Below are 57168 nucleotides of genomic sequence, written 5' to 3'. Positions count from 1 at the left end.
GATCACGCGGCCGATCATCGAGTACGTCAAGAGCCTGCGCAAGGAGTCGCCGCGCGACGCGGTCTCCGTGATCATCCCCGAGTACGTCGTCGGTCACTGGTACGAGCACCTGCTGCACAACCAGAGCGCCCTGCGGCTGAAGGGCCGGCTCCTGTTCACACCGGGGATCATGGTGACCTCGGTGCCGTACCAGCTCCAGTCCTCCGAGGCGGCCAAGCGGCGGGCCCGCAGGCAGCAGGACTGGAACGCGCCCGGCTCGGTGCGGCGAGGGCCGGCGCAGGTCCGGCCGAAGGAGTCCTCCGAGCACAAGTCGTGAGGCGACGGCTCATGTGAACTCGTGTGAAACGGCCGGACGGCAGCCACGTAGACTGGTGGGCTGTTGTCCGGCCGTACTCCGTACGGCCCTTGCCCCTCACGCGTTTTGGAGTCACCCCGCCATGCAGGCAGAACCGAGGAAGTCGCTGGTGGGGGAGGAGTACGAGGTCGAGGTCGGCCCCGTCGCCCACGGCGGTCACTGCATCGCCCGCACGTCCGAGGGCCAGGTGCTGTTCGTACGGCACGCCCTGCCCGGTGAGCGGGTCGTGGCGCGGGTGACCGAGGGCGAGCAGGGCGCGCGGTTCCTGCGCGCGGACGCGGTGGAGGTGCTCGACGCCTCCAAGGACCGCATCGACGCCCCGTGCCCCTTCGCCGGGCCCGGCCGCTGCGGCGGCTGCGACTGGCAGCACGCCAAGCCCGGCGCGCAGCGCCGCCTGAAGGCCGACGTCATCGCCGAGCAGCTCCAGCACCTCGCCGGGCTCACGCCGGAGGAAGCCGGCTGGGACGGCACGGTGGTGCCCGCCGAGGGCGACAAGGTGCCCGCGGGGCAGGTGCCGGCCTGGCGTACCCGCGTCCAGTACGCCGTCACCGCCGACGGCCGCGCCGGTCTGCGCCGGCACCGCTCGCACGAGGTCGAGCCGATCGACCACTGCATGATCGCCGCGGAGGGCGTCAGCGAGCTCGGTATCGAGAAGCGCGACTGGACCGGCATGGACTCCGTCGAGGCGATCGCGGCGACGGGCTCGCAGGACCGCCAGGTGGTGCTCACACCGAAGCCGGGCGCCCGCCTCCCGCTGGTCGAACTGGACCGCCCGGTGTCCGTCCTGCGCGTCGACGAGCGCTCCGGCGGCGTCCACCGCGTCCACGGCCGCCCCTTCGTCCGCGAGCGCGCGGACGGCCGGACCCACCGGGTCGGCAACGGCGGCTTCTGGCAGGTCCACCCGAAGGCCGCGGACACCCTGGTGACCGCCGTCATGCAGGGCCTGCTCCCGCGCAAGGGCGACATGGCCCTCGACCTCTACTGCGGCGTCGGCCTGTTCGCCGGCGCCCTCGCCGACCGGGTCGGCGAGCAGGGCGCGGTCCTCGGCATCGAGTCCGGCAAGCGGGCGGTGGAGGACGCGCGGCACAACCTCGCCGACTTCGACCGTGTGCGCATCGAACAGGGCAAGGTCGAGAGCGTGCTGCCGCGGACGGGCATCACGGAGGTCGACCTGATCGTGCTCGACCCGCCGCGGGCGGGGGCCGGGCGGAAGACGGTGGAGCATCTGGCTTCGCTGGGGGCGCGTCGGATCGCGTATGTGGCGTGTGATCCGGCGGCGTTGGCTCGGGACTTGGGGTACTTCCGGGACGGGGGGTACCGGGTGCGGACGCTTCGGGCGTTCGATCTGTTTCCGATGACGCATCATGTGGAGTGTGTCGCGATTTTGGAGCCGGTGAAGTAACAGGCGTTGACCTGGGGATCTGCAGTCCGGGCATGTCGCTCGACCTGTTTCCCGCTGGCCAACAGGTCGAGCGGGCCGTGTGCTTGCCAGAGGCGGCGTGACCTGCACGGTTATGGTGATGTGGCGCTCCAGCTAGTGGCAGTGTCACCGTGGCCTTGGGTGAGCCGACGCTCAGATGACGCCCTTCCTGACTGAATGTCAGGTAGCTGGGATCCCCGTTGTGGGACGACGATCCTTCGCTCGAAGACGGTCGTCGTGATGGGCAATGCTGCTTCAGTGAGTCGAGAGCGGGTGCCTGAGGTTCGTCGAGATGCCTCGCGATCATCGACGTCCGATCCGGGGTATTCCTCAAGTAGTCGAGCCTCAGGGCCGTCGACCGCTGGGCACTTGCATGCCAGCCGACAGGTTTTCCCATTCACGGCGGTGCCGGAGTTTCGGGTTGCAGATCCTGCCGGGGCCGGTGCTGCGGCGGAGAGAGCGGGCGCGGCCTCGCACCGGGCCCAGCAGAGAAAGTGGTCGTTCGCCTGGAGGACTGAAACGACGCGTTTCTCGCCCGAGTGGGTCGGCGCATAGTTACAGTGCCTGCTGTGCGTGGTGAATCGGCGGAGTCATCCGTGAACATGCCGGATGACGGGCTCGTCCGCAGGGTAAAAGCACTGGCCTGCACAGCGCCACTCCAGGCTCTGGAGGACAACAAGGGCAGCCTGGGGCGCGTCGATGCCCGTCCGTACCACATGGTGGAGCTCGCCCTGCACACCATCGACCAGGTCGCGATGGCCATGGACTTCGACAGAGGGGCGGAGCACGCCAAGGTCATCGAACAGGTCAGTCACTTTGCTGCTGTCCAGGTACCGGAGCAGCGGGGGCACGAGCATCGCGCCGTAGCCGAGTGGGTGCTCCATAAACTCATCAACATCGGTACCCTCGACCGAGGGTTCACCTGGACGTACGGACGGGTGGATGGGGAAGGCGCCTACAGCCGCTACGACTTCGACTTCAAACTGCTCGTGGAGCACTCCACCTCCGACGGGCAGGTGTACTTACGGGTTACAGACGAAGCCATCAACGTTCTGGTGGGTGCGCTTGACACGGATGTGGAGTCAGCGCAGGTAGCCGCCGAGCACAAGCTCGAATACCTCATCACCCGCGGTCGGTTGGAAGATGCGAAACTCGCCGCAGAGCAGGCCAGATACCGGACCGTTCAATACGGGGAGTACCTGCGGCAGTATCTGGATGCCACCCGGCGGGACGTGCGAACAGTCGACTGGGAGCAGCAGGTCCCCACCCTGCTGGAGGAGGCGCTGGAGCACATCGAGGCACGGTACCGGCACGAGAGTGCCATCCTGACCAACATCACCGAACACCGTGATGGGGCGCGTGACGCGCGGAAGAAGCAGCAAGCAGCTGGGCTTGTTGACATTGTTCGGGACTGCATTCATCGGCACATGCAGCTGCAGACCAGATTGCAGGGCGCAGGAGCGCTGTTCCGGGAGGAGCAGGACCGCCAGCAATTCTCCGGGCCTCCCCAACGCGCGGCGGTCGATGTCTTCAACCAACTGCTGGTGCCGCTTCTCGGCATGTCTGTCGGCCTCGCCGTGGCGCCGGTGACCGACTTCTTTCGGTTCGGGGTGGCGCCCGCACCGCCAGCGGTGACCTCCTTGAACACACTCGTGGGTCGACTGTTGACGGTGCGTTCGGATGACAGCGTGTACGCCGGAGCCGTGCCCGTACCCGATGTGAGACGAGACGGGGATGTCCCGCGATTCAGCGAAGCGGACCAGCGCATCGCGGGAAAGCTCATCGACCTGGCTGTGGACGAGAGTCGGCCCTTGAGCGCCCTGCTGAGCGAGGCGCGTAGCTACGGACCGATGGTCGAGCGGCTTGTGTCGCACGATGCCGTACACGCGTTCAGTCCGGCTCTCAGTGAAGCCATACTCCGCGGCGACAGCAGCGTGCTGATCGCGGTCCCGGCGGTCGGTGAACTCGACGGTCCTTCGGTGGGTGGCGATGAACTTCTCATCTCCCGGGTGAGCTTGAAGGCGCCGGAGGGCGAGTGGGACGACGACGGTTCGCGAGACGAGGAGTTTGACGAGTGACGTCGGTCATCACGATGGACGACGCCGAGGACGCCGCGACGCTCATCGCCTTCGGCATGCGTCCGCGGCAGCGGCCCGCCAAAGATCGGGCCTACCGGGACCTGGTGGTCAGGTACCGAACCGAGAGCGACTTCCAGGGGCTGGTGGAACGTACGGCTCGGGGCCTCGGGCTCAAGGTCCTCGGTGCCACCGAGGACATCGGTGTGGCCTTGGCGGCGCTGCCGAACTCGGTCTTTGAGACGAAGATCGAGGACTACGTGAGGGTCGCCAGACAGCGTGGCGAGGGCGAGAGACTGCTGCACGGCATCATTCATCTCGCGGTTGCTGCCCTGGCTTTTCCGCGCCCCGACGATTTGGCCAACGACGGTTACACGGGGCGTGTCAGCGCCGAAGCCGTGGACACGGCCGTACGCGACACGTGTGACCGGCTGCGTGAGAAGGCGGCTGCCGCGGACGCCGGGGGGGACACCCCCACCGACTCACCTGAGCTGGAGAAGGTGTGGACTGCGTACGCCCGTCGGCCGGAAGCGGCACTGACCAAGGACGGCAGGCTGGCGATGAACTCGACGAAGGGCATGATCACCAGGGCCCTCAACTTCCTCACCGAGCAGGGATTCCTGGCGGTCGCGGGTGCAGGACAGGACGGCTGGTACCGGACGTCCCCGCGGTACCAACTCCAGGTCCGTGAACTGGCGGCGACCAGCGCGTTCGAGGAACTGCTTGCCCTCGGAGTCGTACCGATCTCCTCACATGGCACCTTGCGGACAGCCCCGCAGGACTCCGCGGATCGGACCACTGACCCAACGACACCAGGCGCGGCGGACGAGGGACTGTTCCATGTATGAGCTGTCCCGCGTCCTGCTGCGAGGGGTGGGACCGCAGGCCGCTCGATACGAGAAAGTCCTGCTCGACTTCAGCGGGGTCGGCGCCCCAGTGGCCAATAGTCGGCAGGGCGACATCTTCGACGTCGAAGAGCCACCGCGCCGTCCCTCACCGGCGAGTGTGCTGTTCCTGGAGAACGGCGGAGGCAAGTCGGTACTGATCAAGCTCATATTCTCCGTTGTGCTCCCTGGGCGCCGAAACGCCGTAGGCACCCGCAACCCCCAGACATTGGAAGGCTTCGTACGACGCGGAGACGTGGCGCACGTCGTCTTGGAATGGACCCACGCAGCCAGCGGCAAGCGGCTGGTAACCGGAAAGGTGAGCCAGTGGAAGGACCGTCGGACATCCGACGAGTCCGATCTGGTCGAGCGCTGGTACCACTTCCGCCCGGGACACACGCTCGACCTGGAGACTCTCCCGGTCGAGGAGAATGACAACTACCTCGGCCTTGCCGAGTACTGCGAGCGGCTCAGGCTCGCCGACATCGAAGAACCCGCCCTGGGCTACCGCAACTTCCAGCTCCACGGAGAGTGGACGGATCGGCTCATGGCCTTGGGCCTCGACCCTGAGCTTTTCCGTTACCAGCGGGCGATGAACAACGACGAGGGTGAGGCGGCCGACGCCTTCTCACTCGGCAGCGACCAGGCGTTCGTCAATTTCCTCCTCAGTGCCGTCTTGCCGCTCCAGCCGGCCCGGGACCTCGCCGAGGTGCTGGGCACATACGCCGACAAACTGGCGGACCGCGGTGTCATGGAGCTGGAGAAGACGTTCGTCGAGGAAGCCCTGGCGGTATTGGCGCCCCTGAGCGAGGCACGCGAGAAGCGAACCGCTGCCGACGCGAAACAGAGGGGTACTCGGCTCGCCTTGGACCGCTTCATCCAACAGATCAGGGCGCGTGCCACGCAGGAGAAGCAGGCGCTCGCGGACCGGGACCAAGGGGTCGTACAGCTGAAGGATGAGGTCCGCAGGGCGCAGGACAGATACCAGCACGCCGTCGCTGTCGCCGCCGAACTATCCAGGCTGTTGGCCCAGTTGCAGCTGGAGGAGGCAGAGCGGAACCATAGCGCGGCCGAGCAGGAGTGGGAGAAGGCCGTAGCGATCGAGAAGGGTTGGCAGGCCCTCCCCGCTGTGCTCCGGGACCTGGAAGCCGTCGCCGTCGCCCAGCGGCTACGGACGCGTATCACCGAGACGGAGGCAGCGGCCCGCCCCGCGCTCGACACTCGCAACGAGGCCGCGCGTGTCATGTCGCAAGCGCTGCGCAGCATGGTGAGCAACCTGACTGATGAGGCGGACGAACTAGGTGAGCGCGCCACCGTGTGTGACGGGGAAGCTCAAAGCGCGCAGACGGAGCACGACTCGGCTATTGCGGCGGCGGCGGAGAGGGAGGCGAAGGCCGGGTTCCTGCATGGCCGTGTCACCGAGGTGCGGGAGGAGATCGCGGCCGCGGTGCGGGAGGGGCTTGTACCCGACGGACTGGAGGTAACGGATGCCGCTGCCGAGGCCCAGTCCGAAGCCACCGCTCACCGTGAGCGAGTAGTCGAAGGCGAGCGAGCGGTGGAGCGCTTGGAGCGCGAGTACGAGCGGGCAGAAGAGGAGTACGAGACAACTCGCAGTGAGCTGGCCGGAGCCGACCACGCCCACGACATCGCGCGCCGCGAGCACAAGGCCGCCGACGACACCATGCGACGGCTCGCCGAAGATCTACAGCACGCGGGCCTCTACAGCGGCGAGGCGGGCGAACTCGACATCGAGGCCGCAGGGCTCGCGGACCGGTTGTCCCGGACGCAGCGGGATGCCGAGACCGCTCGGATCGACGTCCGCATTGCCATGGCGGCCGACGAGCGCGCACTCACCTCATTGGAGACGAACGACCTGCTGCCTTCGTCGCTGGAGGCGGTGCGGATCTGTGATCTGTTGCACGAGCGGCAGGTCCCCGCCTGCACGGGGTGGGAGTACCTCGCCTCCATCCCTGATGTGGAGCGCCGCGCTGAACTCGTCGAGCGTCATCCCCAGTTGGCAACGGGTGTGCTCTGCAACGATGCCGACCAGCTTGAGCTCGCCGCTGAGATCCTCGGATCCGAGGGCGTCACGGTGACCGGCTTCCTCGCCCTGGGAACGACGACCGCACTCCATGGGCAGGGCGGTCCGGCCGCGGAATCCTCCTTTGTCGTACCGTCCCATCCTGCGCTGTACGACGAGCGCGCCGGTGAATCGGAACGTCTCGAGCTGACAGTCCGGCGGGACGAGCACCACCGGCAACTGATGGAGCTGGACGAGACGCTACGCACCCATGGGCTCTTTGCGGCCCGACTCGCGCAGTGGCGGGAGACATACCCACCGGGGCGCCTCGCCGCGCTGCACGACGCGATGATGACGGCAGAGGAGAAGGTCCTTGCAGCCCGCGGTATGGCAGCGGCCGCGAAGGACTTCAGGGAGGGAACGGCCGAGCGGTTGCGGGCGGCACGCGAAGAGCTTTCCGACCTGGGGGAAACCCAGTTGCGTCTGGACCGCCGTGTCGATGCGCTGCGGGCGCTCGTCCGTTCGACGGCACGCATCGCGGACTGGCAAGGTGAAGCGCTGCACATGCGTAGTGCGGCCCGCGAGCAACGGCAAATCGCAGCCGATGCCCGCGTCAGGGCCGAGACTGCCCGACAGGCCGCGGCCGACGCCCGGCGCACCGTCGACGTGCTGCGGGGCACGGTAGCCCGTACCGAGGAGGAACTGGCTGCTCTGCCCATCCGGGAATCCGAATGCGATGCGACCGAGCAGCACACTATGCCGGAACAGCCGCTGGAAGTGCTGCGCCGCCTTTACCGCGCGGCCGCCGATGAGTACGACCGAGTGGCAGTGGGCGCGAGTCTCAAGGCTGACCTGGACCAAGCCGAACGGGAGGAGAAGGCCGCCGGGAAAGCGCTGGCCTCCTTCGACGAGCGCGAGCGCGTCATGGCGCGGGAGCTGCTCAAGGGCTCCGACGGGGTGGACACCGCCGCCTTGAACGCCGGCCGGTCACGCGCTCAGCGACAGGTGGCTTCGGCGCGCGCCCAACTGGACGCGCTGTACGAGGTCGTGGTGCGATGCCGGACCGCGCTGGATGCAATCGGCGAAACCTCCTCCGACGCGGGTCCCGTCGATCTGGCACCGTTCGGGCCACCGCATGATGCCGCACACGGCGAACGGCTTGTTGGGGCGGCGGAGCAGGCACGGGATGAGGCCGCGGCGCTCGCCGTCGAGCTGCGGCATCTCCTGGAGAAGCTGGTTCAGGAGCAGTCTGATGCCCGTCAGACGGCGCGCGCCTTCAAGATCCTGGTCGATCTCTTCGGGGAGCCGTCCGAGGAACAGGCCCAACTGCTCGGCACGGTCCCGGCGTATGAAGGTGATGCGGCCGCTGCTCGTGAGCGTCACGACCTGTTGGTCGCTGAACACAACAAGGCCCAGCGAGCCGCAGCAGAGGCAGAGACGGCCGAGCGGACACTGGCCGACCGTCTCGCTGCACATGCGGCGGACTCCCGGTTCGAGGAACTGCAGTCTCCAAGCCGCCGCGTCATGCTCAGCACCGCGCGGGATGAACTGCCCGTCCGTGCCGGGACATGGTCGGTGGACCTGCGTCCCCGATTGCGGACGCTGGAAATCGACCTGGATTCAATCGGCCGGCACCATAAGCAGATCGTGCTTCAGTTCGTTCAGCAGGTCCGGGACGCGCTCCGTACCCTGAAGCGCGCCCAGAGACTGTCCCAACTGCCGGAAGGACTCGGCAGTTGGTCCGGTCAGCAGTTCTTGCAAATCGGATTCCCTGAGGTCACCGACGAGGTGCTCGCGGCAATGTTGGGCCGGGTCGTCGACGACGCCGCGGTGGAAGGGCAAGCCCGCCGGGGGAACAGGGATGCCCGTCAACTCGTTTTGAAGGGTGTCGAGGCTGCGGTCGCGCCCAAAGGCTTCCGCGTGACCGTGCTCAAGCCGGACATCGGGCTCGCAGTGGAGCGGGTCCGGGTGGCGCAGACCAAGGACATCTTCTCCGGGGGGCAGATCCTCACTGCCGCCATCGTCCTGTACTGCACGATGGCCGCGCTCCGAGCCAACGATCGGGGACAGGTACGCCACCAGTACTCCGGGGTGCTCTTTCTTGACAACCCGATCGGCCGGGCCTCGGCCCTCTACCTGCTCCGCCTCCAGCAAGCCGTGGCCAAGGCGCTCGGCGTCCAGTTGATCTACACCACTGGCCTGTACGACAAGGCCGCCTTGGATGTCTTCCCGCTCGTCATCAGGATGCGCAACGACGCCGACCTCAGGGCACGGCGGCGGTACCTCTCGGTGGCGGACCGGTCCGTGGGGCGGCACATCGCCTCCCTACGGGACGGAGCCGGGGGCGACATCACAGCCGTCCGCTATTTCCAGCGCCCGTCCAGCGAAGCGACGGTCGGGTGATGTCGGGATTAGAGCGCTTGTCCGAAGACCTGCTGGAGAGCCTTCACCGGTGGGCCGAGTCGAGAAGGTGGAACGGCTATCAAGCGAAGCAGGTCCGAGTGCCGGAACTGCTCGAAGCACTTCGAGCCGTCTATCGGGCAGGGCCTGACAGCGACCCGGAGGAGGAGACACTGCGCCGGTGTCTGGCTGTCCTTGCCTCCTCCGGACGTGTCCAGCTCATGCGCGAGAAGGCGGGAGAACCGCCGGGGATCCACCTGCTTCCCGTACGCGAGGCGCCGGAACCCAGAAGGAGTCGACGGCCCCTTCATCACCCCTCGCTCCATGAGCTGATCAAGGAACAGCGAAAGGTCACTCCGAGACAGGAGGTGGCCTACAGGGCCATCAGCAACTGGTTGCACGCGTTGCGTGGCCCGGTGCTGAAGGTGCCGCTGAGGGAACGTGCGCTGGAGATCTTCGGGAAGCGTGAGTACACCGCGGAGTTCCCGGAGCCCGAGAAATGTCTGGATCACAAGGGGTTTGGTGGTCCGTTGTTCGAGAAGCGTGCTGACTTCTATGCGTTGATCTGGGCTTTCCCTACCGACCCGCCTCTTCTCAACGCCCGTTTCTCCAGGTTCAGTCCGGGCGATCAGAGCACGTCGCTGAGCAGCGGTGACATTCTGCTCGTCGTCGAGAACTCGGCCACGTACACGTCGCTCGTACGTCGGCTGCGCGAGCTTGAGCACCAGCACCGCATTGGCTGTGTGGCCTGGGGAGTCGGCCGCTCCTTCACGGCCTCGGTACGCAGCATCGCGACCCACCATGGCGCCGATGGTCACGCCAGAACGCGGTTCAGTGAGATCCGCTACTTCGGTGACCTCGACGTCAGCGGTCTGGAGATCCCACTCAAGGCGATGGACGCAGCCGTCGGACTGGGCCTGAAGCTGGTTCCCACGCGTGTGCTCTACCGGGACCTGATCACCGTGGGCACTCCTCTCCCAGGCAAGGAGTGCAGCCGTACTCGGGAGGAGGCGGAGACCTTGGTGAATTGGCTAGGCGAAAGCCATCACTTCGAACCAGTTGTAGACGTTCTTGTGAAGGGGGAGCGATGGGCGCAGGAAGGCGTGGGGCTGCGTCATCTGAGTTCCACCAACGACTGGTTGGCGGACATGCGATGACTGCGGGGAGCCCGAGTGAGCAATGAGACGGCCGCTCCACGGGCACGTATTTCTGAGCCGGGGCCGGGGCCTGGGCGCGGACCGGGCGTTGTACCGCCGCGTAATCCGCGTTTTTGGGGACGACGGCACCACTTGGCCGTGCTGGACCGGCGTGTGTCCCAGGCTCCTTGGGGGACGACCGTCCTCGTCGGCCCATTCGGAGTCGGCAAGCGCCACATCGCCGCTGAGTGGGCGCACCTCAACGCCTCACGATTCGGATCCGTGCACTGGATCAGGGCCAGGGAGGGCAAGCTGGCCCATGAGAACCCGACGGCGGAGGCAGAGCGCGCCCCGGATGTCGGCGAGAAGCCCGCACTGGTGGTGATCGACGGCCTGCGCAGCTGGACCGACTATGACCGATTTCAGGGGGGTGACACAGCCGGACATGTATTGATTACATCCTCCGGACCGGCGGCCGAGTGGGGTGGGTGGGCGGAGGTCGTGCCCGTCGGACCCTGGGACAGGCAGGAGGCGATCGACTATCTCCGTACAAACGTCGGCTCGCTCGGTACTGAGGATGCCGGGCGGATCGCGGCCGCCCTCGGTAACCTCCCACTGGCACTCGCCTACGCGGAAGCCTGGCTCAAGCGCGGCTGCACAGTCGACGGTTTCCTGAATGCGCTGCGTGACCGTCCCCGGGCCGTCCTCGGCGCAGCCGGCCCTGACCGCTACCCCGGATCGCTCATCGCCAGAATCGAAGAAGCACGCAACTCCCTTGCATCTACGGACCGATGGATGGTCCACCTGCTGGACGCGGCAGCCTTGCTCGGCCCCACCCCCCTGCCCGCCCGCTCCCTCGGGCCGCGCCCGCTGTACCGCCCCGACGATGACACGCTCAGTACGGAGATCGCTCTCCATCCAGCCGAGCTGAGCAAGGCGTTTCCCGTCCTGGGCAAGTGCGGCCTGAGCACGTTTGATGACGCCCGTCTGCACGTCAGCCCGGTGTACTGCACGACCGTGCGCGGGCTCCTTGCAGAGGAAGAGAAGCGCCAAGCCGCCCGCTGGGCCGATGTCCTGCTGGTGGCGCTGGACCCCCGTGACTCTGTGGCGGACCGGCGCCGCGCGAGGGAACGATGGCAGCCCGTGCTGCCGTCCTTCCTCGTCTGCCATCCCCATGAGGTCGTCACTCGTGAGGCCCTGACTGTGATGGCCGCGGCGTACGACCACATGTCCGACCTGGGGCGCTGGCAGACGGTCCTGGCGCGGGTTGAGGTGCTGTACCGACGCGGGATGGAGCTGTTTACGCAGGATGATGCGGCTGTGCTGGGCGTCGGTGATGTCCTCCTACGCGCATACACGTCCGCGCATCGTTATGCCGATGCGGTGAAGCTGGGGGCGGTGCTGCGAGAGCGCCGCATCTCGGTGTGTGGATCTATGGGGATCGACACGCTGAGGTGCACCTCTGCCATGATCATCCCGCTTGGAAACCGCGGACACGTCGCGGAAGCTGTGGAACTTGCCCAGGAGACCCTCGTGGCACAGACCACCCGGCTCGGCGCCGATCATCAGGACACTTTGCTCACCAAGAGCCGTCGTGCCGTTGCCGAACGCGTGGCGGGGTGTTGGCGGGACGCCGTGGCGACGGGCGAAGCTGTACTCGAAGCGCAGCAGCACGTCCTGGGGCGGACGCATCCTGACGTCCTCTCCACCGCCTACGAACTCGCCTGCGCCTACCACGAGTCAGGAGTGCACACGAAAGACGCACTCGATCTCTTCGCCGAGACACTTCTTTTGCAAGAGCGGGTGCTCGGTGACGACCACCCCGCTACGGCTCGCACGGCGGCGGGCTTGGACCTGGTGCACTTCGAGGCGTACGGGACATTGCAGAGTGCCGAGCGCTGCTGGGTCGCGTTGGAACGACTCAGGCAGGAGTTTGGAGTGCGGGACAGAGATGTGTACCGGCTCGAGCAGGCTTGCCAGGCGTTGGGGATGAGTTGGTGAAGGAACCTCCGTTAGCGCAGGGGGCGCCGCCGATGGGTGCGTCATGGCCGCAGGCCCGTCCCCTCGCGGCGGTGCTTGGAGGGCACCCGCACGGCCGTACGGGGTGCCAGGGACTCCCCGCTCCAAGAAGGGTTCACGATGTGTGGGCTTCAGGCGGAGCTCACGGCGTGTTCCCCTCGTCGCGAGTTCCACGAGTTGCGCTTGGGGTGCCTGTCAGTGGGTGTCTGGTTAGTCGGATTCATTGAGTAGCCGGGCTGCGAGATCGTCGGCCCATTCCAGGGCCCACGCTCGGAGAGCGGAGATCGTGGCGTCGCTGAGACCGTAGGCAGCGAAGGCATCGTCGTCAGTCCACTCGGCTCCGGCGAGGTTTGCCTGCAGGTTTTCGAGCTCGAAGCGGCCGCGGTCGTGCCTTCTGCCGAATTCTTCGAGATCGGCAGTGTTCCAGCGGCGGGACGCTGCGAACACATCGATGAGGTCGCGCGGTGCTCCACGGTCGGCAAGCGCACGGACCTTGGTCCCGATCACATCCTCCTCCGCCAGGACGGGACCGTACCGGCTTTGGGCGACTGGCCGCCAGAAGACTTCCTTGAGGATGTCGACCTCGCACTCCTGCCCGGTGGCTGGTTCGGACACCGAGAAGCGGGCGGACAATGGGGCGGTCTCCAGCGCCTGCACCTTCCAGCCCCGGGCTTCCAGGCCGGCGCGAACCACGTCCGCGATGTCGGCCATGGGCGCCGGGTTCTCGGTGGCGACATCGAGGTCCTGGCTCGGGCGGTTCACGAGGCGGTGCGCCCGCACGGCATATCCGCCGTGAGAACAAGGGAATACGGGAGCCGAGCGCGATCACATCCGCCAGGAGCCGCGTGTGCAGCTCCGGCATGTCCGTCACGCGGCTGCCCGGGTGCGGGAGGCGAGCTGGGGGAAGGGCTCTTCCCATACGGTGCGCACGGTGCGGCCGACGAGGGTGCGTAGCACCGGCCACAGATGGAGAAGCAGGTCCTGGTTGAGGTAGCGGGGCAGGTCGTCGTGCAGGCCCTCGTGCCGAGCGCCCGTCGTGTCCGGCGTCAGATCGCGAGCTTCGAAGCCAGTCCCTCGGGGCTGCGGCACGCCCATCGTGTCGACACCCATGACCGGGCCATGCTCCGTCGGTCCGCCATGCCCGAACTCCGGACTCCCCAGAGCCACAGGGACGCCGTCTACAACTTCGTATGCCTCGACTCGGCGGCTGTCGCCCTCGCGGCAGCCCGTCTGGCGAAGCAGTACCGCACATCCGTGGCCGCCGTCCTGCAAGCCGCGTACGCGCGCACGCTTGCCGAGCACCTCGGCATCGGCACCTGCGTGTTCAACACCGTGATGCCCAACCGGCAAACCACCTTCGCCCGCGAGGCGGTGGCCCATATCGCGGGCAGGGCCCTCGTCCCGGTCGACACGTCCCTGGGCAGCGACCGGTTCCCGGCGCTGTGCCGAGCCGTCGACACGGCACAGGTCAGATCCTCCTCCGTCAGTCGGCGCGAGCCCGACCGCTACGCCAGATCCCTGGACGAGGTCTCCGCCGAACTGGGCCGCTCCGCACACAACCCGTACGTGGTCAACATCCGCGCCATAGCGCCCCGCACGCTGATCCGGGCTCGCGCGGACAGGGCACCGCAGGACCTCGACCGAGCCATGGCGTCCAGCCGTTACCGACGATTCCCCACACCCGTCGACGCGTACTCCGGAAACCTCTCCTTCGATGTGTGGAGCATGTTCGAGACAGCCGGAATCAGTCTCGGGACGGATCCGACGTCGTTCGACGCGACGGATCTCGAACAGATACTGCGGTCCTTCGAGAGCCGGCTGGTCGGAGCCGCGATCGGCGGTCACACCGCAAGGAGCGGCTCCTTCGCCGGCGCGTAGAGCGCGGCGGAGCGCGGACGGTCGGCGTCGAGATCACTCACGACGCCGGGTGTGCTGCCTGATGCGAGCGGCCTGCCTCTCTGACTGAGCATGTGGTGCGGTTTTCCGGGCGACGGTGCCGGCCGCCGTGGCCGCCGACACCCGGCCGGGGCCGGCCTGGAGCAGGCCCTGGTCTACGGCACCGCACACGACGCGCTCACCATGACCACGCCCGGAGACGTCTCCATGGCCTCGCTCGCCGAGGTCGAGGCGCTCATCGCGGGCGGAGCGGCCCACGTCAGACGCTGACCGGTGCCACCACCCCCGTATCCCAGGAGCACGCCTTGCACCAGCGGAAGATCCAGAACACGTCCGTCGCCCTCACCGAGCTGGGCTTCGGGGCGTCCGTGCTTGGCAACCTCTACCGCGTCACCCCGGCCGACGACGCGCCAGCCGCCGTGGACGCGGCCTGGGAAGCCGGCCTGCGGTACCTGCGCTCGGCCGAGCCTCTCCCCGTCCGGACGACAGAGCGGGAGTGACGGGCGGTCGCTGACTGCTCACTGGGCGTAGAAGGTGGCGTCGGCCCGGTCGGTCGTCGTGCTGAGAGCCTGGACGTACAGCAGGTAGTTGTAGTGGCGGATGTAACGGCCCGGGAGGTTGTACGACTCGTACGAGACTCCGGCGGAGTCCGCGAGGCCGGCCCGGGCGGTGTAGGAGGCGTCGGACGCGAACTGCGCCGTCCCGTCGTTCTTGTCCACCCACACCTCGGAGTTCTTGTGACGCAGGAAGTAGCCGGGGAAGTTCGCCGACTCCAGGGAGACGGTGCCTGTGCCGGCGAGACCGGTGACCACACGGAACTGCGAGTCGGCCAGCGGGGAGACGTTCGGCTCGATCTTGGCGCGGTACTCCCAGTGCCGGATGAACCGGTCGGGGAAGTTGTAGGAGGAGAGCCGGATCGGGGTGAGGCCGTCGGCGACCGGGATGCCGAAGTCGGGCGTGCCGTCGGCCTTCCAGTAGATCTTCTGCACGCGGGTGCGGCGGTTGGGGTCGTTGAGCGGGGAACCGCTGATGTCCCTGTAACTGCGGTCGTGGTAGACGAGGATGTCCGACTTGCCGTCCTCGGAGACCGTGAACTGGTTGTGCCCGGGACCGTACTGGCTGGTGGCGGCGAAGCTGGCGAAGACCGGGCCGGCGCTCTTGGCCCACGACGAGGCGCTGAGCAGGTCGGCCGAGGCGGACGCGGTCAGCATGCCCATGCAGTAGTTGGCGTCGGTGGCACTGGCCGAGAAGGTCATGAAGACCTTGCCGCCCCGCTGGATCACGGCCGGGCCCTCGTTGACCGTCTCCCCTCCGGCGGTCTCCCACGAGGCGGTCGGCCGGCTGATCATGACCGGTGTGCCGGTGATGGTCCACGGGCTGGACATCCGCGCCACGTAGATGTTGGTGCCGCGGCCGACGGCCGGGTCGTTCTGCGCCCAGGCGAGGTAGCGGGTGCCGTTGACGACGAAGGTCGTCGCGTCCAGGGAGAAGGTGTCCAGCGGCAGGGCGATACGGCCCTTCTCCGTCCAGGTGCCGGTGATCGGGTTCGCGGCCGTGCATTCCAGGACGTAGGGCCGGATCCGCCAGATGTCGTTGGCGGCGCCGGCGGCGAAGTAGATGTACCACTTGCCGTCGATGAAGTGGATCTCCGGAGCCCAGATGTGGGCGCCCATCTCACCGGTGGCGTGCTTCGTCCAGATGGTCGTCTCGGCGGCCGAGGTGAGTCCCTGGATCGTGGTGGCGCGGCGGAGCACGATGCGGTCGTACGCCGGGACGGTGGCGGTGAAGTAGTAGAGACCGTCGGTGTGCTTGAAGATGTGCGGGTCGGCCCGCTGCTCGGCGATGGTGTTCGTGTACGTCACACCGGGGGAGGTGGGCACGGCGGCGTGGGCGGTACCGGTCGAGACGCCGGTGACGGTGGCGGCGGCCGAGCCGGCGATCATGCCGAGGACCGTTCGACGGCGGAGCGCAGGTCTCACTGAGTACTCCCTCTGGTGCTGGTGTTGGTGCTGGTGTACGGCGGACGCCTCTTCACGCAGGTCGATATATCGAACATCGTTCGTAAGTTCGGCCAGAAGGTAAGTTCTGCACCTTTCTTCGTCAACACTTGTCACACAAGTATCCGGAACGGTCCCGCCGCAGTTCACCTGTGCGGGTGGCGGAGATGACGACGGCGTGATGCAGGCAGTCGTTGGCCGTCTTGTCACTGATGACGGCCCTCATAGGGCAGGTTCTGCAAGTACTTCAGCGATGGCCACTCGGCAGTAGATCACTGGAAAAGGGGATGCCGGCGCTCTCGCCAAGGCGCCGGCGTCGCTTTCGGTGCGGGTCAGTTCGTCATGCGGAAGGTGGCGTCGCCGCGTCCTGCCGCGGTGGTGATCGGGTCGAGGCGGAGTTGGTAGGCGTAGTGGCGGATATAACGGTCGGGGTGGTTGTACGACTGGAAGGACGACCAGCTCGCGTCGGCGAGCCCCGCGACCTGCCGGAAGGTGGCGTCCGCAGCGAACTGGGCGGTGCCGTCGTTGCGGACCAGCTGGAAGTCGTATCCGGCGTGCCGCAGGAAGTACCCGCGGTAGTTCACCGATTCGAAGGAGACGGTGCCGGTGCCCGCCAGGCCGGGCCGCAGCCGGAACTGGGCGTCAGGGCCGGTGATGTTCTGGTCGATGCGCACGTCGAAGTTGGCGTGCCGCACGTACCGGTCCTGGAAGTTGTACGACTGGAGCCGGTTGGCCGGGATGTCGCTCCAGCGTGCGAGCACGCGGGACTCCTCGGCGGCCGTGAGGTTCAGGATCGAGCCGTGGCGCTTCTTCGTGACGCCCATGGAGTAGGTTCCCGACGCCGGAATCCGGTAGGTGCCGGGGGCGGAGGGGTTGGTCGTCGTGACCGGCATGTACCCGCGTCCGGAGGAGTACTGGTCGAGGTAGAGCGCCCACTCGTTGCGGTCGCGGAACTTCATCCACATCGGGCCCTCGACCTGGGCACCGGTCAGGCCGATGCCGGAGAGGTTGCCGAGGTTGGTCCAGGTTCCGAGGATCGAGTTGCTGCCTTCGAGGGTGATCTGCCCGTCGCCGGAGGCCCGCACATAGCGGTAGTTGCCGACGCCGGCCGGCATCTCGACGATCTGGGTGTCGATGATCTCCTGGGTGCCGGGGCGCTCGATGTAGATCTGCGGGGTGGTGATGGAACGGAAGTCGCTGGTGTGGGCGTAGTAGATGCGGTGCTTCTTTACGCCGTCGACCGGCTTGTTCGTCGCCCAGTACAGGACGTAGTCGTTGGAGGCCGGGTCCCAGATCGCTTCCGGCGCCCAGGCGTTGCGTCCGTCGGGGATCGCGCCGGCGACGTCGAGCAGCCACGGCTCCGACCAGGTGATCAGGTCCGTCGACTCCCACACCACGAGGTTGCGGCTGCCGTTGTACACGGCGGCCTCCCAGTTCTGCCCGCAGCTGATGCACAAGTCCGTCGCGATGATCCAGTACTTGTCACCGTTCGGGGATCTCACCAGTGCGGGGTCGCGCACTCCCTTCGTGCCGATCGTGGAGCGAAGGGCAGTTCCGCCGGCGTTGAGCTCAGTCCAGTTCAGGCCGTCCGTGCTGTACGAGAAGTAGATCTGCTGACCGTTCGACCCCTCCCCGATGAAGTGCGTCATCAGGTAGCCCGGGTCGGCGGCGGCCGCCCGGTCCGGGGTGAGCAAGGCTTGGCCTGTGAAGAGCAGGCACGCGGCGAGCAGTATCGCCGACAACCGGGCGCGAAGCGCGGACATGTATGTCTCCTGTCGTTCTGCTAAGGCCACCACCGGGCACGCGGAAGGGGCCGACTGATTCCGGGTGACGCATGTCTCCCAGGTGCGGTGTCCTTCACAGTGGTGACGGCACGCCTGTCACCCGAGTGGGGCGGTCGGGGTGCCGGGGGCCGACCGAGCGGTTGTCGATGCGAGCGGGGTCTCGGTCTCCACTGCCGGGGAGGTGGAGCCTCCGTAGTCGACTCCCTGTCCACCGAGGTGAGTTGTCCGATAAATCGAACGACGTTCGTAAAGTCGGGCAGACGCTAAGTGCGAGGAGCGGGATGCGTCAATACCTCCGGCAGCAGTAGCCCGTGGGACCTGAAAAGGTGTCGCAGTTGGTCAGCATGGCGTTCCACCGGAGCAGGCCTGGACTGGCTGACGCCCAGCGCGCCCCGACTGCCGAAGCCCCGCTCAACGAAGTTCACGTCGGCCGGCCGCCCACCCGGTGGCCACCGCGCCACCAAGGTGGCCGAATGGCCCGCCCGTAGCGTGGGGTTCGTACGGATCCGGGCCAACGCGGCCACCGGCGGGTACGCCAACGTGGGCGGCGTCAGGATCGGAGGCCGGACGGCCAAGCCGACCCTGGGCTCCACCACGCTGCCGACGACGGCACCGTCTACCGACCTGCACCGACCCCGGCGGCGATGGCAACTACGAGATCAAGGGTGTGGGCAGCGGCAGGTTGCTGGAGGTCGTAGTGCAGACCGTGGAGATGCCCGCTTCCTCCACGGTCTGCCGTTCGCGCTCAAAGTCCCGGTCCCGGTGCAGGAGGGGCAGTCCCCGCAGCCTGATCAGCTGTCGTGGGACTGCCCTCTTCCGCCCGGACGTCTGCCTGTTACGGGAGCGCAGTCCACTTCTGATTGTTCTGGCCGTTGCAGGTCCACAGGACGACCGGGGTCCCGTTGGCGGTCCCGGCCCCGTTGACGTCGAGGCACAGCCCGGCATGGACGTTGCGGATCGACCCGTCGGAACCGACGGTCCACTTCTGGTTGTTCTGGCCGTTGCAGGGCCAGATGATGACCGGCGTGCCATTGGTGGTGCCCTGGTTGGAGGCGTCCAGGCACTTGTCGCCGTAGACGCGGATCTCGCCGCCGGCCCAGGTGGTCCACAGCTGGTTGGCGGCCGTGTGGCAGTCCCAGATCAGCGTCTTGGTCCCGGCCGCCGTGGCGGCACCGTCCACGTCCAGGCAGCGGCCGGACCCGGTACCGCGCAGGCGTGCGGTGGTGGAGGCCAGGGGGCTGCCGCCGGTCACCTTGAACACGGCGACACCGTGCGCGGGGACGCTGGCCGAGATCTGCCCGGAGGTGGTCGACGTGCCGCCGGTCCACAGGTCGGTGAGGGTGAACGAGCTTCCGGACAGGCCGACTTGTGCGGCCGTGGTGGTGACGGTCGCGGTGTTGCCGCCTCGGTTGAACAGGCCGACCGCGACGGAGCCGTCGGACAGGGGCTTGGCGAACACCTCGGTGTCGCCGTCGTCGCGGACCCGGCGTCCGCCCGCGCCCAGCGGGTCCTGGTTGACCCCGAGCAAACGCGGGTTGCGCAGGATGGCGCTCACGTCGGCGGACATGGTGCGGATGTCGTTGCCGGCCATGAGCGGGGCACTCATGAGTGCCCACAGGGCGAAGTGGGAGCGGGACTCGGTCAGGGACAGGCCGGGGCGGCCGACGACCAGCATGTCGGGGTCGTTCCAGTGTCCGGGACCCGACTGCGCGGCGAGCGGGGCGGTGACGTCGAGGACGTTGCCGACGCCCATCGGGTAGCTGTTGGTGTTGTTGTTCTGCCAGATGTCGAGCAGGTCCTCGGTCGTCCGCCACAGGTCGGCGACCTCGCCCCAGTTGTACTTGTCGCCGGTGGGGGAGTGGAAGCTGTTGGGGTTGATGCTGTAGACGATCGGACGGCCGGTGGCGCGCAGGGCGTCGCGCATGATGGTGAACTGTGCGATCTGCTCGCTGAGGGTGCCGCTGCCGGAGCACCAGTCGTACTTGAGGTAGTCCACGCCCCAGGAGGCGAACGTGGTGGCGTCCTGGGCCTCGTGTCCCTTGCTGCCCGTGGAGCCGGGGTAGGTGCCCACGCCCTGGGCGCACGTTTTCTCGTTGGGGGCCTGGTAGATGCCGAACTTCAGGCCCTTGCTGTGGATGTAGTCACCGAGCGCCTTCATGCCGCTGGGGAACTTGGTTGGGTTGGCCCGCAGGTTGCCGGCCGCGTCGCGCTGCGGGTCGAACCAGCAGTCGTCGACCACCACGTACCGGTAGCCGGCGTCGCGCATACCCGAGGACACCATCGCGTCGGCGGCCTGACGGACCTGCTCCTCGGTGATCCCGCACCCGAAGCTGTTCCAGCTGTTCCACCCCAGCGGCGGGGTGAGCGCGGGGCTGCCCGGTGCGGCCTCGGCGGTCGTGCCGACGGAGGCGGTGACGGTGGCGGTGAGCGTCAGTGCGGTGGCCGTGAGGAGACGCAGCAGTCGTCTGTGCAGGGGAACCATGGTATGTCCTTCCCGGGAGGCAAAGCGGAAGCTGCTTCGCCTCCCTCAAGGGGCAAGGTCACGAGCTGGTGATCATGTGCGCGCGGGTCAGCGCCGCAGGGTGAGCAGGCCCGGCCGGTACGGCAGCTTCAGGTAGTCGGTGCCGTTCGAGTTGGGGTCCCTGCCCTGGTAGAGGAACTGCAGGTTGCAGGGGTCGATGGTCATGGTCTGGTCGGGGTTGGTGCGGACCAGGTCACCGTGGCTGATGTCGTTGGTCCAGGTGGCACCGCTGTTGGCCTTGCCCGCGAAGGGGTTGCTCTCGGTGGCGGCCTGCGGGGTCCACGGACCGTTCAGGCTGGAAGCCGTGAACGAGCGGAAGAAGCGCTGCTCCGTCGCGCCCCGAGCCTCAACGATCATGAGGTACTGGTTCTGGCCTTGGACCTTGTAGACCTCCGGCGCCTCGAACAGGTTCTTCTCCGTGTCGCTCATGACCGTCTCGTACGATGAGCCGAAGCTGCTCGGGAAGTTCCCGATCGGCATGGTCGACTTGAAGATGCTGCCCTTGTCATTGGCGAAGAACAGGTACATGTTCTGGTCGTCGGCGATCACGGTGGGGTCGATCGGGCCGCCTGTGGGGAGGCTGCCGGTGAACAGCTCCTGCGGCGCGGACCAGCCGTTGGGGTTGGTGGGGTCGCTGGACGTGCGGTAGGTGAAGGGCCAGGCGGTGCCCCACCCGTTCGAGACCAGCACCCATATCTTCTTGGGTGCGAAGTAGAAGAGTTTGGGCGCCACCGCCGACCCGCTGATCCTGGTCTGGCCGGCCGAGGCCATGTCCGACCAGTTCGTGAAGGGCCGGAACGTCATCGCGCCCCACGACGATCCGTCAGAGGTGGTTGCGTAGACCAGGTGCTGACCGTTGTACGTCACGGTGGTGAAGTCCTTGAGCGCCACCGAGCCGTTCGCCGGCTGCGCCAGCGGACCGGTCGACGTCCACCGGTATGTCGACGGAAGGGAACACGAGTTGGGCGTCCCGGCCAGGCCGGTCCATTTCTGATTGCTGCCGCCGTTGCAGTTCCAGAGCTGCACCGCCGTGCCGTTGGCCGTGGCGCCGCCGCTGACGTCCAGGCACAGTCCGGACTCCACGGCGACGATCGTGCCGTCGGCGTTCGCCCGCCACTGCTGGTTGGTCCCGCCGTTGCAGGACCAGATCACCGGCCGGGTACCGGCCGTGGTGGCGTGGCCCGGGACATCCAGGCACTTGTTGCCGTACACGGTGAGCTGGTTGTTGTCCGTCAGCGTCCACTGCTGGTTGGTACCGCCGTGGCAGTCCCAGATCTGCAGGTTCGTGCCGTCGGTCTGGGCGGCACCCGGAACATCGAGACACCGGTTGGAACCGACACCGCGCACGGCGCCGGTGGTGGGGGCCGCCTGAGCCGGATCGGCGACGAGCGTCGCCGCCGACGCGACCAGAGCCGCGAGCACTACGGACAGATGTCTGCGGCTGAAACGTAGTCTGCGCAATGCGGACCTCATTCGTTGAGTGAGCGTTTCCGGTTCGGCCCCGTCAGAGGCTGTCCGGACTGTCGATGTGCTGCGCCTCGACCTCTTTTGTTCCGGATATCGAACGAAGGTCGAAAGGTCGAGCGCGGTGGAGGATGGAGACCGACCAGGATGTGCTTCCTCGGCGGCCTAGTTCCTCACGATGCGCCACCGGTTGTCGGCAGTGCCGTCGTCCGAGTCCTGGACTGCGAACGCACCCACAGCGGTGGAGTTGTTCGCGATGGCGAGCAACTTGCCGCTGTTCTCGTTGCGGATCTTGTAGGTTCCGTCTCCCTGGTCGAGCAGCGTCCATCGGTGGTCGGCGGTGCCGTTGTCCGACCATTGCAGGACGGTCGCGCCGTCTGCCGTCGACATGTTCGAGACGCCGAGCACCTTGCCGCTGTGGGCGTTGCGGAAGCGGACCGCGTTTCCGTCGGCGATCATGTGCCAGTCGTGGTCGGCGGTGCCCGAGTCGTTCCACTGCAGAGCGCGGCCACCGTCGGCCGTGGACATGTTCTGGATGCCCAGCACGAGACCGCTGCCCACGTTGGCGAGCCGGACGGTGCCGCTGGTGTTCCAGTAGACGGTGTAGTTGTGGCCGTGCGCGTCGTGGAACGGGCCCAGGTTGACGGTGGAGCCGTTGGCGGTCGCGGTGAAGGCGAGCGAACTGCTGCTGGTCCGTGTGATCGAGGACGTGTTCAGCGTCGGGAGGGAGCTGAGCGAGGAGTCACCGTAGTTGCCGGACAGGACCACCGGGCCGTAGGTGATCGCGGTGACGTTCGGGTTGTCGTTGGCCGCTCGCATGATGACCCGCATGGGCAGACGGACGGTGACCGTGTCGCCGGAGGTCCAGGAGCGGGTCAGGGTGGCGTAGCTGCCGGGGGTGGTGGTGATGTTCTGCCGCGTGCCGTTGACGCTGATCGTGGCCCCGGCGGTCCAGCTCGGGATGCGGATGCGCATCGCCCACGTGCCGCTGACGTTGCCGGTGACCTGCAGGGTCGTGGTGTCGCTGACGGGGTACGTCGTGGTCTGGGTGACCGTGATTCCGCGCTCCGACCAGTTGAGCACCGAGGGCACGAACAGGTTCACGATCAGGGTGGTGTCACTGCGGAAGTAGATGGAGTCCATCAGCCTGGTGTGCATCTCCAGGCCTGTGCCCTGGCAGCACCAGAAGGTGCCGTAGTCGGTGCTCCAGGTGCCGCCGCCCCACGCCGGGCCCACACCGCGGCGGCCGCCCGGATTGAGGGGGGTGAAGTAGGTGACGTGGCCGTGGTCGTCGGCCGGGTTCTGCTGGCCGATCATCTGGTTGAGCCACGCCCGCTCGTAGTAGTCGAACAGCGCGACCCGGTTCGGGTCCAGCGCGAACAGTTCCCGGGTGAGGAGGAGCATGTTGAAGGTGTTGCAGCTTTCGCAGGTGTCCTTGTTCAGGTAGCCCGCGATGGCGTTCGGGGCGCGAAAGTGCTCCGCCTGGCTGTTGCCGCCGATGGCGTAGGTGTGCGCGTTGACGGTGAAGTTCCAGGCGTTGGTGGCGATGTCCCGGTAGCGGGTCGTGCCGGTGGCCTTGTACTCCCGGGCGGCCCCGATCCACTTGGGCACCTGCGTGTTGGCGTGCAGTCCGCTGAGCCGGTCCTGGCCGGACGCCAGGGGGTCGAACACCGCGGCGTGGTCGAACCGCTGGGCGACGGTGAGCCACCGCGCGTCGCCTGTCTGCTGGTAGAGGTCGGTCAGCACGGTGTTCATGCCGCCGAACTCGGTCTGCAGCATGGCCTGCATCTGCTGGCTGCTCAGCCTGCCGGTGCGCCAGTCGACCCATGCGGCCAGGGCGAGCAGCACGTCACGGGCCTGTGTGCTGCCGATGTGGCGCCATACGTCCAGCAGGCCGGCGAGGGTCTTGTGGATGGTGTAGTACGGCACATTGCCGTTGCTCAGGGTCCGCTGTTCGAGAGCGGTGAAGTCGGACTCGGGGTAGCCGGAGAGGTACCCGGCGCTGAAACCGGCGGCGCCGTTGTTGGCCTGGCATTTGGCCAGCTCCGCGACCATGTAGGTGGCCTTGTCCCGGCAGACGGTGTCCCCGGTCACGGCGTACAGCTGTGCCCAGGCCGTGAGGAAGTGCCCTTGGACGTGGGTGCGGAAGGGGAAGTTCGGTGCGTCCCAGCCGCCGGTGGCGGCGGCGCCGTTGGTGGAGAGCCGGTGGTTGGAGCGGAAGTTGTACAGCAGCCGGTCGACATCGACGAACCGCAGATAGTTCTGCGTTCGGTTCTGGTTGTCCAGCCACCGGCTTGCGGTGAGCCGGACCTGGCCGAATTCGAAGGGGTGCGCCAAGACCCCTATGTCGGCCCTTGCGGGAGGAACGGCCGCCTGCGCGGGAGATGCGCCCATGAAGGATCCCGTGGCAGATGCGGCGACCGTGGCCCCGGCTACTTGCAGCAGGCGCCGTCTGCTGACGAAGGAAGACATCTTGCACCTTTCGATGACGAGAGAGCGAGTGCTTGGTCGTTGACACCCGGCGAGACTTCCGCCTCCGACCTCAGGAGCCCGAGCCGGTGACGCGGTGGAAGGTCCATCGCTGGTTGGAACTGCCGACGTCGCGCTACTGGATCAGCGCGACACCGTCGGCCGTACTGCCTCCCTTGACGTCGAGCACCTTGCCGCTGTTGCGGTTGACCAGGACGAACTCGCCCCCGGTCTGCGGGCGCGGCTGCCACTGCTGGCTCGTCCGGCCGTCGGCGGTCATCTGCACGACCGCCGCGCCGTCCGCCGTCGAGGACCCCGCCACGTAGAGCACCTTGCCGCTGCGGACACAGGCGATGGTGTGATAGCCGCCCCCGTGGACTGGAAGGCCCACTGCTGGTTCGACGCGCCGGTGTCGGCCACTGGATGATGGCGGCGCCGTCCGCGTTCCACGCACGGTAGACGTCGGCGACCTTGCCGTTGCGCACGCTGACGCACGTGTGGACCCTGGTGGGCGCGATGGTGTACTGCACCGAGTCGACGTCGACGTAACCGGTGCCGTTCGGGTTGCAGGTGTAGAGACCGACCCGGTCACCGCGGTGTCCGCCCCAGGTGAGCTGGTAGGTGCCGCCGAACGGAAAGACGTTTCCGACGAGGCTGCAGGAGAACCGTCTGACTCCGTCGACGTCCCAGGTGGTGCGCTGCCGCACGGCGTTCTGCGTGATCGCCGAGAAGCCCTCGTCGGGCGTGTCGAGGTACAGCCAGTCGCCCCGCGTGGATGCGGAGGGCGCCCGACATGCCGGGCGAGTACCCGAACGTGCTGGTGATGCCGTAGTAGTCGGAGCCGACCCGGATGCAGTCTCAGTCGCTGAAGTCGCCCGGGAGGATGAGTCATCGCGTGGACGGGCGGTTTTCCCACGCGAAACACCGCCTGGATCTCGAGGGCGTCGAAGTCCGGTGTCCAGGCGGTGGGGTAGGGGAAGGGCTCGCGCCTGGAAAGCGCGCGGTTCGGGGCATGGGGGGTGGGTTCCTTCCGGAGGCGGGACCGCTCTCGCACCGCGAATGACCGATATTCCGAACATGGGTCGAACTGTCGGACGGGTTGGGCGCCGAACGTAAAGGGTTTCCCGTGCGGAAGTCAACGTGTGTGACAGTGCGGCTTCTTCGATATCCGGGCGGCGCGAAATGCGCGGAACGGTACCCGTCGGAAACATTGACGGAACCACGGCCCAAACTTATCTTCTGCTCGAAGTTACGCACACTGTTCGCTATGTCGAACAATCGCATCCCTTGTCACGGGGCGATTCGGCCCATCGGACTGGCCGAGCCCGGAGGAAGAGTTGAACAGAACCGTAAGAAAGTTGCTCGCCCTGCTGTGCCCGCTGCTGCTGGTCCTGCTGGGCGGCGCCGTCTTTGAGGGCACCGCCTCCGCCGCCCCGCCGGCCGGGCAGGCCACGCGGTACACAATGACCGCGTTCACCAACAGCAGTGAGTCGAACCTGTATGTGTACGACTCGCCGGACGCCACCGGATTCACCCTGCAGAAAGGCCCCGCCTACACCCCGCCGTCCGCGCTGATCCGGGATCCCAGCATCTTCAAGTACACCGACGGCTACTACTACCTCACTTACACCACCAACTGGACGGGGAACACGATCGGTTTCGCCCGGAGCACCGACCGGGTGAACTGGACGTTCCTGTACAACTACACGATCCCGATCAGCGGGCTGACCCGCACCTGGGCACCTGAGTGGTTCATCGACACGGACGGCAGCGTCAACGTCATCGTGTCCCTGACGGCGGCGAGCACCGCCACCCATTTCACCGCCTACAAGATCACGGCGACCAACGCAGCGCTGACCACCTGGTCCGCGCCCACCCAGCTGTCCGGTATCGGCCCGAACTACATCGACACCTTCATCGTCAAGGTCGGCTCCACCTATCACGCGTTCACCAAGAACGAGACGACGAAGTACATCGAGTACGCCACCGCCTCCAGCCTCACCGGCCCCTACACCCTGCGCAAGACGGGCGACTGGGCCGGCTTCGGCGACTGGGTCGAGGGTCCGGCCCTGGTCCAGCTCGACAACGGCGGCTGGCGCATCTACTACGACGGCTACCGTGCCGGGAAGTACTGGTACAGCGACAGCTACGACAACTTCGCCACCTGGTCCGCGCCCACCGAGGTGCCCGGGCTGTCCGGCTTCATCCGCCACGCCACCGTGCTGAAGGAGACAGTCCCCGGCGGTGTCACCCTGCCCACCAACGCCACCAGGTCGCTGCGGTTGGTCAACTACCCCGACCGGTACGCCGCGGAACACTCCGACAGCCTCGGCTACATCGACCCGGTGAGCACCTCCAGCAGCAGTGCCGTCAAGCAGAGCGCCACCTTCACCGTCGTACCCGGCCTCGCCGACGCCAATTGCTACTCCTTCCGCGACTCCTCCGGCCGCTATCTCCGCCACTGGGACTTCCGGGTCCGCTTCGACAGCAGCAATGGCACCGACACCTTCAAGAAGGACGCCACCTACTGCGCACGCCCGGGCAGCGCCTCCGGCTCCGTCCGCCTGGAGTCGTACAACTACCCCGGCCGCTACATCCGCCACTACAACTACGCCCTGCGCGTGGACCCCTACCAGAACACCGACACGTTCCGCGCCGACAGCTCCTTCGCCGTGGTCAGCCCCTGGGCCTGACCTGTCCGCGATGTCCTCCCGAAATCTGAGTTTGTCAGGCCCAGATCTCGGGCTCGGGGTTCATCCGGTGGTCAGAGTGGTCCACTTCTGGTTGGAGCCGCCGTTGCAGTCCCACAGCACGAGCTGTGTGCCGTCGGCCGTGGAGGAGCCCGGAACATCGAGGCAGCGGCCGGAGGCGGGGTTGCGGTAACCGCCGTTGTAAGGCTGCCAGACCTGATTGGCACCGTCGCCGCAGCTCCATGTCTGGACGGCGGTACCGTCGGCGCTGTTGGCACCGTTGACGTCCATGCACTTGCCGGCGATGCCGGACTGCACGCGGGCGGGCGCGGGGGCGGGGTTCTTCAGCCACCCGGCGCTGTCCGCGGACTGGACACCACGGTGGAAGGCGTCGGCCATCTTCTGATAGCCCGCGTCGTTGGGATGCAGGGGGTCGGCCAGGTCGGCCGCGGTCAGACTGCTCATGTCGACGAACGCGACGCGTTTGCCCGCGGCCTGCGCGTCGCTGACGATGCGCCGGGTGGCCTGGTTGCACGTGCCCCGGAACCGCTCCTTCGAGCTGCTGGTGGACACGACCAGGGAGGCGACGAGGACGGTGGCGTCGGGGACGTCGGCGGTGATCTGGTTGACCAGCGACCTCAGCCGGGCGATGGCGCTGTCGGCCTCGGAGGCTCCTTGGAGGTCGTTGGTGCCGATGTGCAGCGTCACGACGTTGGGCCGATAGCGGGTCAGTGAGGCGTCGGCGAGCGCCGCGATCTGGTCGATGCGGTACCCGGAGTGGCCTTCGTTGTCCGGATCGGACATCGAACCGTTCCGCACCGTGCCCACGAAGTCCAGGGGATGGCCGTCCGCCGCGAGCCGGTTCCATAACGGCGCGCGGTAGCCGTTGCCCGTACTGCTTCCCACGCCCCAGGTTATCGAGTCGCCCAACGGCATGACACGCAAAGGCGTGTTGGAGGCGGCGGAGGCAGGGGCCACACCTGTCGCCGTCACCCCGAGCGCGACAGCGACAAGCGTGGTCAGGGACTGAGCCCAAGGTATTCTCATGCTCCCCTGCCGCCTGGTCCGCTGGGTGTCCGGCTGCACGGCGTGCGGTTCGACTACGGCGGACAGCCCGTGCTGGACGGCGTAGACCTGACCGTCCCCCCGGGTCGGACACTCGCCCTGGTCGGCGTCTCGGGAGCCGGCAAGTCGACGTGCGCCCACCTACTGGCCCGGTTCTGGGACCCCTCCCAGGGAGCGGTCCAGCTGGTGCCCGCCCACGGCGACCCCGTGGACATCCGGGACGTGAGCGACCCCGAACTGCGGCGGGCGGTCGTCCTCGTGGGACAGGAGACACCCCTCTTCCACGGCACCCTCGCAGAGAACCTGCGGCTCGCCGCACCCGAAACGGACGACGATCTGCTCGCCGCGACAGCGCGCCGGTGCGGCGTCGACCGGATCGCCGCGATGGACACCCTCGTCGGGGAGCGCGGCGCGACCCTCTCGGGAGGACAGCGGGCCCGCATAGCCCTCGCCCGCGCGCTGCTGGTACGCCCGCGCGTCCTCGTCCTCGACGAGTCCACCGCCCACCTGGACAACACCGGCGACGCCCAGCTCGCCGCCGCGCTGCGGGAGGAGGGCCGCACCACGATCGTCATCGCCCACCGGCCGGCCACCATCCGCCGTGCCGACCGCATCGCCGTACTCGAGAAGGGTCGCATCACGGAAGAGGGAACCTGGGAGGATCTCACCCGCCGCCCCGGCAGCGCGCTCAACCGCGTACTCACCACCTCGTCCTGAGTACGGGACCCCGCCCCCGGGGCCCGGGCAGGGGAGGCTCAGGGGCGCGGGCACCTGGAAACGCGCTGGGGTCGCCCGCCTTCGGCACCGCCCGTGCCCGCCCCACCGGTACTCCACGACGCGTTCACACAGACGCAGGCTGCCAGATCCTGGACAGGGCCTCAGGGGTGAGAACCTGCTCGGGCGGGCCCTGCCCGACCAGCCGTCCGTCGCTGAGGAGCAGGCAGGCGTCGGCCGAGCGGGCGGCCTGCAGGTCGTGCGTGGCCTGGACGACGGTCGTGCCGTCGGCGACCAGGTCCGTCAGCAGGACCGTGATCCGCTCCCGGGCCTCGGGGTCGAATCCGGTGGTCGGCTCGTCAAGGAGCAGCAAGTCCGACTGCTGGGCGAGGCCCTGGGCGATGAGGACGCGCTGGCGCTGCCTGCCGGACAGCTCGCCGAGCTGGCGGGCGGCGAGGTCGGCGACGCCCAGTCGCTCCATGGCGGAGTCGACGACCGCCCGGTCGTGCCGGGTCAGCCGCCGCCGCAGCCCGCGCTCGCCCCAGCGGCCCATCTCCACTGTCTGCCGTGCGGTGAGGGGGAGTGCGTCACCGACGGCACCGCGCTGCGGGATGGAGGCCGGTGGGCGGCCCTTCGTGTAGTGGAGGTCTGATGGGGATGGAGCTGCCGCGGGCGAGCAGGATGCCGCCCTCGATCGAGCCGACCGCGAAGACCATGCCGAGCAGAGGCATGCGCACGGTGCCCCGGGCGGTCGCTGCGGCAGGGTGACGACCACGCCGGGAACTCGCCCGCCCATCGGGGCGGGCGGTGGTTCAGGCGTGTCGGTCCGTGAGGGCCGGTGTGGTGTTCCGGATGAAGTGGCACCGGTCGCACACGCCACTCAGTTCGACTGTGTGCTCGACCTCGGCGAAGCCCATGACCTCGGCCACCCTTTCAGCCCATCGCTCGACCGTGTCCGCCTCCACCTCCGTGCTGAGGCCGCAGTCGCGGCAGACGAGGTAGTGGCGGTGTCCGTCGGCGGGTCGTGGCCGGTAGAGCCGTTCTCCGCTCTTCTCCCGCACGACGTCGACCTGTCCGGCGCGGTCCAGGGCGTGCAGGGTCCGGTACACCGTGGTCAGGCCGATGGTGATGCCGTCGGCCTCCATAGCTTCGTGCAGCTCTTGGGCGGAGGTGAAGCCGGTCTGCTGATGCAGGGCGTTCATGACGGCCTTCCGTTGCCGTGTCGTGCGCAACGGCGCCGGCAGCTGTGTGGCTGATGTTTCGCGCAGAGACACCCACCTCCAGGAGATGACGCACATAGTAATCATTTCCATGACGGCGCACCGCCGCGTCGGCTGTCAGGGCAGGCGCAGGAGGTTGAGCCGGTACCCCTCGGCCTGGGGCAGGCGTTGCGCGGCGATCGCGGACACCATCTGCTGGTAGGGCAGCGGTAGTTCGGCCAGCAGGGGGCCGGGGAGGCTGGTGAGGGTGTGTGATGCCAGCATGCCGGTCCCGGGGCGCCAGTCGGCCAGTCCGGCCGGGTCGGGGCAGTACCAGTGCATGCGGGCGTCGACCTTGCTGAGGGCGTCGTGCTGTTCCTGGGTGTCGAAGAAACCCGGGCCGGCGGTGTCGAGAGCCATTAGGGAACCGGGGAAGCGGTCGGCGAGCAGGTCGACGACCCGGCGCACATCGGGTTCGTGCAAGTAGGGCAGTACGGCCTCCGCGACGAACAGGCAGGGCCCGTCGGCGCGCGAGGCCACCTCGGCGGCCCATGACTCGTCCGTCACCGAGGCCGCGATCATCGTCCGGCGCGGCGTGTCCGTGAAGAAGGTGCGCCGCAGGGTGATCACATCGGGCAGGTCGAGTTCGAACCACCGGGCGCGGCCGTTGTCCACGCGTTCGTACCGCGTGTTGAGGCCGGTGCCGATCTCCACCACGGTTCCGTCGGGGTGCTCGGAGAGGAAGTCCCTCACCCATCGGTCGAACAGAAGGGTGCGCAGCAGAGCACCGGTGAGGCTGGGGAGGTCGTCGAAGCGTCCGAAGTCGTAGTCGATCGAGGCGACGATCTCTTCGGCCCGCGCGTCCCGCAGCAGGGCCTGTTCCTTGCGGTTCTCCGCCGCGCGGGCGTACAGGGGGATGAGGAGTGTCTCCTGCACCGTTCCCAGGCGCGGCTTTTCCCTGTCCATGAGCGGCCTCCCTGACGCGGGTGTGCACCGGGTCGGATGGTGCCGTGGCTGCGACCACCGTCCGGCCCGGAGTCTCAGTGCCCCGTCACGGTGGTGAGGGGGTCGTGCTCGTGCGCGCAGCTCTCGTCGAATCCGTAGGTGTCCCAGGCGGGGAAGGGATCGGTGGCGGGCGGGGCCTCGTCGTCCCGCATGAGGCAGTCGGCCAGGGCCGCCCGCAGGGATTCCGCGTTCAAGTCGGTGCCGATGAACACGAGTTCCTGGGCGTACGGGCTGTCGTTGTCACGCGCGGAGGAAGGTTCGAAGCGTGCCACGGAACCGGCCTGGGACCACAGTCCCGTCACACGCGGCCGACTGGCCAGCGTGAAGAAGCCCTTGGACCGGAGGACCTGCCCGTGAGCGCCGCTGTCCAGTGTCTCCGTCACGAACGTCCACAGCCGCCCGGGATGGAAGGGTGCCGCGGAGCGGAAGACGGTCGAGGAGATGCCGTACTCCTCCGTCTCGGGCACGTGGTCGCCGTTGAGTTCCCTGACCCAGCCCGGAGCCTGCTGTGCCCGCTCCAGGTCGAAGCGAGCGGTGCCCAGGACCTCTCCGGCCGGCACGCGGCCCCGTACGGCCGGCACGATGCGGGCGGCGGGATTGAGGCGGGCCAGGGTGGCCTGCAGCCGGTCGACGGAGGCCTCGTCGACAAGGTCGAGCTTGTTGAGGACGATGACGTCGGCGAACTCGATCTGGTCCATGAGCAGGTCGCTGACGGTGCGTTCGTCGTCCTCGTACTGGTCCAGGCCCCGTTCGGCGAGTTCGTCGCCACCGGCGAGCTCTGGAAGGAAGTTGGCGGCGTCCACGACCGTGACCATCGTGTCCAGCCGGGCCAGGTCGCCGAGGGTGGCGCCGTCGTCGCGGGTGAAAGCGAAGGTGGCGGCCACCGGCATGGGCTCGGAGATGCCGGAGGACTCGATGAGGAGGTAGTCGAAGCGGCCCTCGCGTGCCAGCCGGTCCACCTCTTCCAGCAGATCGTCGCGCAGGGTGCAGCAGATGCATCCGTTGGTCATCTCGACCAGGCGTTCCTCGGTCCGCGACAGAGCCGCCTCGCCGCCGCGTACGAGGGCGGCGTCGATGTTGACCTCGCTCATGTCGTTGACGATGACGGCGACGCGCAGGCCCTCGCGGTTGGTGAGGACATGGTTGAGCAGAGTGGTCTTGCCGGCCCCGAGAAACCCCGACAGGACGGTGACGGGAAGGCGCGGCGAGGGGGCGTGAGTCATGCCGGGATCAGCCTTCAGGACGGAGCAGGCCACGCTCGTACGCCTTGGCCAGCCGCTGCGGGACGCGGTACGCGACCCCGTCCACCGTGACCGTCACCAGCTGAGGCGTGGTGGCCTTCCACTGAGCGCGACGGTGCCGGGTGTTGCTGCGCGACATCTTGCGTTTGGGCACGGCCATGGGGACCTCCGGGTGCGACTGGTGGGCGGCCGAGACGATACATGAAAATGGATGTCATTACGATTGTCGGGCTCTGTCCGTCCGCCCCTCGAGGTCGCGGTGGTCGCCGCCCGCTTCGGTGGAGGGGTCGGGGAGGTAGGGGGAGAATGCAGGTGATAACGGTTTTTGTTTCGCCGGCGGGAGGACTGCTCATGCGGGCGTTCTCAGGTCGCAGCCCGGGGATCGTCGCCGGGGCTGTGCTCGCTCTGCTGGGCGGCTGCGGTGCCGCCGAGTCGTCCCCCTCGTCCCCCTGGTCCCCCTCGTCCCGCGAGGCCGCCGCACCGGCCCCCGTTCCGGTGGTTGCCTCGACCAATGTGTACGGGGACGTCGCCAAGCAGATCGGAGGTGACCGGGTGAAGGTCGTCTCGATCATCAACGATCCGGCACAGGACCCGCACGAGTACGAGGCGGAGACACGCAACCAGCTGGAACTGTCCCGAGCGAAGATCGTCGTCGAGAACGGCGGCGGCTACGACGACTTCATGGGCGAGATGCTGCGCGGCGCGAACAACTCCTCGGCCGAGGTCATCACCGGCGTGGAGGCGTCGGGCAAGGTCCCGGACGACGGCGGAGAGTACAACGAGCATGTCTGGTACGACATGCCCACCATGGGCCGGCTGGCCGAGCGCGTCGCCGACGCCCTCGCGCAGGCCGCCCCGACGGAAGCCGACGCCTTCCGGAAGAACGCGACCGATTTCAAAGCGGACCTGGACACCGTCCGGGCCGCGGAGGCACGAATCGAGAAGGAGCGCGGGGGCACCGCCGTCGCCGTCACCGAACCGGTCCCGCTGTACATGGTCGAGGCGTGCGGGCTGCGGAACGTGACGCCACCGGACTTCAGCGAGGCCGTCGAGGAGGGCGACGAGGTCTCCGCGCGGGTCCTGCGGGAGACGCTCGGGCTGGTCGCCGACGGGACGGCAGAGGCGCTGGTCCTCAATGAGCAGACGCCGACTTCCCAGACCGAGAGGGTGGAGCGGACCGCCCGGGACAACGGTGTCCCCGTGGTTACCGTCACCGAGACCCTGCCTTCGGGCCAGGACTACGTCGCCTGGATGACCGCCAACGTCGACGCGCTCAGGCGCGCCCTGGACACCTAGTTCAGGCCCACCCTGGACATCGAGCGGACACCGCCACGGAATGCCATGGATCGTACAGAGGCCCTCGCATCGCCTTCCCGCCACGCCACCCGCCGGGAGACCGGCCGTGCCGCTCCGGTGATCAGCCTCCAGGGCGGGACGCTCGTCTACGGGGGCCGGGTGCTGTGGCAGGCTCTCGACCTCGACATACGCCCGGGCGAGTTCCTGGCGGTGCTGGGCCCGAACGGGTCCGGCAAGACCAGTCTGCTGCGCGTCATCCTGGGCAGGCGACCGCTGACGGCCGGCTCACTCACGGTGCTCGGCCACGCTGCCGGGCACGCCGGACGGCACATCGGGTACGTGCCGCAGCACCGGTCCCTGCCCGCACACACCCTGGTCCGAGCGCGTGACGCGGTACGGCTGGGCGTGGACGGGCATCGGTGGGGTCCCCGGCTCGGCCGTCGTGCGGCCCGCCGCCGCGCCGACGAGCTCCTGGAGGCGGTCGGGGCGGCGTCGTTCGCGGACGTACCCCTCGGCCGGCTGTCCGGGGGCGAGCAGCAGCGGGTCCGCGTGGCGCAGGCTCTCGCCACGGACCCGCGGGTCCTGCTGTGCGACGAGCCGTTGCTCTCCCTGGACCTTCAGTACCAGCGCGCCGTGACGGCCCTCATCGATCGGCGTCGGCGCTCCGCCGACACCGCTGTCGTGTTCGTGACACACGAGATCAACCCCGTGCTGGGGATGGCGGACCGGGTCCTGTACCTGGCTCCGGCAGGGTTCCGGGTCGGCCCGCCGGAGGAGGTCATGACCAGCTCGTCTCTGACGGAGCTGTACGGGACGCGGGTCGACGTCGTCCATGTACGGGACCGCGTCGTAGTCGTCGGAGCGCCCGACGCGGCCGTGCCGCACAACCATGGGAACGGGGCGAACGGCAGGACCTCGAGCGAGGGCGGGCCGGGATGAGACTATCCGGAATGCTCTCCGGTGGGGTCGCCGCACGCGGAGACGCGCGGGATCTGTGGCAGGAGGTCTTCGACTTCGGTGACTACGGCGAACTGCTGGGCCTGGTCCAGGGCTCCCTGGTTGCCGGCGTCCTGCTCGGCCTGGTGGGCGGGCTGGCCGGAGTCTTCGTGATCATGCGTGATCTGCCGTTCGCCGTGCACGGGATCAGCGAGCTGTCCTTCGCGGGCGCCGCCGCGGCCCTGCTGCTGGGCGTGAACGTCGTGGCGGGGGCCATCGTCGGGTCCCTGCTGGCGGCCGCCGCGGTCGGCGTCCTCGGGGTCCGCGCCCGTGACCGCAACTCCGTGATCGGCATCATCCTGCCCTTCGGCCTTGGCCTGGGCGTACTGTTCCTGTCGCTCCACGAAGGCCGGGCGGCGAACAAGTTCGGCCTGCTGACCGGCCAGATCATCGCGGTCGACACCCCGCAGCTCGCCTGGCTCGCCGGTACGTCGGCGGTGGTGCTCCTCGTCCTCGCGGTGGTGTGGCGACCGCTGACCTTCGCCAGCGTCGACCCGGCGGTGGCCGAGGCCCGAGGGGTGCCGGTCCGCGCGCTGTCCCTGGGGTTCATGCTGGTCCTCGGGCTCGCGGTGGCCCTGTGCGTACAGATCGTCGGGGCGCTGCTGGTGCTGTCGCTGCTCGTCACGCCCGCCGCGGCGGCCGCTCGGATCACAGCGTCGGCCGCGCTCCTGCCCCTCCTGAGCGTGTTCTTCGCGCTCGTCGCGATGGAGGGAGGGATGCTGCTCTCCCTCGGGAGCAGCGTCCCCGTGTCCCCGTACGTCACGACGATCTCCTTCCTGATCTATCTCACGTGCCGGATGTACGGCTCGAGGCGGGTCGGCCGACTCGCCGGAGCACGTCATGAGGGCGCAGACTGAAGGAGGGGTCGCCGTCACGAGGCTCATACAGCGTATGCCGAGCCTTTCCGGCCTCTCAGGATCGTGGCGTTCGCCGCCGGGCATCGCCCGACGCCGATCCGGAAGGAGCGGCTCATGAATCCCATGGCTGTCGCTGGTGCCGCAGCCGGGCGACTGGCCCACTACGCAGTATCCGGAGTGGTGGGCGGCCTGATCATCCGCGGCCTGTCCAGGCGGCTGCCGGACGGCACGTCGGCGGCGCGCAAGGCCGTCGTCGGCGGCATCGCGGGCGGGATCGTCGCCGGGCGCTGGCTTTCCTCGGCCGCCGAGGAGGCGCGGCTCAAGGCCGGTGACATGCTCGCGGAGGCCCGGACGAGCCTGGGCGAGGAAGCACCGCCGCCGTCTGCCGTCACGGTCGAGGGCCACGAGCACGACCACGGACACGAGCACTGATCATGTCCGAGGCGACCGTGCGCTCGGTCGCCACCGGCCGAGTGCGACTGACCGTACCGTGGCTGCGGTTGCATCCCGGCAGCGCGGGTCTTGTCGACGACCGGATGGCCGGCCTACGCGGCTTCCGGGCCCTGCGCGTCTTTCCCCGCACCGGCAGCGTCATCATCTGGATGACCCCCGATCTCCTTGACGTCGACCGGCTGGTCGCCGCGCTCGAAGAGGCGCCGCCTCCGTCCGAGCCCGCCAGACCCACCCGCTCCGCTCCCGACTCGTCCACCGGCGAGGTGGTGCGGCTGGCCGTCGGCGGTGCCGTGCTGGCGCTCGTGGCGGTGCGGCGGTTGCTCGCCAGGCCCCGTTTCCGCTTCGGCTCGTCCGGTGCGGGCGGCGTACTCACCGTCCTGTTCACGGGACTTCCGTTCTTCCGGGGTGCCCTGCGCTCGCTGCGCGGCCGCGGCGCACCCGGCACGGACACTCTGGTCACCGCGGCCACGCTGATCTCCCTCGTGCTGCGCGAGAACGTCGTGGCGCTCACAGTGCTGTGGCTGCTGAACATCGGCGAGTTCCTCCAGACCCTCACCCTGCGCCGCACCCGGCGTGCCATCGAGGAACTGCTGACCATCGGTGAGGAACGCGTCCTCGTCGTACGCGAGGACGGCACCGAGGCGGAGGTCGCCCTCGACGAGGTGGCACCGGGCGATGTCGTCGCCGTGTACGAGCACCACCGCATCCCTGTCGACGGACATGTCCTGTCCGGGGAAGCCCTGGTCGACCAGGCGGCCATCACGGGCGAGGCCCTGCCCGTCTACGCTCAGGAAGGCAGCCACGTCTACGCCGGGACGATCGTCACCTCCGGCTCGCTCACGGTACGGGCCGACCAGGTCGGGCGGGACACCACGGTCGGACGGATCATCACCCGTGTCGAGGAGGCTCAGTCCGACCGGGCGCCGATCCAGACGGTGGCCAGCCGCTTCACCCGCCGCTTCGTGCCGGTCTCGTTCGGGCTCGCGGCGCTGACGTACGCCGTGACGCGAGATCCTCGCCGGGCCATGACCATGCTGCTGATCGCCTGCCCCTGCGCCGCCGGACTGGCCACGCCCACCGCGATCAGCGCGGCCATCGGCAACGGCGCGCGGCGCGGCACCCTCATCAAAGGCGGCACCCACCTGGAGGGCGTCGGCCGAGTCACGGCCGTGGTCTTCGACAAGACCGGCACCCTCACCTTCGGCAAGCCGTTGGTGACGAGCGTGGTGACCCTCAGCGACCGGTTCACGGCCGACGAGGTCCTGAGCCTGGCCGCATCCGGCGAACTCCACGCCCGGCACCCACTGGCCCAGGCCATCGTCGCCCACACCGAGCAGCAGCACCTCCACGTGCCCATCCACCAGGCGTGCCAAGTCGTCCTCGGCATGGGCATGCGCGCTGAACTCGACGGCACCCGGCTGCTGGTGGGCAGCCCCGCCCTGCTGCGCCGGCACGGGCTCGACCTCGATGGCGACGCCCAGGGCTGGACCCAGCGGCTGCGCTCCGGCGGCGAGACGGTCATCTGCATCGCCCAGGACGAGAACCTGATCGGCATCCTCGGCGTGTCGGACGCCGTACGCGGCGGAGCGGGCACCGTCATCCGGCAGCTCCGCGATCTCGGCGTGTCCCGGCTGATCCTGCTCACCGGCGACGCCCCCGAGACGGCACAGGTCGTCGCGGACACCCTCGGCATCACCGAAGTCCACGCGCATGCCCTGCCCGAGGGCAAGCTCCAGCTCATTCGCGACCTCCAGGAAGAGGGCCACACCGTCGCCATGGTCGGAGACGGCACCAACGACGCACCGGCCCTCGCCCTCGCCGACGTCGGCATCAGCATGGGAGAACACTCCTCCCACGTCGCCTTGGAGACCGCCGACATCGCCCTCGCCGGCAACGATCTGCGCCAGGTCGCGGCCGTCGTGGAACTCAGCCGTCACACCCTGCGCGTGGTCCGCCAGAACTACGGCCTGGCCATCGGCGTCAACCTGCTCGGACTCGTAGCCGGCGCCGGCGGTTCCATCAACCCCGTCGTCGCAGCCCTGCTGCACAACACCAGCAGCATCGCGGTAGTCGGCAACTCCGCCCGCCTGGTCAACCACACCCCCCACCTGCCGCGCACGACGGACGACCGGGTGACGGCCGCACCGCTTGAGGACCGGCGCGTACGCTGACCGGCCGTGGTCCCCTCGGCGCATGGCCCGGCAGCACCACGGGCCGTAGGATCCGTCGGTGTCACGGACGCCGAGGCGCAGGTGAGGATCAGCAGCCGGGGGCGGGGTGGCCAGTGCCTGGAGGATGGTGGCGACGGCGGTGGCGGTGACTTCGCCGCGGCGGGCGGATGAACCGCAGCGGGGCGTGGGCGGCTGACGCGCGGGCACCGAGGTCCTGAGCCCGCAGACCGAGCCCTCGGCGGTTGCCGCGGTCCGGCTCGCGCTGAGCAGGCGGACTGCCCGTCGGTGACGCTCGTTTGACGCTCCGGGTATCCGTACGCAGGGGGATGAGCCGAACCACCGGCATCCGTGCCGCCCCCGCGCGAGCTCTGCGTATCTCTCTTACTTGTCGACCAGGGACATGTGGTGCTCGTTGTAGCGGTCGCCCTGCACGCCGATACGGCGGGCCAGTTCGTTCAGGTCGGCCAGTTCGTCTGCGGAAAGGGGCAGTTGAGTGGCGCCGACGTTTTCTTCTACGCGGGGCAGGCGTCGTGTTCCCGGGATCGGGACGATCGACGGGTGCTGGGCGAGGAGCCAGGCGAGGGCGACTTGGCCGGGTGTGGCGCCCTTGGCCTGGGCGAGCGTCGCGACGTGGTCCACCAGAGCCTGATTCGCGGCGCGGTTTCCTGCGGAGAACCGGGGGATGGTGGCGCGGACGTCGCCGTCCGTGAACGACGTCGACGCGTCGACCGTCCCGGTCAGGAATCCCTTGCCGAGCGGGCTGAACGGCACGAAGCCGATGCCGAGGGCCGCGCAGGTGGGCAGCACCTCCGGTTCGGGGTCCCGGGTCCACAGCGAGTATTCGCTCTGCACCGCCGTCACCGGATGCACGGCGTGGGCGCGGCGGATGGTCTGCGCACTGGCCTCCGAGAGCCCGAAGCAGCGCACCTTGCCCTCTTGGACCAGTTCACCCACCGTGCCGGCAACGTCCTCGATCGGCACGTCCGGGTCGACGCGGTGCTGGTAGAGCAGGTCGATCGTGTCCACTCCGAGGCGCCTGAGGGAGGCGTCGGCAACGGCTCGGATGTGTGCGGGGCGGCTGTCGAGTCCTGCGGGCGTGCCGTTCTCGATGCGGAAGCCGAACTTGGTGGCGATCACCACCTGGTCGCGCAGCGGTGCGAGGGCTTCTCCGACGAGTTCCTCGTTGACATACGGCCCGTACACCTCTGCGGTGTCGACGAACGTGACGCCGCGTTCGACGGCGCCGCGGAGTACGGCGATCATGTCCTCGCGGTCACCGGGATTGGGGCCGTAGCTCTGGGACATGCCCATGGCGCCGAGTCCGATCGCGGAGACGCGCAGGTCCCGTCCGAGCGTTCGTGTGTGCATCGTTCTCCTCCTTGCCGCCCACCCGCTCGATGAGCCGAGTGGGTCTGTCCTGCAGAGTCGGACAATCACGTGTCGTGGTCGAAGGTCAGGACGATGCGTTCACGCAGGGCGCCCTGTTCGAGTCGTACGTGCGCGGCTGCTGCGTCGTCCGCGTCGAAGGGCAGGGCGGGGCGCAGAGTGATCGTGCCGTCTTCGGCCTGGTCGCGGAGCCGTACGATCGCGTCGCGGTCCCCGTCCCGTTCGCGCACGTTGAGGTGTTTCACCGTGATGCCGCGTCCGGGGTCGCCGTCCCAGGAGCGCAGGATGCCGATCTGGCCGCCGTCGCGGACGGCGGGAGCGATCCGCTCGTGCAGCAGTGCCGCGTCCGCCACCGCGTCCACCGGGCCGCCCAGTTCCTTCAGTACGCGCTCGGCGATGTCGGGACCGCGGGGCACGAGTGTCTGTGCCCCGAGTGAGCGGAGCAGGTCCGCGTCGTCCTCGGCGGCGACGGCTGTGACGTGCAGGCCCTCTGCGGCGCCTAGTTCGACCAGGTAGCCGCCGACCGAGCCGGCGGCGCCGGTGACCAGGAGGGTGGCGCCCGGGGGCAGTCGGAAGGCGTCGAGCACGTTCCGGGCGGTGAGCGCGTTGTTCAGGAAGCCGGCAGTCGCTTAGGCGGAGGCGCCTGCGGGGGCCAGGACCACGGACCGTGCGGAAAGGGCGAGGTATTCGCTGTAACCGCCGTGGCTGCCCGCATTGTCCACGAAGGCGACGACGTGGGCACCGGCCACCAGACCCCAGCGGGGATCCACCCCGCTGCCGACCTCCTCGATCGTGCCGGCGACCTCCATCCCGGGAACGAACGGGGGTGTCTGCCCCTGGTACATCTGCCACAGCTGCCCGGAGCGGAGCATCGCGTCGACGGGGTTCACACCGGCGGCGTGGACCCGCACCAGCAACTCCTGTGCCCCGGGGTGCGGGTCGGGGAGTTCGAACGGCCGCAGCACTTCCGGGCCGCCGTACTCGCTCAGTCCGATGACTTTCATCCGGAAGTTTCCTCACATTCCTGTGTTCGCCGCGATGTGCGGCAGAGAGGTGTTGCCGAAACCTCCCGGGTGTTCGCGGGTCGGTTCGGCGGTGTACTCGGGGCCCTCTCTCGTGGGTTTCGTCCGGGCCGGTGGCGCCGGCTCACTCCACCTCCGTCCCGGTCAGCCGGACCTCCTCGTAGTCCAAGGTGGTCTGGAGCCGGCGCAGAACCGTGTCGTCGATCCGTTGCTCGTCGCGCAGCCGGACGACGGTCGCGCGTTTGTGGGTGATGAGGGCGAGCCGCAGCGCGGTGTAGTGACGGTTGTGCAGCAGGGCGGGATCGCCGTCGGAGCCCGCGCCCCGCGCCCGTACGGCGGCCAGTTGGGCCTCGTACTCCTGGCGCAGCCACTCCGCGGCCTCCGGGGACGTGCCCAGATCGGTGGCGAGCCGGGGCAGTGCCTCAAGGGCCTCCTCGGTGGCCTTGGTCTCCGCCAGGAGTTCTTCCTCCTCGGTGGAGGTGTCCCGCGGCAGCCGCGCCCAGCGCACCACCCCTGGCAGCAGCAGACCCTGCACCACGAGCGTCACCACGATGACGCCGGAGGTGACGAAGACGATGAAGGCGCGATCCGGAAAGGGCGCACCGGAGTCCAGTGCCTCCGGCACCGACAAGGCCACGGCCAGGGACACCGCGCCCCGGAAGCCCGCGAACCCGCTGACGGTGCGCGCCCGGTTGCTCATCCGCCGCAGCCGCTGCTCCGGTCGCCGGTCGAGCGCGCGGATCAGGTAGGCGGAGGCGAACAGGAACGCGAAGCGTACGGCGACCAGCACCACGCTGACCACACCGACCGCGATCAGCGCGTCCCTGAGGTCCACCCGGCTCATGTGCCGCAGCGCGTACTGGAGTTCCACACCGACCAGGACGAACAGTGCGGCGTTGATGATGAACGTGGCCAGCGGCCAGAACGCCAGGGCCTGCCGGCGGTGCTCGGCGCGGATGAGACGGGGAGCCACCTGGGCCATGATCAGCCCGCTCACCACGACAGCGAGCACCCCCGAGGCATGGATCAGCTCGGCGAGCAGATAGGCCGTGAACGGCGCCAGGATCATGACGAGATTGCCCAGCAGCGGGTCCTGGAGACGGCGCCGCAGGTTCATGTTGACCCACGCCACCACCACGCCGACCGCCGCCCCGCCGCCGTAGGCGAGGAGGAACAGCGCGCTCACGTGGGGGACGGTGAGGTGCTCCTCGCCGACGGTCAGACCGACCGCGAGGCCGAAGATGACCAGCGCGGTGCCGTCGTTGACGAGGCTCTCCGCGCGCAGCGCCGTGACCTGGCGACGCGGCAGCGCCCGGGCCAGGGCGCCGACCGCGGTGGCGTCGGTGGGTGCGACCGCCGCGCCCAGCACCCACGCGGGCCCCCACGGCAGCCCGAGCGCGTGCCCGGCGGCCGCCACGGCCCACGCGGTGAGGATGACCAGCACCGTGCTCATCAGGACGATGCCGCGCAGGTTCGAGCGGATCTCCCGGCTCGACGTCGTCAGGCTCTCCCAGTACAGGAGTACGGGAAGGAAGAGCAACAGCACGACCTCGGGCGGAAGTTGGGTCTGTCGGACGGCCGGGACCAGACCGAGCAGCGCGCCCAGGGCGAGCAGGACGACGGGTGGTGCGACGCCGAGGCGCTGCGCCAGGACGTTGCCCGCCAGCACGGCCACGCCGAGGAGTACGACGAGTTCGAGACCGAGCATGGGACTTACTCCTGTGAGAGGCCGGGTGTCGGCGGGTGCTGGGCGGCCTCCCACCGGAGCGTCTCGGGCTCATCTCGGGACCAGGCGCAGCGTCGTGGCGCGGGAGGCGACCATGGGGTCGACGTACGCGCCGCCGTAGTGGCCGTACTTGGTGCGGTAGGCGGCGTCGATACGGTCGTTGACGTCGTCGTCGCGTACGTCGACGAGCGTGACGTCCTTGTCGACGCCGCCGGCGCGGATGTGCCCCGCACGGCGGGCGCGGGCCGTGCGCCACCAGCCGCCGTCCGTGCCTCGGAAGGAGCGCACGTACAGGTCGTCACCGGCGCGGACGACCCAGACCGGCACCGGCGTACGCAGGGTGCCGTCACGCCGCAGAGGGGCTATCTCCAACTCCTCCGCCTCGGCGATGAGATGGAGTTCGTCGCTCGTCCATGTCGTCATCGTTGGTTCTCCGTCGGGCGCGAGGTCACGGACGCAGCAGCGTCTTGACGGCGCGACGCTCGTCCATGGCCCTGTAGCCCTCGGCGACCTCGTCCAGGGGGAGGGTGAGGTCGAAGACCCTGCCGGGGTTGATACGGCCGGACAGGACGCGGTCGATCAAGTCGGGCAGATAGGCCCGCACGGGCGCGGGGCCGCCGCGCAGACCGACGTGGGAGAAGAACAGCTCCTGGCCGTCGATCTGCACGCCGTGCGGCATGCCGACGAAGCCGACGTTGCCGCCGGGGCGGGTGGACCGCAGGGCCTGGTCCATCGACTGCTGGGTGCCGACGCATTCGAGGACCGAGTCGGCGCCGATGCCGTCCGTGAGCTCCTTGACACGGGCCACGCCCTCCTCTCCGCGCTCGGTGACGATGTCGGTGGCGCCGAACTCCACGGCCAGCTTCTGGCGGGACTCGTGCCGGCTCATGGCGATGACGCGCTCGGCGCCCAGTTCCTTCGCGGCGATGACGGCGGACAGGCCGACCGCGCCGTCACCGACCACCACGGCCGTCGCACCGGGCCCGACCTCGGCGGCCTTGGCGGCGTACCAGCCGGTGCCCATCACGTCGGACAGCGTCAGCAGGCTCGGGATCAGTTCCTCGGCCGGCTGTTCCAGCACGGCGACCAGGGTGCCGTCGGCCAGGGGTACGCGGACGTACTCGGCCTGGCAGCCGGTGACCCACTCCGCGTGCTGACAGGAGGTGTGGTAGCCGGCCCGGCAGACCGGGCAGGTGTTGTCGGATGCGGCGAAGGAGCCGATGACGAACTGGCCGGGCTTGACGCCCGACACCTCGCTGCCGACCTCCTCGACGACGCCGACGTACTCGTGGCCGATCGGCTGCGGCTCGTCGACCGGCATGACGCCGCGGTAGCTCCACAGGTCGGAGCCGCACACGCAGGTGGCGACGGTGCGGATGACGGCGTCCGTCGGTGCGGTGATCTCCGGCTCGGGACGGTCCTCCACCCGTATGTCGCCGGGCGCGTGAATGACGGTTGCTCGCATGACGTGCCTCTGGTCTTCCTTGGGTCGGTTGCGGCGGCCAGGCGTGGGAGCGGGGCTGACGCGGGGGGCCCACGCCTCGGGAACGGCGGGCGGTGGGGCGGACCTCAGGCTGACTCGTCGGCCTTGTCCACGATCGCCTTGAGCTGGGTCATCGCCGACATGGCGCCCGGCCACCCGGCGTAGAAGGCCAGGTGGGTGATGGCCTCGACGAGTTCGTCCTTGGTCACGCCGTTCTCCAGCGCCTTGCCGAGGTGGAAGCCGAGCTGGTCGGTGCGGTGGAGGGCGGCGAGCGCGGTGACGGTGACCAGGCTGCGGTCACGCGGAGACAGTTCCGGCCGCTCCCAGATGTCGCCGAACAGGACCGTGTCGGTGACCTCGGCGAGCTTCGGGGCGAACTCCTGGATCGCCGGCGGCGCGAACTTCTTCCGGTCGGTCATGGGTTGGTGCTCCTGGCGGGTGTTTCGGTTCGGTCGCCCGGCCCTCGGCCGGGGGTTTCCTGGCGCGACGTGAACGTGCCTGTCGTCGACTTCGCCGGTCACGCGGAGTGCGGAATGCGGGTGATGTCGGGAAACGATTCCGCCCGAGCGTGACGGGGCGCCTGCTTCTCTTGCATCGACCCTGCCCTCTTCGCGTGAACTCGCAAAGGGGAGAGTTCCACTCGGGGGAGGACATATCCAGGGGAGAAATCCTTCCCCCCCTTGGCCGGACCCGGCGGTGCGATACTGGCCGTTGTCGCGGTTCAGGGACGTGGCATGAGCTGACGGCCCGCATCCCCTCGCGTCGTGGAGCGCGGAGCAACCAGGGGTACCGTCTGCCGGTGCCGCTCGGGCGGGACGGACAGCGCCAGTGAGGGGGGCCGCGCCGCATCGCGCGATCGGTGGCGGCACCGCGGTCGCCGATCTCTACTGGGCGCAGCCGCTGCTCTGGAGGACTGCGACGGCGCCGAGCCCGCTCCGGCGGACGGAGAGATGCGCGGTGTGAGGGACTGGGCGATGGCCCCGGAGCAAGCAGCGCGCCTGTGGGAGTTGTCCGCGGAACTGACGGGTGTGGACGCGTTGCGGTCCTCCGGCCCCTCGGCCCCTCAGCCTCTCGGCCCTGGAGGGGGCCGGAGAACTCACGCGACGCTGTCGGACGCCGTCCGCTTCTGGTCCGCCGACCAGGAGGCAAGAAGGCGCAGGGCGTCGTGGGACGGGGAACCGGGCTCGGCGTTCCAGACGATGATGTGCTGCTCGGGGTCCGTCCCGCACGTGAGCGTGTTCCAGTCGAGCGTCAGCTCGCCCACCACCGGGTGGCGGAGTTTCTTCGTGCCTTTGTCCCGCATGGCGACATCATGTTCGGCCCACCACTGACGGAACTGCGCGTCGTGGGCGGAGAGGGTCTCGACCAGAGCGGCCAGGCGCGGTTCGCCGGGATACCGTGCGCTCTCCATGCGCAGGTGAGCGATGGCCAGTCGGGTGACCTCCTCCCAGTCCGCGTACAGCTCGCGCATCCAGGGCTCGGTGAACAGCAGCCGGATGAACACACGCTCTTCCTCCGGGTAGCGGCCGAAGTCGGTCCACAGACCGGCGGCGAGCTGGTTCCAGCCGAGAATGTCGGTCCGTCGGCCGATGACGAAGGCGGGAGTGGCGGTGAGATCGTCCAGCATGCGCTGCAACTGCGGATCCACCTGCTGGCGGTCGCCCGAGGACGGCGGGCGTACCTTCTGCCTGGCCGCGAGTTCGAAGAGGTAGGTCCGCTGAGCCTCGTTGAGCCGGAGCACCTGGGCGATCCCGTCCAGGAGAGCAGCTGATGCCTGGAGACGGCCCTGCTCGATACGCGTGTAGTACTCGGTGCTGATCGAGGCGAGATGAGCCACCTCCTCGCGGCGCAGACCGCTGACCCGGCGCCGTTGCCCGCCGCGGAGCCCGACCTCGGAGGGGCTGAGTTCGGCTCGGCGGGCTTTGAGGAATTCGCCCAGCTCGTTCAGGTGCGGGTCGCGGTGCATGACCTCCAGCCTCGCACAAAAGCCCGGCACTACAAGGAGTGGGGAGGTAGATCCTGCCCCGAATTTTGTCTGCCGGCGCACGAGAAATCATGTATCCCGCCCGTGTGATCACACGGCGAAATGCGGCCCGGTAGGCGCTGGGGCGCGTACCGGGCCGCCGGGGGATCATGCTGTGCTGTGTGGTGTCAGCTCAGCGCCGTGACCACTTCCCGGGCCAGAGGGACGGCCGAGTACGGGTTCTGGCCGGTGTAGAGGGTGCGGTCGACCTCGACATGCGGAGTGAACGGGTCGGCCTCGCGGTAGTCGGCCTTGAGCTCGGTCACGAGCCGGTCCTGGAGCAGCCACTTCGCGCGGTCCGCGAGACCGTTCTGCTTCTCCTCGGCATTGGAGAGGCCGGTCAGCCGGTAGCCGGCGAACGGGGAGGTCCCGTCGGGACGGATGGTGGCGAGCAGGGCGGCGGGGCCGTGGCAGACCAGGGACACGGGCTTGCCGGAGGCGAGCCAGTCGGTGAGCAGCCTGCCGGAGGCGGCGTCGTCGGGCAGGTCCTCCATGGGGCCCCAGCCGCCCGGGTAGAAGACGGCGTCGTGGTCGTCGATGTTCACGTCCTCGATGCGCATCGGGTGCGCCAGCTCGGTGGCCTCGCGCAGCGCGGAGCGCATGCGTTCGGCGCCTTCCTCGCCGCCGTTGAAGTCGGGGGTGAGGCTGAGGGCGTCCACGGTGGGCGGCACGCCGCCGGGGGTGGCCGCGGCGATCTCGTATCCGGCCTCCTTGAAGACCTGGTACGGGCCGATCGCCTCCTCGGCCCAGAAGCCGGCCGGATGGCGGGTTCCGTCAGCCAGCGTCCAGTGGTCGGACGCGGTGATCACGAAGAGGATCTTCGTCATGGGGGGCTTTCTCCCGGTGGTGGTGTCAGACCTTGAGGGCTTCCTGGAGGACGTGGCTGTCGGCGGCCTGCCGCATGCTGACGGCCTTGCCGTCGCGGACGGTCCACAGGTGGATGAAGCGGACGTCGGCCTTGTTCCCGGTCTTCGCCTCGGCGTGGTAGTGCCCGAACACGAAGACGTGGCCCTCATCGTCCGCGTAGAACTCCTCGGGCACCGCGCCGAAGGACTCGTAGTTCGGCATCGTCGCGCCGAAGAAGTTCTTCGCGACGTCGTCCCAGCCGTGGTAAACGCCGCTGTTCGGGAAGCCGGGGGTGATGTCCCAGACGAGGTCCGGCGCCATGACCTGACTGGTCACCTCCGGGGCCATACGGGATTCGTACACCCGGCGGATGAGGGCCAGGCTCGGGGATTCGGACACGGTTCACTCCTGGTGTGCGTGGTGGGGAGGATGTGGCGCCGAGGCGGTGCCCATGTACGTGGCGGAACCGAAGATGATCGCGTCAGCGGCGTCCAGCCGGGCCCACTGCCCGTCGGTGATCTTGTTGATCGCTTGGTCCACGTACTCCGGCACGTCATACAGGGCGATGTGCGTCGCGCCTTCGACGACGAACAGCTCCTTCGGGCCGTTGGAAAGCTCGTGCGCCTGGTCGCTGAAAATCTTGGTGTCCGCCTTGCTTCCCGCGACGAGGAGCATCGGCTGGGTCAGCAGTTCCGGAATCTGGTCGAATGCAGAAAAGGCGTACATCCAGTCCATGCTGGTCAGCAGGAAACGGCCCTTTGAGCGGGGATGCTGGCCACGGGGAGTCCCGCGTCCTCCACTCGGGTCGCCGGGTCCTCCAGAAGACGAGGTTCGCCGCCGCTTTCTCCTTGGTGGGAGGAATCGTAGACAACGGTGACGAATCCGTTCGCGGCCAGTCGCTCCGCGTAATGGCCGATGGTCTGTTCCTTCACTCCGTCGGCCGGGTGAATCCCGACGAGGGCCGGGTATTTCGTGTTCTCTGAGGAGTCGTCCGGCAGGTGCGGGTGTGCCGCTATATCCACGGCCTTGTTCCTGAAAGACACGGTCTCGATCATGGCGCTTGTCCCTTTTCGTTGTCCGCGACCGGCCAGTAGGAGGCCCTGGCACCATGGTTCGCCGAGGCCGTGATGATGTCCACGTGTGGTGAGGGGGAAGAAAATTTCCCCCTGGATGCGGATTTCCGGGTGGGTGAATCCTTTTCGGTGCCCCAGAGCCGTGGCCGGGAGAAGATGAGGGGACCCTGTCCTCAGCTCGGTGCGAGGAAATCAGTCATGAGCTTCAGCCACTCCTGAGGGCGTTCGGCGAACGGCAGGTGTCCGGTCGGGAGCTCTGCGGTCTCGGCGGTGGGGATGGCGGCGGCGAGCTGTCGTTGCAGGGCGGGTGAGATCAGGGAGTCGGCGGTGGTGACGGCGACGAGCGTCGGCACGGCGATGCCGGCGAGGTCGCCGCGGACGTCGACCCTCCGGACCAGGTCGAGCTGGTCACCGGTGCCTGAGGGCAGGGCGGGAGCTGGGCCCGCCGCACCAATCTCCCAAACGTCTCAATTGCGCCTCTACCACACCTTGGGAACCATCCCCCACGCATGCTAGCTTCCCCGTTCGCTTCCGAACTGCCGTGACACAACGGCAGCTTCGAGACAACAGGCATGTCTTCAGACATGGCTTCAGACATGGGAGGCCCCATGAACAGAAGCGCCGCCGTGCCGCTCGGCGCGGCCTTACTCCTTCTCCTCGGCACGGCCGTGCCCGCCGCCGCGGGACCCCCCGGCGACGGCGCGGCCACCGACGGGGCGACGCTCTACCGCGACAACACGGTCGACGTCTCCTACCGCCAGGTCGCCCCCGGCGACGCGGCGTGGAGCCAGGTCCCGGCCGCCCTCCGCGGCAGAGCGACGGAGGGCTCGTACGTCGCCCGGCTCCAGCTCGAGAACGTCTCCGATCACCCCGTCTCCAAATGGTCGCTGACCTTCGAGCTCTCCGACCGCATCACGGACACTTCCGCCGCGAAGCTCGCCGCCCCCCAGGACGCGCGCACGACGCTCCAGGGCGTCGGCCCCACGAACACCCTCCAGCCGGGCAGGACCGAGACCGTCTGGTACCGCGCCGAGCCCGGCGCCAAGGCCGATACCCCGACCTGGGCGTCCTTCGCCAAGCACGGCATCTCGCCGACGGAGGACACCGACGGCGACCGCCTCCCCGACGACCTGGAGGTGCGCGCCAAGCTCGACCCCAAGTCCGAGGACACCGACGGCGACGGCCTCTCCGACTTCGCCGAGCTGGGCTACCGCTTCAGCACCCCGCTCAAGGCCGACACCGACGGCGACGGCACCGAGGACGGCGCCGAGGACCCCGACAAGGACGGCCTCACGGCCACCCGCGAGCTCAAGCTCCGCACCACGCCCACCCGCGCCGACACCGACCGGGACGGCCTCGCGGACGCCCGCGAGCTGAAGCTCCGCACGGAGCCCACCAAGGCCGACACCGACGGCGACGGCGTCCAGGACGGCGAGGAGACCAGGCTCAACGCCTCACCCCGTGCCAAGAACTCCGCCTTCGACGTGACCCGCCGCGCGGACGGCGGCGCCATCGCCGCCGAGGCCACGCTCAAGGGCCTGCGCGCCAAGCAGGTCGGCGGCTTCCAGGTCACCAGGCTCCCTGCCGAGCAGCGGGAGTTCCCGGAGTCCACTCCGGGCTACCTCGGCAACGGCTTCCAGGTCTCCGCCCCCGCGGACGGCGCCGCAAGGCTCACCTTCCGCCTCGACCCCGACCGTACGGAGGGCACCGCACCGGCCCTCTACCGCTACGACGAGAAGGCCCGCCACCTCGTCAAGCAGTCGGGCCAGCAGCGCAGCGGCAGCACGATCACGGCCACCGCCACGGCCGAAGGTTCCGCCAAGTACGTCGTCCTCGACAGCCATGCCTTCGACCAGGCAGGCCCCAAGGCCCCTGGCAAGCGAATCCTCTCCGACGGCCCCGGCGACGGCGGAGACCCGGGTGACCCGGGCGATCCGCCCCCGACCGACATGCTGATCCACCAGTCGTCCTTCCGCGAGGGCCGCCGCAAGGCCCCCGACCCCCAGCACCCGCCCGTCCCGGCCGACCCGCGCGTCGCCGACGACCTCACCTTCAACGACTACAACTTCGACGAACTCACCGACCTCGGCTGGGAGTTCTGGGTCGCCCGCATCACGCCCGAGTCCTTTATGTGGGCCGAGTTCAACGACATCATGAACTTCGGCAAGCTCGGCGCCGACGCCGACTACGCCCAGTCCGTCGACGACCTCCGCAACGCCTTCCGCTACGGCCGCGGCGGCGAGAGCGCGGGTACGGTCACCGTCGACGACAACTTCGACCCCGGCCGCTACCTCTACCGCGGCTCCGGCACGGCCCTCTCCCGCGCCGTCGGCGCCTCACCACAGGAGAAGACCTACACCGACAAGGCCGGCCAGATCATCAAGCAGTCCCTCATCGACAACAAGGGCCGCACCGATCAGCTCAAGGTCCAGGAGGACCTCTCCAAGAACTTCCTCTTCCAGGAGTTCCTCCGCCAGGACGTGAAGTACCCGGTGTACGACTTCTCGCTCTGGGACGCCAACCAGCGCGCTCTCTCCATCGCGATCCACCAGTTCCACGGCCACACGATCGCGCTGAAGGACTACAAGGTCGAGGGCAACTCCTTCTCGGGCAAGCTCGTCTTCCACTCCTACGACCACTTCGGTCTCGACCCGGACGACGAGATCACGGAGTACGGCTTCATCGACTGGTTTACGCTCCAGCACTATGACCGGTTCGACGGGAAGTACCCCCCGCCGATCGCGCAGGCGGACATCGAGATCCCCATCAGCGGCACGTTCTGACCTCGCCGACCTGATGCCCCACAGGCGCTCGCCGGGCCGGGTCCTGGTCGTCACGCTGCTCGTCGTGACGGCCGGGTACCTGGCCTGGCGGGTCGCCGTCCTCGCGGGTCTGGAGGCCCACTTCGGCAGCGGCTTCGACGAGCAGCGCTTCAACCGGCTGCAGCAGGAGTACGACCGCCGCGAGGACGCCTTCGCCCGGGCCGACGCCCGGATGCGGAAGCTGATCGCGGAACACCCCCGCGCCGAACGAATCGACTGGAGCGGGTACCGGACCTGCGTCCGCGAGCCCGGCCGCCCCTCCGACAGGTGCACGACGACGCCCCCGCGCGACCAGAAGGTGTACGACGCCCTCTGGGGCGTCAGCGTGATCCTCTACCAGGCCAAGGACGAGGGCCGCACGTTCTACCGCTTCTACCACGAGGACCCACCGCGCTACACGATCATGCGTGCCCCCGAGGACACCGCTGAGGAGGCCGAGGAGTACGCGGACGCCCACGGCTTCCGCTCCACCCGCCCCCTCGGGCCCGGCTGGACGATCCTCGGCCCGATCGACGACATCGGCCGCGAGGAGAAGCAGTTCCCGTAGGAGGGCTCGCGGAACGCTTCGCCGCGAACCGCGAGTTGGTTGATCGGTGGCATGCCGACGAACACCGGCGAGTTCTTCCGTCTCTCATTGGCCACTGCCGGGCGGGGCGGGCTGGGAGAGCGGGGCCCGGCCGGCACGCCGAGAGTACGCACCGGACGCCGCTCCTCAACGGGCGAACGTTGCCTGCCGCGGCACTGGACCGGGTGAACGGGGACGCCCGTGTCCCGGCGGGAGTCGGGTGCGCCGAAGCGCCGGACCGGCCGCCTCGGAGGGAGGGGGCCGGTCCGGCGCTTCGGCGCGTCACCGCTCAGGGCGTCTGCCAGCTGTGCGGGGCGTGGAAGGGGTGGGGGCGCCAGGAGGTGGTGCCGGGGGTGGACGCCTGCGCGTCGACGCCGGCCCGGGCGGCACGGCTGAGCAACAGGGCCGCGAGGGCGGCCAGTTCCTCGTCCGTGGCTTGGCCCTTCTCGATGCGGATGGGGGGCGGGGGAGTGAGCATGGGACCTCCGTCACTGGGGTGGCCGTGCCGTCACTGAGGGGGGTTGCCGTGCTTCCGGGCGGGGCGGTCGGCGTGCTTGGTGCGCAGCATCGCCAGGGAGCGGATGAGGACCTCGCGGGTGTCGGCGGGGTCGATGACGTCGTCGACCAGGCCCCGCTCGGCCGCGTAGTAGGGGTGCATCAGCTCCGCCTTGTACTCCTTGACCAGCTCGGCCCGCGTGGCTTCGGGGTCCTCGGCCTCGGCGATCCGGCGGCGGAAGATGACATTGGCCGCGCCCTCGGCGCCCATGACGGCGATCTCGTTGGTGGGCCAGGCGTAGGTGAGGTCGGCGCCGATGGACTGGGAGTCCATGACGATGTAGGCACCGCCGTAGGCCTTGCGCAGGATCAGGGAGATCCGCGGCACCGTGGCGTTGCAGTACGCGTACAGCAGTTTGGCGCCGTGGCGGATGATGCCGCCGTGCTCCTGGTCGACGCCGGGCAGGAACCCGGGTACGTCCAGGAGGGTGACGATCGGGATGCTGAAGGCGTCGCACATCTGCACGAAGCGGGCGGCCTTCTCGCTGGCCTCGATGTCCAGGACACCGGCGAGCACCCGGGGCTGGTTGGCGACGACGCCCACCACCTGCCCGCCGAGACGGGCCAGCGCGCAGATGATGTTGCGCGCCCAGCGCTCGTGGACCTCCAGGTACTCGCCGTCGTCGACGATCTCCTCGATGACCTCCGCCATGTCGTAGGGCCGGTTGCCGTCCGCCGGGACCAGGTCGGCGAAGGTGTCGCAGCGACGGTCGTGCGGGTCGTCGCACGGCACCGCGGGCGGGTTCTCCCGGTTGTTCTGCGGGAGCATGGACAGGAGGTAGCGGACCTCCTGGATGCAGGTCTCCTCGTCGTCGTAGGCGAAGTGACAGACGCCGCTGGTCTCGGCGTGCACGTCCGCGCCGCCGAGGCCGTTCTGGGTGATCTCCTCACCGGTGACGGCCTTGACGACGTCCGGTCCGGTGATGAACATCTGCGACGTCTCGCGGACCATGAACACGAAGTCGGTGAGTGCGGGGGAGTAGGCGGCACCTCCGGCGCACGGGCCGAGCATCACCGAGATCTGCGGGATGACGCCGGACGCCCGGGTGTTGCGCTGGAAAATGCCGCCGTAGCCGGCGAGCGCGGTGACGCCCTCCTGGATGCGGGCGCCGGCGCCGTCGTTGAGGGAGACCAGCGGTGCGCCCGCCGCGATGGCCATGTCCATGACCTTGTGGATCTTGGTGGCGTGGGCCTCGCCCAGCGCACCGCCGAAGATCCGGAAGTCGTGGGCGTAGACGAACACCGTGCGGCCCTCCACCGTGCCCCAGCCGGTGATCACACCGTCCGTGTACGGCTTCCTGGCCTCCAGACCGAATCCGGTCGCCCGGTGCCGGCGCAGCTGCTCGACCTCACGGAACGAGCCCTCGTCCAACAGCAGGCCGATGCGCTCGCGCGCGGTCAGCTTGCCCTTGGCGTGCTGCGCCCGCGTCGCCTTCTCACTCGGGCCGGCCAGCACCTGGCGGCGTATCCCGGCCAGCTCCGCGACGTGGGACCTCATGTCTCCCCCTGATGGGACGGGATGTCAGTTGCCGAGTCGGCGCAGACCGTTCATCTGGAGCACGGCGAAGGCCGCGACGACGGCCGCCTGGAGCGGGGTCCACACCGTGCCGACGGTGTTCGGGTCCAGCCAGCCGAAGACCACGGCGGCCACGCTCGCGACCGCCCACAGCAGGTTCGCCTCGATGACCACCTTGGTGGCCGCGGTGGACGGCACCGGACGGCTGGCCAGCACGGCGACCAGTGCGCCGTAGACGGTGAGGAACACGCCGATGCCGCGGAGGAAGCCGGTGTCGAGGCCGAGCAGGTCCCCCACCGGGCCGGCGGCGAACAGGTAGATGAGGCCGTTGCCGCCGGTCACGACGGCGTCGAGGCCGAGGAAGAGACGTAACGGACGCGCGGCCTCCGTGCGCCCCTGGGGCGTCACGGCGCGGGCCGGCGACTGGCTCGTGGTCATGTGGTTCTCCAAAGGTCGGGGGGCGGTTTCCACTTCCGATCCGGATCGTTCCAGGCAGTGCTGACCAGCGGCTGACGTGCCGCTTACGCGGCGTCGGGGCCGGTGGCGTCAGGTGAGCTGGAGCAGGGGAGCGCGCACGTCACCGGACAGGGCCGGGTCGTGGGACAGGATGGCGCTCTCGACCTGCCGCAGCGCGGGGGAGGGCTCGATGCCGAGTTCGTCGGCGAGGTGGCGGCGCATACGGCGGAACACGTCCAGGGCGTCGGCCTGGCGCCCCGCGCAGTACAGGGCGATCATCAGCTGCTCGCAGAAGCGTTCCCTGAGCGGGTGGCTCGTGTGGGTCTCGGCGAGTTCGGCCAGGACGGCGGCGTGCCGGCCGAGCCGCAGCTCGGCGTCGAAGCGGAGCTCCATGGCCCGCATGCGGTACTCCTCGTAGCGGGCGCCGGCGAGCTGGCACAGGGTCCCGCCGGTGAAACCGCCGAAGACCGGCCCCCGCCACATGGCCAGAGCCTCTCTCAGTAACCGAGCCGCCTCCTCCGGTGAGCCCGAGCCGAGGGTCTCGGCCTGGCGGACCGTGCTGACGAACTCGGCGGCGTCCAGCTCCCCCTCGTTGACCGTCAGGCGGTAGCCCGAGGGGTGGATGGTGACGCGCGAGGTGGTGCGGTCGGGCTCCAGGCCGCGCAGCTTGCGGCGCAGCCGGCTGACGTGGGCCTGCAGGGCGTTGGCCTGGTTGTCCGGGGCGCCCTCGCCCCACATCTCCTCGACCAGCGCCTCACCGGAGACCGACTGGCCCTCGCTGACCAGCAGCGTCTGGACCAGGGTCCGTTGCAGATCGCCGGAGATCTCGGCCGGTCCCGACGCGGTGCGGATCTGCAGTGCCCCGAGGATCGAGAACCTCAGCATGTTTCCCCCTTGGCGATCAGAGCGGCAGAGAGTGGTCGGGGGGCCGGTCGCGGCGGTCCGTCTCTGCGGCCGAGGCCGCGTGGCGGTCTCCCGGCCGGCTTCCGTCCCGGGGTTTCCTCCCGACTCCATCCTGGCACAGAATAATTCCTTTGGGAAGGTATTTTTCTGCTGAACGAGTCCGAGTTATGCCGACAAGGGCGCTGACCTGTGCGTTTGCCGGACAACAGAGGTCAACCGGAAGGGGTGGTGGTGGACGCGGACGTGTCTGCGCCCCGGCGCACCGCCCAATGCCGGGCGGTGCGCCGGGGCGCGTGTGTCCGCCGGCGCGGGGGGTCGCCGACGGTGCGTGCGGCACCGGGGCCGCGCGGCCGGTGGGGCGGGGCCGCGCCGGAAGCCGGGTGCCGCGGCGTATACGACGAGCGGAGAGGGCAGGATTCGAACCTGCGTGGGCTTTGTGGGCCCGACCGTGGGATTGCTCCCTGGTCCCCGATAAGCCGCTCCGGGCACCTCTCCTTGTTCCCGGCTTCCGGTCTCCCGTGCCGTTCACGAGAACAACATTGGCAGGGAGGTCTGACAAAGCGCTGACGTTTCTCTGACTCGATCTGAGAATTCTCGTCCGGTCTTTTCCCGCACCTGCCCTCGATGCTCTACTCGGGACGACGGAAAACGCTCCCGAAAGGGGAAAACAATGACCGTGACCGCCATGGACAACCCGGTTCTCGAGGCGATACGCACCCATACGTCAAGCGAGAATCCCAGCGCGTTCCTGGCCCTCAACAGCGGAAATGACGTCTTCACACTGCCCGGTGCCGACGGCGTCGTCGTGTACCGCCGCACGGGCCGGTTCGCCGTCCAGTTCGGCGGCCCCTTCGCCGCCGCCGACGACTACGACCCCCTCCTGGAGGCCTTCCGCCGGCACGTCCGCGAAGAGGGCCGCACCCTGGTCGGCATCCAGCTCCAGCGTGCCGACGCCGAGCACTACGCCCGCCGCGGCTTCACCGTCAACCAGGTCGGCGCCTCCTGGGCCGTCGGCCTGCCGGACTTCACACTGCGCGGCACCCGCTTCATGCAACTGCGCAACAAGATCTCCCGCGCCCGCCGCAACGGCCTGGTCGTCCAGGAGGTCCCCGCCGACGACTGGCAGGACGCGATCGCCGCCATCGACCGGGCCTGGCTCGGCTCCAAGGGCGGCGCCCGGCAACTGGAGTTCCTGGTCGGCCAGATCGGCGGACCGGCCCAGGCGCACCGCCGGCTGTTCACCGGCACCATCGACGGCAGCCCCGTGGCGTACATCTCCTACTCGCCGGTGTACGGCGGCCGGGCCGGCTGGATGCACGACCTGAGCCGGCGCGTCCCGGATGGCTCCCCGGGACTGATGGAGGCCATCAACGCCACCGCCGTCGAGGTGTTCCGTTCGGAGGGCGTCGAGTGGCTGCACTTCGGCTTCACTCCGTTCACCGGCCTCGACGCCGGCCACGAGATCGACGGCCACAGCCCGGCGTTCCAGTGGCTGATGCACGCCCTGTGGGCCGAGGGGGCCGCGCTGTACCCGGCGCAGACCCAGCTGTCGTACAAGCAGAAGTGGGCTCCGGACGTGGTCATCCCGGAGTACGTCGCCTTCGATGGCCCGCAGGCCTCGCTGGCGTCCTTCGCCCATGTCTTCCGTGCCTGCAAGGCCTTCTGACGATCCATCACCTGCCATGCCCGCAGCGTGGCACTCCGGACCGACCGTGCCCGCAGCGGGGCGCGGCGTCGCGGCGCGCCGCGGGTCACCCTCCCCGCACCGCCCTCCCGCACCACCCGTCTTCCGGAACAGGAGAACCAGCGATGAGCGACAACGGACCCGACACCAGCACCGAAGTCCTCCAGCACACCGTGGTCGAGCGGCTGATGGCCGTCATCGGCGCGCCCGACGACGAGGACGTGGCGCGCGACGCGGACGCCGCCGTCCTGGCGCTCGACGAACGACTGCGCGCCGAGTCCGCCGCCTGACGGCGGCCGCCGATCAGACCGGCATCAGTGGCACATCAGCACGGCGCAGCACGCTGGACACGTGTTCGTCCGGTGGTCCCCCGGCGGAGTACCGCACTGTGCTCCGGCGTTCCCGGACCGCCGGGCGGGCACGCCCGCGCGTTCCCGACCGCCCGCGGGAGCACTGTCGACTCGCGGCGCCCGCAGGTCCGCGGGGCAGCGGCGCCGCCGCCCGAACCGGGCACTTCTCCCAAGGAGAGCAACGCATGCAGCGTCCGCACACACAAGAAGCCGGGGCGGCAGCCGCCTCCGCGGCCGACCCGCGCACCGGCGCCTCGGCGACGTTCGCCGAGCTCCACAAACGCGTCAAGGCGGAAGGTCTCCTCGACCTCGACCCGCGCTACTACGTGGGCCGTCTCGCGCTCAACACCACCCTGCTGCTGATCGGATTCGCCGCGTTCTTCGCCCTGGGCGACTCCTGGTGGCAGCTGCTGACGGCCCTGTGGATGGGGCTGTGCGGCGGCCAGTCGGCGTTCATGTGGCACGACGCCGGACACAAGGCCATGTTCCGCAGCAAGAAGGCCGCCTCCGCCGTCGGCTACATCCACGCCAACCTCGTCAACGGGGTCAGCTACGGCTGGTGGGTCAACCACCACAACCGGCACCACAGCAACCCCAACCACCTGGACAAGGACCCGGACATCGGCCGGCG

Annotated in this window: 48 protein-coding genes and 8 pseudogenes (2 of these 56 running past the window's edge); 23 read left to right on the top strand and 33 right to left on the bottom strand. The window is 68.8% G+C overall.

Translation table 11 applies throughout. From position 1 onward, the window contains the following. The 7 genes from IE97_RS0110015 to IE97_RS0109985 all read left to right on the top strand — a co-directional run. On the top strand, positions 1-316 hold the end of the coding sequence (locus tag IE97_RS0110015; protein WP_030235119.1) for an APC family permease. The gene continues 1736 nt to the left of window position 1, outside the view; the window shows 316 of its 2052 coding nt (coding positions 1737-2052); its start codon lies beyond the left edge, outside the window; it ends in the stop codon at positions 314-316. A gap of 121 nt (positions 317-437) precedes the next feature. Continuing rightward, positions 438-1757 carry a class I SAM-dependent RNA methyltransferase gene (locus IE97_RS0110010; RefSeq protein WP_030235117.1) on the top strand — a complete coding sequence of 440 codons (1320 nt, stop codon included), beginning with the start codon at positions 438-440 and terminating at the stop codon, positions 1755-1757. 620 nt (positions 1758-2377) lie between these two features. Then, positions 2378-3853, top strand: coding sequence for a hypothetical protein (locus IE97_RS0110005; protein WP_234331795.1), 1476 nt, complete (start codon positions 2378-2380; stop codon positions 3851-3853). Next, positions 3850-4698 carry a hypothetical protein gene (locus IE97_RS0110000; protein ID WP_199809803.1) on the top strand — a complete coding sequence of 283 codons (849 nt, stop codon included), beginning with the start codon at positions 3850-3852 and terminating at the stop codon, positions 4696-4698. The genes IE97_RS0110005 and IE97_RS0110000 overlap by 4 nt, the downstream gene beginning before the upstream one ends. After that, a complete protein-coding gene (locus IE97_RS0109995) occupies positions 4691-9157 on the top strand; it encodes a hypothetical protein (RefSeq protein ID WP_030235110.1) in 4467 nt (1488 codons plus the stop codon). Before IE97_RS0110000 ends, IE97_RS0109995 begins: the two co-directional genes overlap by 8 nt. 17 nt (positions 9158-9174) lie before the next feature. After that, positions 9175-10311, top strand: coding sequence for a hypothetical protein (locus IE97_RS0109990; RefSeq protein ID WP_158708266.1), 1137 nt, complete (start codon positions 9175-9177; stop codon positions 10309-10311). A 261-nt stretch (positions 10312-10572) separates the two neighbouring features. Next, complete coding sequence (locus tag IE97_RS0109985) at positions 10573-12291, top strand: tetratricopeptide repeat protein (RefSeq protein WP_030235103.1); 1719 nt, start codon at positions 10573-10575, stop codon at positions 12289-12291. Positions 12292-12519: 228 nt separating this feature from the next. Here IE97_RS0109985 and IE97_RS38345 read toward each other — a convergent pair. Continuing rightward, positions 12520-13171: pseudogene (locus IE97_RS38345) on the bottom strand (nucleotidyl transferase AbiEii/AbiGii toxin family protein). A 5-nt stretch (positions 13172-13176) separates the two neighbouring features. Further along, on the bottom strand, positions 13177-13419 hold the full coding sequence (locus IE97_RS42020) for a hypothetical protein (protein ID WP_199809804.1): 243 nt from the start codon (positions 13417-13419) through the stop codon (positions 13177-13179). A 9-nt stretch (positions 13420-13428) separates the two neighbouring features. Between IE97_RS42020 and IE97_RS0109970 the strand changes: the two genes are divergently transcribed. The 3 genes and pseudogenes from IE97_RS0109970 to IE97_RS0109960 all read left to right on the top strand — a co-directional run bounded on the left by IE97_RS0109970 (position 13429) and on the right by IE97_RS0109960 (position 14705). Beyond that, positions 13429-14187, top strand: a complete 759-nt coding sequence (locus IE97_RS0109970) for a hypothetical protein (RefSeq protein WP_234331794.1) — start codon at positions 13429-13431, stop codon at positions 14185-14187. Between the two features lie 147 nt (positions 14188-14334). Further along, positions 14335-14475, top strand: a pseudogene (locus IE97_RS0109965) (sugar kinase); the annotation flags it as partial. A 35-nt stretch (positions 14476-14510) separates the two neighbouring features. Continuing rightward, the gene (locus tag IE97_RS0109960) at positions 14511-14705 is read left to right on the top strand and encodes a hypothetical protein (protein ID WP_030235091.1); all 195 of its coding nucleotides are present in this window, start codon (positions 14511-14513) and stop codon (positions 14703-14705) included. Between the two features lie 18 nt (positions 14706-14723). Here IE97_RS0109960 and IE97_RS0109955 read toward each other — a convergent pair whose 3' ends face one another. The 6 genes from IE97_RS0109955 to IE97_RS42850 all read right to left on the bottom strand — a co-directional run bounded on the left by IE97_RS0109955 (position 14724) and on the right by IE97_RS42850 (position 24831). Next, on the bottom strand, positions 14724-16148 hold the full coding sequence (locus IE97_RS0109955) for a family 43 glycosylhydrolase (RefSeq protein ID WP_030235086.1): 1425 nt from the start codon (positions 16146-16148) through the stop codon (positions 14724-14726). A gap of 386 nt (positions 16149-16534) precedes the next feature. Then, the gene (locus IE97_RS0109945; RefSeq protein ID WP_030235082.1) at positions 16535-17965 is read right to left on the bottom strand and encodes a glycoside hydrolase family 43 protein; all 1431 of its coding nucleotides are present in this window, start codon (positions 17963-17965) and stop codon (positions 16535-16537) included. 856 nt (positions 17966-18821) lie between these two features. Beyond that, positions 18822-20468: a glycoside hydrolase family 27 protein gene (locus IE97_RS0109940; RefSeq protein WP_030235079.1), complete on the bottom strand. Its 1647-nt coding sequence runs from the start codon at positions 20466-20468 to the stop codon at positions 18822-18824. Positions 20469-20555: 87 nt separating this feature from the next. After that, entirely contained in the window at positions 20556-21980 is a 1425-nt protein-coding gene (locus IE97_RS0109935) for a non-reducing end alpha-L-arabinofuranosidase family hydrolase (protein ID WP_030235074.1), read from the bottom strand. Between the two features lie 156 nt (positions 21981-22136). Continuing rightward, positions 22137-24443, bottom strand: coding sequence for a beta-L-arabinofuranosidase domain-containing protein (locus tag IE97_RS0109930; RefSeq protein WP_030235069.1), 2307 nt, complete (start codon positions 24441-24443; stop codon positions 22137-22139). Positions 24444-24576: 133 nt separating this feature from the next. Beyond that, the gene (locus IE97_RS42850) at positions 24577-24831 is read right to left on the bottom strand and encodes an RICIN domain-containing protein (protein WP_030235067.1); all 255 of its coding nucleotides are present in this window, start codon (positions 24829-24831) and stop codon (positions 24577-24579) included. A gap of 946 nt (positions 24832-25777) precedes the next feature. Between IE97_RS42850 and IE97_RS0109920 the strand changes: the two genes are divergently transcribed. Beyond that, complete coding sequence (locus IE97_RS0109920; RefSeq protein WP_030235062.1) at positions 25778-27133, top strand: glycoside hydrolase family 43 protein; 1356 nt, start codon at positions 25778-25780, stop codon at positions 27131-27133. Between the two features lie 60 nt (positions 27134-27193). Here IE97_RS0109920 and IE97_RS0109915 read toward each other — a convergent pair whose 3' ends face one another. After that, the gene (locus IE97_RS0109915; RefSeq protein ID WP_030235059.1) at positions 27194-28177 is read right to left on the bottom strand and encodes a GDSL-type esterase/lipase family protein; all 984 of its coding nucleotides are present in this window, start codon (positions 28175-28177) and stop codon (positions 27194-27196) included. A 3-nt stretch (positions 28178-28180) separates the two neighbouring features. Here IE97_RS0109915 and IE97_RS0109910 point away from each other — a divergent pair. Next, positions 28181-28912 (top strand): annotated as a pseudogene (locus IE97_RS0109910) (ABC transporter ATP-binding protein); the annotation flags it as partial. Between the two features lie 124 nt (positions 28913-29036). Here the strand turns inward: IE97_RS0109910 and IE97_RS0109905 are convergent. The 6 genes and pseudogenes from IE97_RS0109905 to rpmF all read right to left on the bottom strand — a co-directional run. Further along, positions 29037-29555 (bottom strand): annotated as a pseudogene (locus tag IE97_RS0109905) (metal ABC transporter ATP-binding protein); the annotation flags it as partial. After that, positions 29554-29673 (bottom strand): annotated as a pseudogene (locus tag IE97_RS42845) (metal ABC transporter permease); the annotation flags it as partial. The pseudogenes IE97_RS42845 and IE97_RS0109905, both read right to left, overlap by 2 nt. A 48-nt stretch (positions 29674-29721) precedes the next feature. Continuing rightward, positions 29722-30207, bottom strand: coding sequence for a Fur family transcriptional regulator (locus IE97_RS0109900; RefSeq protein ID WP_078603155.1), 486 nt, complete (start codon positions 30205-30207; stop codon positions 29722-29724). Between the two features lie 39 nt (positions 30208-30246). Continuing rightward, positions 30247-31074: a class I SAM-dependent methyltransferase gene (locus tag IE97_RS0109895; RefSeq protein ID WP_037844166.1), complete on the bottom strand. Its 828-nt coding sequence runs from the start codon at positions 31072-31074 to the stop codon at positions 30247-30249. Between the two features lie 74 nt (positions 31075-31148). Beyond that, positions 31149-32336 (bottom strand): GTP-binding protein, encoded by a 1188-nt coding sequence (locus IE97_RS0109890; protein WP_030235044.1) that lies wholly within the window; start codon positions 32334-32336, stop codon positions 31149-31151. A gap of 7 nt (positions 32337-32343) precedes the next feature. Further along, on the bottom strand, positions 32344-32514 hold the full coding sequence (gene rpmF, locus IE97_RS0109885; RefSeq protein WP_030235043.1) for a 50S ribosomal protein L32: 171 nt from the start codon (positions 32512-32514) through the stop codon (positions 32344-32346). Between the two features lie 191 nt (positions 32515-32705). Here rpmF and IE97_RS0109880 point away from each other — a divergent pair, with 191 nt between their 5' ends. The 5 genes from IE97_RS0109880 to IE97_RS0109860 all read left to right on the top strand — a co-directional run bounded on the left by IE97_RS0109880 (position 32706) and on the right by IE97_RS0109860 (position 38127). Then, the gene (locus tag IE97_RS0109880) at positions 32706-33650 is read left to right on the top strand and encodes a metal ABC transporter solute-binding protein, Zn/Mn family (RefSeq protein WP_030235040.1); all 945 of its coding nucleotides are present in this window, start codon (positions 32706-32708) and stop codon (positions 33648-33650) included. A 45-nt stretch (positions 33651-33695) separates the two neighbouring features. Beyond that, complete coding sequence (locus IE97_RS0109875) at positions 33696-34589, top strand: metal ABC transporter ATP-binding protein (RefSeq protein ID WP_030235036.1); 894 nt, start codon at positions 33696-33698, stop codon at positions 34587-34589. Between the two features lie 11 nt (positions 34590-34600). Then, the gene (locus IE97_RS0109870; RefSeq protein ID WP_030235033.1) at positions 34601-35503 is read left to right on the top strand and encodes a metal ABC transporter permease; all 903 of its coding nucleotides are present in this window, start codon (positions 34601-34603) and stop codon (positions 35501-35503) included. A 114-nt stretch (positions 35504-35617) separates the two neighbouring features. After that, positions 35618-35935, top strand: coding sequence for a DUF1490 family protein (locus IE97_RS0109865; RefSeq protein ID WP_030235028.1), 318 nt, complete (start codon positions 35618-35620; stop codon positions 35933-35935). Between the two features lie 2 nt (positions 35936-35937). Continuing rightward, a complete protein-coding gene (locus IE97_RS0109860; protein ID WP_030235024.1) occupies positions 35938-38127 on the top strand; it encodes a heavy metal translocating P-type ATPase in 2190 nt (729 codons plus the stop codon). Positions 38128-38508: 381 nt separating this feature from the next. Here the strand turns inward: IE97_RS0109860 and IE97_RS0109855 are convergent, their stop codons facing one another. From IE97_RS0109855 to IE97_RS0109830, 7 genes are all read right to left on the bottom strand, one after another. Next, a complete protein-coding gene (locus tag IE97_RS0109855; protein ID WP_030235021.1) occupies positions 38509-39495 on the bottom strand; it encodes an aldo/keto reductase in 987 nt (328 codons plus the stop codon). A 65-nt stretch (positions 39496-39560) separates the two neighbouring features. Further along, a complete protein-coding gene (locus IE97_RS42455) occupies positions 39561-40100 on the bottom strand; it encodes a hypothetical protein (RefSeq protein ID WP_199809802.1) in 540 nt (179 codons plus the stop codon). Between the two features lie 42 nt (positions 40101-40142). Continuing rightward, entirely contained in the window at positions 40143-40517 is a 375-nt protein-coding gene (locus IE97_RS42450; protein ID WP_199809801.1) for an alcohol dehydrogenase catalytic domain-containing protein, read from the bottom strand. A 142-nt stretch (positions 40518-40659) separates the two neighbouring features. Beyond that, positions 40660-42243, bottom strand: a complete 1584-nt coding sequence (locus IE97_RS0109845; protein WP_030235017.1) for a Na+/H+ antiporter — start codon at positions 42241-42243, stop codon at positions 40660-40662. Between the two features lie 69 nt (positions 42244-42312). Further along, positions 42313-42684, bottom strand: a complete 372-nt coding sequence (locus IE97_RS0109840; protein ID WP_030235015.1) for a DUF2255 family protein — start codon at positions 42682-42684, stop codon at positions 42313-42315. A 25-nt stretch (positions 42685-42709) separates the two neighbouring features. Continuing rightward, positions 42710-43726, bottom strand: coding sequence for a zinc-dependent alcohol dehydrogenase family protein (locus IE97_RS0109835; protein ID WP_030235010.1), 1017 nt, complete (start codon positions 43724-43726; stop codon positions 42710-42712). A 104-nt stretch (positions 43727-43830) separates the two neighbouring features. After that, positions 43831-44163: a carboxymuconolactone decarboxylase family protein gene (locus IE97_RS0109830; RefSeq protein WP_030235006.1), complete on the bottom strand. Its 333-nt coding sequence runs from the start codon at positions 44161-44163 to the stop codon at positions 43831-43833. A gap of 486 nt (positions 44164-44649) precedes the next feature. On the opposite strand from IE97_RS0109830, the pseudogene IE97_RS42840 reads away from it, so the two are divergent. Next, positions 44650-44781 (top strand): annotated as a pseudogene (locus IE97_RS42840) (oxidoreductase); the annotation flags it as partial. 59 nt (positions 44782-44840) lie between these two features. On the opposite strand, the gene IE97_RS0109825 reads toward IE97_RS42840, so the two are convergent. From IE97_RS0109825 to IE97_RS0109800, 6 genes and pseudogenes are all read right to left on the bottom strand, one after another. After that, positions 44841-45710 (bottom strand): helix-turn-helix domain-containing protein, encoded by an 870-nt coding sequence (locus IE97_RS0109825; protein ID WP_030235003.1) that lies wholly within the window; start codon positions 45708-45710, stop codon positions 44841-44843. A 185-nt stretch (positions 45711-45895) separates the two neighbouring features. Continuing rightward, on the bottom strand, positions 45896-46594 hold the full coding sequence (locus IE97_RS0109820) for a type 1 glutamine amidotransferase domain-containing protein (protein ID WP_030235000.1): 699 nt from the start codon (positions 46592-46594) through the stop codon (positions 45896-45898). Between the two features lie 25 nt (positions 46595-46619). Next, positions 46620-47012: a nuclear transport factor 2 family protein gene (locus IE97_RS0109815; protein ID WP_030234996.1), complete on the bottom strand. Its 393-nt coding sequence runs from the start codon at positions 47010-47012 to the stop codon at positions 46620-46622. Positions 47013-47051: 39 nt separating this feature from the next. Then, positions 47052-47132 (bottom strand): annotated as a pseudogene (locus IE97_RS42445) (NADPH-dependent FMN reductase); the annotation flags it as partial. A 221-nt stretch (positions 47133-47353) separates the two neighbouring features. After that, positions 47354-47668 (bottom strand): alpha/beta hydrolase, encoded by a 315-nt coding sequence (locus IE97_RS42440; protein WP_030234990.1) that lies wholly within the window; start codon positions 47666-47668, stop codon positions 47354-47356. A 191-nt stretch (positions 47669-47859) separates the two neighbouring features. After that, on the bottom strand, positions 47860-48039 hold the full coding sequence (locus IE97_RS0109800; protein ID WP_030234985.1) for an alpha/beta fold hydrolase: 180 nt from the start codon (positions 48037-48039) through the stop codon (positions 47860-47862). A 255-nt stretch (positions 48040-48294) separates the two neighbouring features. On the opposite strand from IE97_RS0109800, the gene IE97_RS43590 reads away from it, so the two are divergent. Then, the gene (locus IE97_RS43590) at positions 48295-50469 is read left to right on the top strand and encodes a DUF3289 family protein (RefSeq protein ID WP_158708264.1); all 2175 of its coding nucleotides are present in this window, start codon (positions 48295-48297) and stop codon (positions 50467-50469) included. Between the two features lie 13 nt (positions 50470-50482). Beyond that, positions 50483-51055 (top strand): hypothetical protein, encoded by a 573-nt coding sequence (locus IE97_RS0109790; protein WP_199809800.1) that lies wholly within the window; start codon positions 50483-50485, stop codon positions 51053-51055. 307 nt (positions 51056-51362) lie between these two features. On the opposite strand, the gene IE97_RS0109785 is transcribed toward IE97_RS0109790, so the two are convergent. The 5 genes and pseudogenes from IE97_RS0109785 to IE97_RS42015 form a co-directional block, all read right to left on the bottom strand. Beyond that, positions 51363-51551: an acyl-CoA carboxylase epsilon subunit gene (locus IE97_RS0109785; protein ID WP_030234973.1), complete on the bottom strand. Its 189-nt coding sequence runs from the start codon at positions 51549-51551 to the stop codon at positions 51363-51365. A gap of 30 nt (positions 51552-51581) precedes the next feature. Continuing rightward, positions 51582-53126, bottom strand: a complete 1545-nt coding sequence (locus IE97_RS0109780) for an acyl-CoA carboxylase subunit beta (protein WP_030234970.1) — start codon at positions 53124-53126, stop codon at positions 51582-51584. Between the two features lie 24 nt (positions 53127-53150). Further along, positions 53151-53582 carry a hypothetical protein gene (locus IE97_RS0109775; RefSeq protein ID WP_030234965.1) on the bottom strand — a complete coding sequence of 144 codons (432 nt, stop codon included), beginning with the start codon at positions 53580-53582 and terminating at the stop codon, positions 53151-53153. Positions 53583-53690: 108 nt separating this feature from the next. Next, positions 53691-54485 carry an AfsR/SARP family transcriptional regulator gene (locus IE97_RS0109770; protein WP_030234962.1) on the bottom strand — a complete coding sequence of 265 codons (795 nt, stop codon included), beginning with the start codon at positions 54483-54485 and terminating at the stop codon, positions 53691-53693. 420 nt (positions 54486-54905) lie between these two features. After that, positions 54906-54998, bottom strand: a pseudogene (locus tag IE97_RS42015). A 175-nt stretch (positions 54999-55173) separates the two neighbouring features. On the opposite strand from IE97_RS42015, the gene IE97_RS0109765 reads away from it, so the two are divergent. From IE97_RS0109765 to IE97_RS0109755, 3 genes are all read left to right on the top strand, one after another. Beyond that, entirely contained in the window at positions 55174-56169 is a 996-nt protein-coding gene (locus IE97_RS0109765) for a DUF2156 domain-containing protein (protein WP_030234958.1), read from the top strand. 143 nt (positions 56170-56312) lie between these two features. Continuing rightward, complete coding sequence (locus IE97_RS42435; RefSeq protein WP_167537461.1) at positions 56313-56477, top strand: hypothetical protein; 165 nt, start codon at positions 56313-56315, stop codon at positions 56475-56477. A 245-nt stretch (positions 56478-56722) separates the two neighbouring features. Beyond that, positions 56723-57168 carry the beginning of a fatty acid desaturase family protein gene (locus IE97_RS0109755; RefSeq protein ID WP_030234955.1) on the top strand. It continues 658 nt past the right edge of the window, so the window shows 446 of its 1104 coding nt (coding positions 1-446); the start codon lies at positions 56723-56725; its stop codon lies beyond the right edge, outside the window.

The sequence above is a fragment of the Streptomyces sp. NRRL S-455 genome (assembly GCF_000717875.1).
Lineage (GTDB): Bacteria > Actinomycetota > Actinomycetes > Streptomycetales > Streptomycetaceae > Streptomyces.
The sequence above is the reverse complement of the archived record's forward strand: the minus strand, read 5'-3'. Positions and strand labels throughout refer to the sequence as shown.

Coding starts and splice junctions, on each gene's coding strand:
- IE97_RS0110010 (WP_030235117.1), top strand. CDS start 438: ATGCAGGCAGAACCGAGGAAGTCGCTGGTGGGGGAGGAGTACGAGGTC.
- IE97_RS0110005 (WP_234331795.1), top strand. CDS start 2,378: ATGCCGGATGACGGGCTCGTCCGCAGGGTAAAAGCACTGGCCTGCACA.
- IE97_RS0109995 (WP_030235110.1), top strand. CDS start 4,691: ATGTATGAGCTGTCCCGCGTCCTGCTGCGAGGGGTGGGACCGCAGGCC.
- IE97_RS42020 (WP_199809804.1), bottom strand. CDS start 13,419: ATGGGTGTCGACACGATGGGCGTGCCGCAGCCCCGAGGGACTGGCTTC.
- IE97_RS0109970 (WP_234331794.1), top strand. CDS start 13,429: ATGCTCCGTCGGTCCGCCATGCCCGAACTCCGGACTCCCCAGAGCCAC.
- IE97_RS0109955 (WP_030235086.1), bottom strand. CDS start 16,148: ATGATCGCCGGCTCGGCCGCCGCCACCGTCACCGGCGTCTCGACCGGT.
- IE97_RS0109945 (WP_030235082.1), bottom strand. CDS start 17,965: ATGTCCGCGCTTCGCGCCCGGTTGTCGGCGATACTGCTCGCCGCGTGC.
- IE97_RS0109940 (WP_030235079.1), bottom strand. CDS start 20,468: ATGGTTCCCCTGCACAGACGACTGCTGCGTCTCCTCACGGCCACCGCA.
- IE97_RS0109935 (WP_030235074.1), bottom strand. CDS start 21,980: ATGAGGTCCGCATTGCGCAGACTACGTTTCAGCCGCAGACATCTGTCC.
- IE97_RS0109930 (WP_030235069.1), bottom strand. CDS start 24,443: ATGTCTTCCTTCGTCAGCAGACGGCGCCTGCTGCAAGTAGCCGGGGCC.
- IE97_RS0109915 (WP_030235059.1), bottom strand. CDS start 28,177: ATGAGAATACCTTGGGCTCAGTCCCTGACCACGCTTGTCGCTGTCGCG.
- IE97_RS0109900 (WP_078603155.1), bottom strand. CDS start 30,207: ATGTGCGTCATCTCCTGGAGGTGGGTGTCTCTGCGCGAAACATCAGCC.
- IE97_RS0109895 (WP_037844166.1), bottom strand. CDS start 31,074: ATGGACAGGGAAAAGCCGCGCCTGGGAACGGTGCAGGAGACACTCCTC.
- IE97_RS0109890 (WP_030235044.1), bottom strand. CDS start 32,336: ATGACTCACGCCCCCTCGCCGCGCCTTCCCGTCACCGTCCTGTCGGGG.
- rpmF (WP_030235043.1), bottom strand. CDS start 32,514: ATGGCCGTGCCCAAACGCAAGATGTCGCGCAGCAACACCCGGCACCGT.
- IE97_RS0109880 (WP_030235040.1), top strand. CDS start 32,706: ATGCGGGCGTTCTCAGGTCGCAGCCCGGGGATCGTCGCCGGGGCTGTG.
- IE97_RS0109875 (WP_030235036.1), top strand. CDS start 33,696: ATGGATCGTACAGAGGCCCTCGCATCGCCTTCCCGCCACGCCACCCGC.
- IE97_RS0109870 (WP_030235033.1), top strand. CDS start 34,601: ATGCTCTCCGGTGGGGTCGCCGCACGCGGAGACGCGCGGGATCTGTGG.
- IE97_RS0109865 (WP_030235028.1), top strand. CDS start 35,618: ATGAATCCCATGGCTGTCGCTGGTGCCGCAGCCGGGCGACTGGCCCAC.
- IE97_RS0109860 (WP_030235024.1), top strand. CDS start 35,938: ATGTCCGAGGCGACCGTGCGCTCGGTCGCCACCGGCCGAGTGCGACTG.
- IE97_RS0109855 (WP_030235021.1), bottom strand. CDS start 39,495: ATGCACACACGAACGCTCGGACGGGACCTGCGCGTCTCCGCGATCGGA.
- IE97_RS42450 (WP_199809801.1), bottom strand. CDS start 40,517: ATGAAAGTCATCGGACTGAGCGAGTACGGCGGCCCGGAAGTGCTGCGG.
- IE97_RS0109845 (WP_030235017.1), bottom strand. CDS start 42,243: ATGCTCGGTCTCGAACTCGTCGTACTCCTCGGCGTGGCCGTGCTGGCG.
- IE97_RS0109840 (WP_030235015.1), bottom strand. CDS start 42,684: ATGACGACATGGACGAGCGACGAACTCCATCTCATCGCCGAGGCGGAG.
- IE97_RS0109835 (WP_030235010.1), bottom strand. CDS start 43,726: ATGCGAGCAACCGTCATTCACGCGCCCGGCGACATACGGGTGGAGGAC.
- IE97_RS0109830 (WP_030235006.1), bottom strand. CDS start 44,163: ATGACCGACCGGAAGAAGTTCGCGCCGCCGGCGATCCAGGAGTTCGCC.
- IE97_RS0109825 (WP_030235003.1), bottom strand. CDS start 45,710: ATGCACCGCGACCCGCACCTGAACGAGCTGGGCGAATTCCTCAAAGCC.
- IE97_RS0109820 (WP_030235000.1), bottom strand. CDS start 46,594: ATGACGAAGATCCTCTTCGTGATCACCGCGTCCGACCACTGGACGCTG.
- IE97_RS42440 (WP_030234990.1), bottom strand. CDS start 47,668: ATGATCGAGACCGTGTCTTTCAGGAACAAGGCCGTGGATATAGCGGCA.
- IE97_RS43590 (WP_158708264.1), top strand. CDS start 48,295: ATGAACAGAAGCGCCGCCGTGCCGCTCGGCGCGGCCTTACTCCTTCTC.
- IE97_RS0109790 (WP_199809800.1), top strand. CDS start 50,483: ATGCCCCACAGGCGCTCGCCGGGCCGGGTCCTGGTCGTCACGCTGCTC.
- IE97_RS0109785 (WP_030234973.1), bottom strand. CDS start 51,551: ATGCTCACTCCCCCGCCCCCCATCCGCATCGAGAAGGGCCAAGCCACG.
- IE97_RS0109780 (WP_030234970.1), bottom strand. CDS start 53,126: ATGAGGTCCCACGTCGCGGAGCTGGCCGGGATACGCCGCCAGGTGCTG.
- IE97_RS0109775 (WP_030234965.1), bottom strand. CDS start 53,582: ATGACCACGAGCCAGTCGCCGGCCCGCGCCGTGACGCCCCAGGGGCGC.
- IE97_RS0109770 (WP_030234962.1), bottom strand. CDS start 54,485: ATGCTGAGGTTCTCGATCCTCGGGGCACTGCAGATCCGCACCGCGTCG.
- IE97_RS0109765 (WP_030234958.1), top strand. CDS start 55,174: ATGACCGTGACCGCCATGGACAACCCGGTTCTCGAGGCGATACGCACC.
- IE97_RS42435 (WP_167537461.1), top strand. CDS start 56,313: ATGAGCGACAACGGACCCGACACCAGCACCGAAGTCCTCCAGCACACC.